Consider the following 51,225-nt stretch of genomic DNA (forward strand, 5'->3'; position numbering starts at 1 on the left):
AGTTGCTTGCGGCATTTGACCTGCTCATGGCTGTCGACACCATGAACTTGAAAAACCTGCTTTGCCAAATCCACGCCTATGCGTTTAAGTTTCATGCGGGCTCCCCCTCCGGGATTGTTTGTTTCGTAACCTACAGTCTGGCGCAATGACGCCGTAGGAGGGAGGAGTCCATCTCATTGGGCTACATCGTTTTCAGGAGCCGAGTATGCCCATCCCCAGCGCGATCAAACTGCACAAGGCCTCGAAAACCCTGGAACTGCGCTACGGCGAGCAGAGCTATTCGCTCAGCGCCGAGTTTCTCCGGGTGCACTCGCCGTCGGCCGAGGTGCAGGGGCATGGTAAGCCGATTCTGCAGACCGGCAAGCTCAACGTCGGCCTGGAGCGCATCGAACCGGCCGGCAACTATGCACTGAAACTGTGCTTCGACGACGGCCATGACAGCGGTCTGTACACTTGGGAATACCTCTACGAACTGGCCACCCGGCAGGATCAACTCTGGGCCGAATACCTGACGCAGCTCAGTGCTGCAGGCCAATCCCGCGACCCCAACGAAAGTGTCGTGCGCCTGATACTCTGAACCGCACGCACACCTCGTCGCAGAGCGCTCGCCTTCCTATCCCGACTCATTACCCGGTAGTTAGAACGATTTTTCTAAACTATCGCGGCATACTCTCGCCCCATCGATCAGCTTGCCTAACGGCAAAAACTCGGGTAACCAAGGAACTGGCAGGTTCCCTGCATTTGGCCCAGCCAGATGCAATGCATGACGCGGACTCGATCCGCCCCCGGTAACCCGAGCTGTACCAGGCCCTGTGTCGCCGTGCGCCCTCGCAGGCCGGTATTCGTCTCAGGACAATGGAGCGTCGTAGATGAGTGATAAGAATAACGAAGACCTGAAACGCCAGGCCTCGGAAAACACCCTGGGACTCAACCCGGTGATTGGCATCCGCGGCAAGGATCTGCTGACCTCTGCCCGCATGGTGCTCTCCCAGGCACTCAAGCAACCCTTCCACAGCGCCAAGCACGTCGCCCATTTCGGCCTCGAACTGAAGAACGTCATGCTCGGCCAATCCGCGCTCAAGCCTGAAGACGGCGACCGCCGCTTCGCCGACCCGGCCTGGAGCCAGAACCCGCTGTATCGCCGCTACCTGCAGACCTACCTGGCCTGGCGCAAGGAGCTGCACGACTGGATCGAGCACAGCTCGCTGTCCGAGCAGGACGCCAGTCGCGGCCACTTCGTGATCAACCTGATGACCGAGGCCATGGCGCCGTCCAACAGCATGGCCAACCCGGCCGCGGTCAAACGCTTCTTCGAGACCGGCGGCAAGAGCCTGCTCGACGGTCTGTCGCACCTGGCCAAGGACATGGTGCACAACGGAGGCATGCCCAGTCAGGTGAACATGGAGGCCTTCGAGGTCGGCAAGAACCTGGCGACCACCGAAGGCGCCGTGGTGTTTCGCAACGACGTGCTGGAGCTGATCCAGTACAAGCCGATCACCGAGAGCGTGCACGAGCGCCCACTGCTGGTGGTGCCACCGCAGATCAACAAGTTCTACGTATTCGACCTGTCACCGGAAAAAAGCCTGGCGCGCTTTCTGTTGCGCAGCCAGGTGCAGACCTTCGTGGTCAGCTGGCGCAACCCGACCAAGGCGCAGCGTGAGTGGGGCCTGTCCACCTACATCGAGGCGCTCAAGGAAGCCATCGACGTGATCTGCGCCATCACCGGCAGCAAGGACGTCAACATGCTCGGCGCCTGCTCCGGCGGCCTGACCACGGCCTCGCTGCTCGGTCACTATGCAGCGCTTGGCCAGCAGAAGGTCAACGCCCTGACCCTGCTGGTCAGCGTGCTCGACACTCAGCTAGACACCCAGGTTGCCCTGTTCGCCGACGAGAAGACCCTGGAAGCCGCCAAACGCCGCTCCTACCAGGCCGGCGTACTGGAGGGTAGTGACATGGCCAAGGTGTTCGCCTGGATGCGCCCCAACGACCTGATCTGGAACTACTGGGTCAACAACTACCTGCTCGGCAACGAGCCACCGGTGTTCGACATCCTCTACTGGAACAACGACACCACGCGCCTGCCGGCCGCGCTGCATGGCGAGTTCATCGAGATGTTCCGGACCAACCCACTGACCCGTCCGGGCGCGCTGGAAGTCTGCGGCACACCGATCGACCTCAAGCAGGTCACCTGTGATTTCTTCGTCGTCGCTGGCACCACCGACCACATCACGCCATGGGACTCCTGCTACAAGTCGGCGCACCTGTTCGGCGGCAAATGCGAGTTCGTGCTGTCCAACAGCGGCCATATCCAAAGCATTCTCAACCCGCCGGGCAACCCCAAGGCGCGCTACATGACCAATAGCGAGATGCCGCTGGATCCGAAGGCCTGGCAGGAAAGCTCGACCAAGCATGCCGATTCCTGGTGGCTGCACTGGCAAAGCTGGCTGGCCGAGCGCTCGGGCAAGACCAAGAACGCTCCCAGCGCCCTGGGCAACAAGAAATTCCCGGCCGGCGAAGCCGCCCCGGGCACCTACGTACACGAACGTTGATGCGGCGCCTCTGGCGCCACACTGCCCGCGGCACTGGGAAGTGCCGCACGTCACGACGGCCTGGCCGGGCGTGACGAACCAGGATTGCCCTGGTCATTCTGGAAGCGGCCAGGATCGTCGCCTCCAGCGCTTAACTCCACAGGGGCTGCGCCTATGCCGCAACCATTCGTATTCCGCACCATCGATCTCGATGGGCAGACCATCCGCACCGCGGTGCGGCCGGGCAACAGCCAGTTGGTGCCGCTGCTGATCTTCAACGGCATCGGCGCCAACCTGGAACTGGTGATGCCCTTCGTCGCCGCCCTGGACCCGGAGCTGGAAATCATCGCCTTCGACGTCCCCGGTGTCGGCGGTTCCTCCACGCCGGCCACGCCATACCGCTTCCCTGGTCTGGCCAAGCTGGCAGCGCGCATGCTCGATTACCTCGACTACGGTCAGGTCAATGCCATCGGCGTGTCCTGGGGCGGTGCCCTGGCGCAGCAGTTCGCCCATGACTATCCCGAGCGCTGCAAGAAGCTGATCCTCGCCGCCACCTCGGCCGGTGCAGTGATGGTGCCGGGCAAGCCCAAGGTGCTCTGGCGCATGGCCAGCCCGCGGCGTTATGTGCAACCGTCCTACGGTGTACGCATCGCCCCGGACATCTATGGCGGAGCCTTCCGTCGCGACCCCAAGCTGGCCATGGCGCATGCGAGCAAGGTGCGCTCGGGCGGCAAGATGGGCTACTACTGGCAGCTGTTCGCCGGCCTCGGCTGGACCAGCATCCACTGGCTGCACAAGATCCGCCAACCGACCCTGGTGATGGCCGGCGACGACGACCCGCTGATTCCGCTGATCAACATGCGCCTGCTGGCCTGGCGCATTCCCAACGCCGAACTGCACGTGATCGACGACGGCCACCTGTTCCTGGTGACCCGCGCCGAAGCGGTGGCGCCGATCATCATGAAGTTTCTCGAAGAGGAGCGGCACCGTGCGGTGATGCACCCGCAGCCCACACCCGTACGCCAGCACTGATCGCACCAGCTTGGTGCGCATTGTTCTGCGTGCTCGACAAAGGGGCCGCTCAAGGCCTCTTGTTTTTCGACGCGGCGCTCTGGAATGCACTTCCCGCGCGCCTGGTACAGGGCTTGCTGCACACCCTGCACAAGTACAAGGTGCGCGCCGAGGCAGTCCGCGCCATGAAAGTCTCTAGACGGTTTGACGACGGAGTGCTGCCCCATGCGAGACAAGTCGAACCCGGCTTCACTGCCGGCACCCGCCAGTTTCATGAACGCCCAGAGCGCGGTGGTGGGCGTGCGCGGTCGCGATCTGCTGTCCACCATGCGCCTGCTGGCTGCCCAGGGCCTGAAGAATCCGGTGCGCAGTGGACGTCATCTGCTGGCCTTCGGCGGCCAGCTTGGCCGGGTGCTGCTCGGCGATACCCTGCACAAGGTCAATCCGCAGGATGCGCGCTTCGCTGATCCGACCTGGCACCTCAATCCCTTCTACCGCCGCAGCCTGCAGGCCTATCTGGCGTGGCAGAAACAACTGGCCGCGTGGATCGACGACAGCGACCTGTCGGCCGATGACCGCTCCCGCGCGCGCTTTCTCGCCTCACTGATGAGCGACGCCCTGTCGCCCTCCAACAGCCCGCTCAGCCCGCAGGCGCTCAAGGAGCTGTTCAACACCGGTGGCAGCAGTGCCTTCAAGGGCTTGCGCCATCTGCTCGACGACCTGCTGAACAACGACGGCCTGCCCAGCCAGGTCAGCAAACACGCCTTCGAAGTCGGCCGCAATCTGGCCTGCACGCCAGGTGCCGTGGTGTTTCGCAACGAGCTGCTGGAACTGATCCAGTACAAACCGATGAGCGAAAAGCAGTACCTGCGCCCGCTGCTGATCGTGCCGCCGCAGATCAATAAGTACTACATATTCGATCTATCCAACGACAAGAGCTTCGTCCAGTACGCACTGAAGAACGGCCTGCAGACCTTCATGATCAGCTGGCGCAACCCCGACCCACGGCATCGCGAATGGGGCCTGTCGAGCTATTTGCAGGCCGTCGAGGAGGCCGTCGATGCCTGCCGTGCCATCACCGGCAGCAAGGACGTCAACCTGCTCGGCGCCTGCGCCGGCGGCCTGACCATCGCCGCCCTGCAAGGCCACCTGCAGGCACGCCGCCAACTGCGCAAGGTTGCCAGTGCCACTTACATGGTCAGCCTGCTCGATAGTCAGATCGACAGCCCGGCAATGCTCTTTGCCGACGAGGAAACCCTCGAGTCGGCCAAGCGCCGCTCCTACCAGCAAGGCGTGCTGGACGGTCGCGACATGGCCAAGGTATTCGCCTGGATGCGCCCCAACGACCTGATCTGGAACTACTGGGTCAACAACTACCTGCTCGGCAGGCAGCCGCCAGCCTTCGACATCCTCTACTGGAACAACGACAACACGCGCCTGCCCGCTGCACTGCATGGCGACCTGATCGACTTCTTCAAGCACAATCCGCTTAGCCGCAACGGCGGCCTCGAAGTCTGCGGTACGCCGGTGGATCTGACCAAGGTCAACGTCGACAGTTTCAGCGTGGCCGGCATCAACGACCACATCACGCCCTGGGATGCGGTCTATCGCTCGACCCTGCTGCTTGGCGGCAACCGCCGTTTCATCCTGTCCAACAGCGGGCATATCCAGAGCATTCTCAACCCGCCGGGCAACCCCAAGGCCAACTACTACGAGAACACCAAGCTCACCTCCGACCCTCGCGCCTGGTATCACGATGCCACGCACCAGCAAGGTAGTTGGTGGCCACAGTGGCTGGAATGGATGCAGGCGCGTTCCGGCGCGCAACGCGAAACCCTGATGGCGCTGGGCAACCAGAACCATCCACCGATGGAGGCAGCGCCCGGCACCTACGTGCATATCCGCTGAAGCGGCATGCCACGAAGACCCCAGCGCCAACAAAGCCTGCGCGGCATGCCCGCATCCCTCATCCGGCGCTTCGCGCCACCTTCTCCCGAAGGGAGAAGGACATGAGAGATGTCGCTACGCGACTTTTACTAAAGGGATGGCCAGCTGCACGCCGGCCGGTTATCGTCAGCCCGTCGCGCCTAATCGAACAAGAAGCCAAGGATGAAAACCCGCGAGCGCATTCTGCAAACCGCCCTGCAGCTGTTCAACGAGCAGGGCGAGCCCAACGTTTCCACACTGGAGATCGCCAACGAGCTGGACATCAGCCCGGGCAACCTCTACTACCACTTCCATGGCAAGGAGCCACTGGTACTGGAACTGTTCGAACGCTTCCAGAGCGAGATGGCGCCTTTGCTCGACCCGCCAGCCGAAGCCCAGCTGGACGTCGAGGACTACTGGCTGTTCCTGCACCTGATCGTCGAGCGCCTGTCGCAGTACCGCTTTCTCTTCCAGGATCTGTCCAACCTGGCCGGGCGCCTGCCAAAACTGGCGCGCGGCATTCGTCACTGGCTGAACGCGCTGAAACGCACGCTGGCCTCGCTGCTTGCCCGCCTGATGGCCGACGGTCAACTGAACAGCGGCACCCAGGCGCTCGGCCAACTGGTCGAGCAGATCACCCTGACCCTGCTGTTCTCCCTCGACTACCAGCGCATCCTCGACCAGCAGGGTGAAGTCCGCCTGGTGGTGTACCAGATCATGATGCTGGTCGCGCCGCACCTGAACCAGCCCTCACGCAGCACCGTCGAGCACTTGGCGCAGCGCTATCTGGAAGCCTGATGCGCAGCCGTGCGCACGCTAATGACACGCTGTGATGTAGGGCGGGTGTAACCCGCCAGAGCGCAAATGGCGGGTTACACCCGCCCTACAAAGCCGAGACCCATCCACGGTTGATGCGCATGGCCCGCCCTGCGAGCAGAAACGCAAACGCCCGGCACTAGGCCGGGCGCTTGTGATCCCGAGAAACTCAGGACGGGGTGGCTGGAGTTGCCGGGGTGGCAGCCGGAGCCGGTGCAGCGGCCGGCGTTGCGGCGGCGGCCGGAGCCGGTGCCGGTGCCGGTGCAGCCGGTTTCGGCGCAGCTGCCTTGGGCGCTGCCGGTTTCTTCGCAGCCGGCTTCTTCGCTGCAGCAGGCTTGGCTGCTGGCTTGGCGGCGGCCGCTGGCTTGGCAGCGGGTTTCGCTGCGGCCTTGGCTGCCGGTTTCGCCGCAGGTTTAGCTGCCGGCTTGGCGGCTGCAGGTTTCGCGGCAGCCGGTTTGGCTGCTGGCTTGGCTGCAGCTTTGGCAGCAGGCTTGGCGGCCGGCTTCGCAGCAGGTTTGGCAGCTGCTTTCGCAGCCGGCTTGGCGGCAACCTTCGCGGCAGGTTTGGGCGCAGCTTTGGCAGCAGGCTTGGCGACCGACTTGGCCGATACGCCAGTGATTTTCTCCAGCTGCTTGGTCAGGCTGTCGACCTTGTCATTCAATGCCTTGACCTCGTTGCGGCTGGGCACGCCCAGACGCGAAATGGCATTGTTCAGACGCTTGTCGAAGGCCTCTTCCAGCTCACCCCATTTGCCGATTGCCCTGTCCTTGACCTCATCGACCTTGGACTTGGCGGAACCGACCTTGGAACCGACGCCGGCTTTCACCGCGCCAACCTGTTTGTCGACTTCGCTCTTGGCCTGCTTTTCAGCCTTCTCGCCGTCCTTGACCAGCGTGTCGAACAGCTTGGTGCCGTCCTTGCTGACCTTGGAATAAGCGCCCAAGCCTGCCAACCAGATCTGACGCGAGTATTTCTCGACCTCGCCGATCCAGGAGCTGGTCTGTTTCTCGGTTTTCTTCTTAACAGCCATCCTGATCTCCTTATTTGGTACGCGCGACATGCTCGAGCAACGCGCTCAGCTCATCCAGCTTAGCAGAGAGTGCTTCAACATCCTGCTTGGACGGAATGCCGATACGGTTCAGAGCGGAAGCCACACGAGTATCGAAAGCCTTCTCGATCTTGTCGAGCTGAACTTCGACCTTGCCTTTGACGCTGGTGACGTTGCTGTTGACCGACTGCTTGACCGATTCGATCTGGCTGTTGGCGGCTTCTACCTGCTCGTCGACCAGCTTCTTGCCTTTGCTTTCGACGCCTTCACCGGCCTTGACCAGTTCCTTGAAGTATTCGGCCCCCTCGACACCCGCCTTGGCGTAAGCGCCCAGGCCAGCGAGGTAGATCTTGCGGGCATAGCCCTTCACGTCGTCGAACAGACCGGCTTTGTCTTCGACCACGGCTTCTACTTTTTTCTTCACGGCAACTTTCGACATGGTGCACCTCACGCGCTTTGACAGTTAGCGGAAACGCCCACGGAATGCAGGCTTGGGTACACCCTAAGGAGAAAAATTAGAAATCGCATACTAGGAGCAGGCGACAGCATGCATGTTCAATGCGACCCAGTGGCGGCGGGCACAGCGCACCCTACTGGCTTGCCACTGCTCTCAGGCCAGGGATTTGTCCAGCACCTGCTCGATCTCGCGCTGGATCATGCCGCCCATGGGCGACAGCAACAGCCCGAGCTTGAGCTCCACAAGCACAGTGTCTTCACCGACCGCGATGCTGCCGTCGGCACCGCTGCGCTTGAACTCAAGGGTGTCGCCATTCCAGCGGTAGCGCACGTCGTACTCGCTGGCCAGGCGCTCGGCCAGGCGTTCGGCCTTCTCGCGGGCGGCCTCGCGACCGAGGGAATGGGATCGTTCGACACGAATACGGGACATGGCAACTCCTTGAACTGGCGGCGTGCCGCACGTCTGCGGCATGAGGTCACATCACTCTACCAGCCCATCGGGCGAGCGGGCACCCAGGCAAGACAAAGGCGCCAGGCGCCTTTAGAATGGTGCGGTTTTCTACCCGGTGAGAGCGACATGAGCGATCCACGCAAGGCCCAGGAGCAGGAACCCACCACCCACTTCGGTTTCCAAGATGTGCCGGAAAGTCAGAAGGCGGAGAAAGTGGCCGAAGTCTTTCACTCGGTGGCGGCCAAGTACGACCTGATGAACGACGTGCTGTCCGGTGGCCTGCATCGCCTGTGGAAGCGCTTCACCATCGAGCTGTCCGGCGTGCGTCCAGGCAACCGCGTGCTGGACATCGCTGGCGGCACCGGCGACCTGACCCGCAAGTTCTCCAGCATCGTCGGTCCGACCGGGCAAGTGGTGCTGGCCGACATCAACGACTCCATGCTCAAGGTCGGTCGTGACCGCCTGCTTGACAAGGGCGTGGCCGGCAACGTGCAGTTCGTCCAGGCCGATGCCGAGAAGCTGCCGTTCCCCGACAACCACTTCGACGTGGTCACCATCGCCTTCGGCCTGCGCAACGTCACCCACAAGGAAGACGCCCTGCGCTCGATGCTGCGTGTGCTCAAACCCGGCGGTCGCCTGCTGGTGCTGGAGTTCTCCAAGCCCGGCAACCCGCTGTTGGCCAAGGTCTACGACACCTACTCGTTCAGCTTCATGCCGCTGGCCGGCAAGTTGATCACCAATGACTCGGAAAGCTACCGCTACCTGGCCGAGTCGATCCGCATGCATCCGGATCAGGAAACGCTCAAGGCAATGATGGTCGACGCCGGCTTCGAGCGTGTCACCTACCACAACATGACTGGCGGCATCGTCGCCCTGCATCGCGGCATCAAGCCTTAATGCTGATCACCGGGCTGCTGGCGGGCGTCGAGGCGGGCCTCAATCGCGTCCTGCGCCTCGATGGCACGGCATTGCCGCGCCTGCAGACGCTGAGTGGCAAGGTCATCGCTGTACATTGCCAGAACCCAGCACTGGAAATATTTATCCTGCCCAGCGGCGACGGCCTGCAACTGGCGTCGCAATGGCATGCACCCACCGACTGCACACTCACCGCGCCTGCCTCCAGCCTGGCGCGCCTGGCCCTGAGCCGCGAGAAAACCGCCATCCTGCACCGCCCGGAAGTGTCGCTCGATGGCGACAGCGCGGTGCTGCTGCAACTGGCCGGCATCCTCCAGGATCTGGAGCTGGACTGGGAATACGAGCTCTCCCGCTGGCTCGGCCCGGTGGCCACCACCCTGCTCGCGGGTCACCTGCGCAGCCGGGCCAATCTCGCCAGCCACGGCGCCGCCAGCCTCAAGCAGAATCTGGCCGACTACCTGGCCGAAGAGTCACGCACCCTGGTGGGCCAGCGCGAAGCCGATGCGCGTTTCGCCGAGCTGGATCAACTCAAACTCGCCCTCGACCGCCTGGAAGCACGCATCGAGCGCCTCACTTCTGCCAATAAGTCCGACGCATGAAGCTGCTTGCCGTTCGCCGCCTGTTGCGCATCCAGCGCGTAGTCATCCGCTATCAACTGGACGAGATGCTCTTCGAGCTGCCGCTGCCATTCTGGCTGCGGGCGCTGTCCTGCCTGCTGCCCTGGCGCTGGCTGCCGCGCAAGCCGCTGGAGCTGTCGCGCGGAGCACGCCTGCGTCTGGCGCTGGAAGACCTGGGGCCGATCTTCATCAAGTTCGGCCAACTGCTGTCCACCCGCCGCGACCTGCTGCCGCCGGATATCGCCGATGAGTTGGCGCGCCTGCAGGATCAGGTGCCGCCCTTCCCGGAAGAGCAAGCCATCGCCCTGATCGAACGCCAGCTTGGCGCACCAGTGAGCGAGCTGTTCGCCCGTTTCGACAGCCAGCCACTGGCCTCGGCCTCGGTGGCACAAGTGCATGCCGCGCAGCTGAAAAGCGGCGAACAGGTGGTGGTCAAGGTAGTGCGCCCGGGCCTCAAGCCGGTGATTCGCCAGGACCTTGCCTGGCTGTTCCTGATCGCCCGTATCGCCGAGAAAGCCTCGGCCGATGCCCGCCGCCTGCGCCCGGTGGAAGTGGTCAGCGACTACGAAAAGACCATCTACGACGAACTCGACCTGCTGCGCGAAGCAGCCAACGCCAGCCAGCTGCGGCGCAACTTCGACGGCTCGCCACTGCTCTACGTGCCGCAGGTGTACTGGGACCTGTGCCGCCATCAGGTGCTGGTGATGGAGCGCATCTACGGCATCCCGGTGACTGACCTGGCCACCCTGGCCGACCAGCGCACAGACATGAAGCTGCTGGCCGAACGCGGCGTGGAGATATTCTTCACCCAGGTGTTCCGCGACAGTTTCTTCCACGCCGACATGCACCCTGGCAATATCTTCGTCAGCACGCGCACGCCCTGGAGCCCACAGTACATCGCCATCGACTGCGGCATCATCGGCAGCCTCACCGACGAGGACCAGGACTACCTGGCGCGCAACCTGATCGCCTTCTTCAAGCGCGACTACCGCAAGGTGGCGCAGTTGCACATCGATTCGGGCTGGGTACCGGCCGACACCAAGGTCAACGAGTTCGAGGCGGCGATTCGCACCGTGTGCGAACCTATTTTCGAAAAGCCGCTGAAGGACATCTCTTTCGGCCAGCTGCTGCTGCGCCTGTTCCAGACCGCGCGTCGCTTCAACATGGAAGTGCAGCCGCAGCTGGTACTGCTGCAGAAGACCCTGCTTAATATCGAAGGCCTGGGCCGCCAGCTGTATCCGGATCTGGACCTGTGGAGCACTGCCCAGCCCTACCTCGAACGGTGGATGCGCGAGCGCATCAGCCCGCTGCACCTGCTACGCAACCTGCAGCAACAGGCCGAGCAGGTGCCGCACCTGTCGCAGATCGCCCGCGATACCCTGGAACGCCTGCAGAGATCGCAGCAACGAGAAGAACAGCGCCCCAACCGCGACCAATGGCCGCTGCGCCTGCTCGGCGCTGCACTGATCGGCGCCGGCACCCTTCAAGGCCTGGCACCGCTGCTGGCCGCCTGGCCCGCCTGGCTGATGGTCGGCGGCGGACTCTATCTGGTGCTGCGCCGATAGCCAGTTGGCTGCGGCACTGGCACACTTGGTTAATTCACGGGCCGCGACCCGGCGAAACAGACACGGAATACCGATGAACGATTGGCTCGACGAAATCCACTGGAACGAAGACGGCCTGGTGCCGGCCATCGCCCAGGACTACCAGAGTGGCCGCATCCTGATGATGGCCTGGATGAACCGCGAATCCCTTGCCCTCACCGCCAGCGAACAACGCGCCATCTACTGGTCGCGCTCACGTGGCAAGTTGTGGCGCAAGGGCGAGGAATCCGGCCATGTGCAGAAACTGCACGAGCTGCGCCTGGACTGCGACGCCGATGTCATCGTGCTGATGGTCGAACAGCTGGGCGGCATCGCTTGCCACACCGGTCGCGAAAGCTGCTTCTATCGGGTATACGAGAATGGCGGCTGGAAAACCGTCGACGCGGTGCTGAAAGATCCGCACGCCATCTATGCAGGACACAGCCATGAGTGACACCCTGAGCCGCCTGGCCGAGGTGCTGGAGTCGCGCAAGGGCGCAGCGGCCGACAGCTCCTACGTCGCCAGCCTGTATCACAAGGGTCTGAACAAGATTCTGGAAAAGGTCGGCGAGGAATCGGTGGAAACCATCCTCGCCGCCAAGGACGCCGCCGCCAGCGGTGACTGCAAGGACCTGATCTACGAAACCGCCGATCTGTGGTTCCATAGCCTGGTCATGCTCGCCGCCCTCGGCCAGCATCCCCAGGCTGTGCTGGATGAACTGGATCGCCGTTTCGGCCTCTCCGGCCACGCGGAAAAAGCCGCGCGACCGCAATCCGAATAAACCTTCATTACGGAGTACATATCATGGGCTTTGGCGGTATAAGCATCTGGCAACTCCTGATCATCCTGCTCATCGTGGTCATGCTGTTCGGCACCAAGCGCCTGAAAGGCCTTGGCTCGGATCTGGGCGACGCGATCAAGGGCTTCCGCAAATCGATGGATAGCGGCGAAGCTGAAAAGCCAGCCGTGGAAGAGCCCAAGGGCCAGACCATCGACGCCCAGGCACGCAAGGTCGAAGAGCCAGCGAAGAAAGACTAAGCCATGTTCGACATCGGTTTTACCGAGCTGCTGCTGGTCGGTCTGGTGGCCCTGGTGGTGCTCGGCCCCGAGCGCCTGCCAGGCGCCGTGCGTACGGCCAGCCTGTGGATCGGCCGGATAAAGCGCAGCTTCAACTCGATCAAGGCCGAGGTGGAGCGCGAGATCGGCGCCGACGAGATTCGCCGTCAGTTGCATAACGAGCGGATTCTCGAACTCGAGCGGGAAATGCAGGCGATGAAGCAGGACATTCTCGGCACCGGCAAAAGCGACAATCCGCCAGCGGAGAACAGCGCCAAACCGACTGCCGACACGGCCCCGAGCGTTCAGGACAAGAATCCCCAGCCATGAGCAATAATCCACAAGCCGACCAGGAAATGCCTCTGGTCTCGCATCTGGCCGAGCTGCGTACTCGTCTGTTGCGCTGTGTAGTGATCATCCTGCTGATCTTCGCCGGCCTGTTCTACTTCGCTCAGGATATCTACGCCCTGGTCGCTGCGCCGTTACGCGCCTATCTGCCAGAAGGCGCGACGATGATCGCCACAGGGGTCGCCTCGCCGTTTCTGACGCCATTCAAGCTGACCCTGATGTGTGCGTTGTTTCTCGGCATGCCGGTGATCCTGCACCAGATCTGGGGCTTCATCGCGCCAGGGCTGTACACCCACGAACGGCGTATCGCGGTGCCACTGCTGGTCTCCAGTATTTTCCTGTTCTATGCCGGCATGGCCTTCGCCTACTTCGTGGTGTTCCCGATCATGTTCGGCTTCTTCGCCAGCGTGACCCCGGAAGGCGTGGCGATGATGACCGACATCGGCCAGTACCTGGATTTCGTCCTGACGCTGTTCTTCGCCTTTGGCGTAGCCTTCGAGATCCCTATCGCTACCTTCCTGGTTATCTGGATAGGTCTGGTCGACGTAGCGACTCTGCGCAAGAGCCGCCCCTACGTCATTGTCGGCTGCTTCGTGGTCGGTATGGTGCTGACGCCGCCGGACGTGTTCTCGCAGACCCTGTTGGCCGTGCCGATGTGGCTACTGTTCGAAGCCGGTGTACTGGCTGGCGCGCTGGTCAAGCGCAAGCGCGACCAGGAACACGCCGAAGAAGAAGCCAAGCCCGAAGACCAGCCACCCACACCGCTGCCGTGAACCTGCTGCTGCTGGAGGACGCCGACTTCGTCGGTGGCGAGCGGGTACGCCTCAGTGGCAGGCGCCTGAAACATCTACATGACGTGCATCGCGCCGAGACCGGTGATCGCCTGCGCGTCGGTCATCTTGGCGGGCTGATGGGCGAAGGCCGACTGATCGCCCTGGATGCCGAGCATGCCGAACTGCATGTCAGTCTCGACCAGCCGCCACCGGCCAAGCTACCGCTGACCCTGATCCTCGCCCTGCCCCGCCCGAAGATGCTCAAGCGCGTGCTGCAGACGGTCAGCGCCATGGGCGTGGCGCGCCTGGTATTGGTCAACAGCTACCGGGTGGAGAAGAGTTTCTGGCAGACACCGTTTCTCGAGGCCGAGGCCATTCGCGAACAGCTGATCCTCGGTCTGGAACAGGCGCGCGACACGGTGCTGCCCGAAGTGAGCATCGAGAAACGCTTCAAGCCCTTCGTCGAGGATCGCCTACCAGCCCTGGCAGCCGGCACACTTGGCCTGACCGGCCACCCCGGTGATTACCCGACCTGCCCGCGTGCAGTGCAGGAGGCCGTGACCCTGGCCATCGGCCCGGAAGGTGGCTGGATTCCCTACGAAGTCGATCTGCTGCGCCAAGCCGCAGGCCTGCAACCTGTGCAGTTGGGCGAACGCATCTTGCGGGTGGAGACGGCGGTGCCGGCATTGCTGGCCAGATTGTTCTAAACACGAACGATCAACCTGTAGGAGCGAGCTCTGCTCGCCAAGCGTTCGAGTCGCCAGCATTCGCGAGCAGAGCTCGCTCCCACAAGCTACCGCTATACCTCGAGCAGGAAGGTCACCGGCCCATCGTTGACCAAGTGCACCTGCATATTGGCGCCGAAGCGTCCGGTGGCGACCTGCGGGTGCTGGGCTCTGGCCATTTCCACCAGAGCATCGAACAGCGCGGCGCCCTGCGCGGGTGGCGCTGCGCTAGAGAAGCTGGGGCGCATGCCGCTCTTGGTGTCGGCTGCCAGGGTGAACTGCGAGACCAACAACAGCCCGCCTTGCACGTCCGTCAGCGAGCGATTCATCTTGCCCGCTTCATCGCTGAACACGCGGTAGTTCAGCAGTTTGTGCAACGCGCGGGACAGGCTGGCCTGATCGTCTTGCGGCTCGATGCCGACCAGCGCCAGCAGGCCCTGATCGATGCTGCCAACCACCTCACCTGCGACCTCCACCCGTGCACCGCTGACGCGCTGGATCAGCAGCTTCATGCATCCTCCGGCGGCAGGTCGAGCAGGCGCCGGGCCATCTGTTCGGCAGCGCGGATCAGCGCATCGGTGATACCCGGCTCGGCCGCCGAGTGGCCGGCGTCACGGATGATCTGCAGCTCGCTGTTGGGCCAGGCCTGATGCAACGCCCAGGCATTGTCCAACGGGCAGATAACGTCGTATCGGCCATGCACAATGATGCCCGGCAGATGCGCGATCTTCGGCATGTCACGGAGCAGCTGGTTAGGCTCGAGGAAGGCGTCGTTGACGAAGTAGTGGCACTCGATACGGGCGATGGACAGCGCCCGATGCGCCTCGCTGAAGCGCTCGACCACCTGAGTGTTCGGACGCAGGGTGGCAGTGCGCCCCTCCCAGGTCGACCAGGCCTTGGCCGCATGCATCTGGGCGATCTGGTCGGTACCCGTCAGGCGCTTGTAGAAGGCCTGCATCAGGTCGCCGCGCTCCTCGACCGGGATGGGCGCCACGTAATCCTCCCAGTAATCGGGGAACAGGCGGCTGGCGCCTTCCTGATAGAACCAGCTGAACTCCTGCGGCCGACACAGGAAGATGCCGCGCAGGATCAGTCCATGCACGCACTGCGGATGCGCCTGTGCATAGGCCAACGCCAGGGTCGAGCCCCAGGAGCCACCGAACAGCACGAACTTGTCGATGCCCAGATGCTCGCGAATACGCTCGATATCGGCGATCAGCGCCTGGGTGGTGTTGTTCTCCAGACTCGCGTGCGGCGTCGAACGACCACAGCCGCGCTGGTCGAAGGTGACGATGCGGTACAGGGCGGGATCGAAGTAACGGCGGCTGGCAGAATCGCAGCCGGCGCCGGGGCCGCCATGGATGAACAACACCGGCAACCCATCCGCAGAGCCGCTCTCGTCGATGTACAGCACGTGCGGCTGCTCGACCGCCAGTTCATGGCGAGCGTAGGGTTTAATCTCCGGGTACAAAGTCTGCATGGTTGGCTCCTGTTGGCTGGGCTACAACTGCCGTGTTCCACTCTGCCCGGCATCATAACCATGAAAAAGGAGTTTCAGCATGTCGATACGCTTTCTGGCCTGGCCCCTGGCGCTGTTTTTCGCCCTGCTGCTGGGCGGCTGCGGCGGCAAGGACGTCCCGCAGGCGGCGCTGGAGGCGGCCGTTCAGCAGTTGCAGGACAACATCGAGGCCAAGAGCACCGCTGCAGTGCTGGAGCAGTTGCATGGCGACTTCCTCGCCCGCCAGGAGCTGGACCGTGAATGGGCCAAGCGCACCATGACCCTGCTGTTCCTGCGCCACAAGAACATCAAGGTCATCGCACTGGGCAAGAACAGCTGGATCGATGCTGCGATCAGCAGCAAGGGCTATACCGAAGCTCAGGTAGGCCTGAGTGGCGCCGAGGGGTTGATCCCCGACAGCGCGCGGCACTATTCGGTGAAGCTGGAATGGTGGCTCGACGGCAGCGAATGGAAGCTGGCGCGCCTGGACTGGGAGTGAAAGCGTAGCCCGGCCCCCGCCTACGTAGGAGCCGGCTTGCCGGCGATCCCTCGATGTTCGCCAGCCGATCTGATCGCGAGCAAGCTCGCTCCTACAGGGGAGCGGGCCTAACGCACCCCGTTACTTAGCCGAGGCAAACCAGCTATGGGTGTATCAATCGGCCTGACGCCAGATCAGGTCCGAGGTGACGTAACCCTGCTCACGCGCGACGCTGAGCAATTTATCGCGGGTTTCCTGATCCACCTCAGGGGTGCGCGCGAGCAGCCACAGGTACTTGTGCTCCGGGTGACCGACCAGCGCCACGCGATAGTCCTCGTCGTGGTAGATCACCCAATAGTCGCCCTTGATCGGCAGCAGCTTGCTGGCCCAGTTATCGAAGCGTACCCACAGCTTGTCGGTGCGCCCCTCGACCTGAGACTCGGCGACGCCCTTGGCCTCGATCCACTCACCGTCCTTGTCACGGCAGCGGTTGGTCACGTCGATGCGCCCATCGTCACGCAGACCGTAATGCGCTTCGGACTGCACGCAGTTGCGCTGGAAGAACATCGGCAGGCGCGCCAGCTCGTACCAGGTGCCCTGGTAGCGCTGCAGGTCGACCTGCATGGTCTGCGGTGGCGGTTTGGGGATGCTGCCGGTACCGGAATTGGCGCAGCCGGCCAGGGCGAGAATGGCGCTGGCGATTAGGATCGAACGCATGGAAGCTCCTGTTTACTTGAGTCCCTTGCCGGAGAACAGCATGACCTTGTCCCCGGCGTACTGGACACTGATATAGGCCTTGTCGTCGCCCCAAGTGCAACTGGTCATTCCCAGTGCGCCGGCACACTCACCGGGCGCGCCGAGCAGGCTTTCCACTTCCTGCTTGCTCATACCGGCCTTGAGCTTGGAGTAGTTTTCCTGATTGACCTTGCTGCAGGCAGCGAGCAGGCAACAGGCGAGCAACGCGACGATACGCATCGACATGGATGAAGCTCCTGATGGGAAGGTGCCAGCAAGCTTGGCATAGCCGGCGACGACTTGCCCGCTTGGAGTTCAGAAACGCGAGCCGGGTTCCCGCAGGAAGGCTTGCTCTTCGTCAGTGGAGGCGCGACCGAGAATCGCATTGCGATGAGGAAAGCGACCGAAACGGACAATCACCCGCTGATGACGCTCGGCAAAATCGAGGAAATCGGCGAACAATGGCCGCTCATCGACAGCGGCTTCGTTCAGCAGATCAGCAAACAGCTCGACCGCGCGGTCCTGCAAGGGCAGATCTTCGGCGTGCTCGAAGATCAGATAGGCAAACACCCGCTGGATCGGCGTCAGCCTACGATCCCAGCCACGCTCAAGCCCTTCCTGCAGCAATGGGCGAGCCCGGCTGTCGCCGGCAAAGGCCCGAGGCGTATCGCGAAAGATCATGCGCGGCAGCTGATCGAGCAGGATCAGCTGTGCCAGCCAAGCCTCCGGGTCATCCAGCCAATCCTTGAGATCGCCAGCCAGCGCCCGCTCGACCAGGGCGCCGAACCGCGCCTCTGCCTCACGGTCCTGGCTGTCGCGCTTGCCGAACCACAACCCCTGGCGCGCTGCGGCGACTTCGGTAGCGCTGCCTTCGGCACCGAACCACCAGTCGAGCAGCGGTTGCCAGGCGCTCATCAGTTGCGGTGGTAGGCGGTGATACGCAGCACTTCTTCCTTGGAGCCGAGGAACACCGGCACGCGCTGGTGCAGGGAAGTGGGCTGGATATCGAGGATGCGCTGGCTGCCGTCAGTGGCAGCGCCACCGGCCTGCTCGATGATCATCGCCATCGGGTTGGCCTCGTACATCAGACGCAGCTTGCCCGGCATCGACGGATCACGTCCATCGCGCGGGTACATGAACACCCCGCCACGGGTGAGGATACGGTGCACGTCAGCCACCATCGAGGCGATCCAGCGCATGTTGTAGTTACGCCCCAGCGGCCCGGTCTCACCGGCCAGCAGCTCGGAGACGTAGCGCTGCACCGGCGCATCCCAGTGGCGCTGGTTGGACATGTTGATGGCGAATTCCTTGGTCGACTCCGGCACCTTGATGCTGTCGTGGGTGAGCACGAAGCTGCCGAGTTCACGATCCAGGGTGAAGCCCTTCACGCCATCGCCCAGGGTCAGCATCAGCATGGTCTGCGGGCCGTAGATGGCGTAGCCGGCAGCGACCTGCTGGGTGCCCGGCTGGAGGAAGGCGTCCTCGCCCAGGTCGCCGGTTTCACCGTTGCGCTCGGGGCAGCGCAGCACCGAGAAGATGGTGCCGACCGAGACGTTGACGTCGATATTGCTGGAGCCGTCCAGCGGGTCGAACACCAGCAGGTAGGCACCTTTGGGGTACTTGCCGGGGATCTGGTAGGCGTTGTCCATTTCCTCGGAGGCCATGCCGGCCAGGTGGCCGCCCCACTCGTTGGCTTCGAGGAGGATTTCGTTGGAGATCACGTCGAGCTTCTTCTGCACTTCGCCCTGCACGTTTTCGCTGTCCAGGCTGCCCAGCACGCCGCCGAGGGCGCCCTTGGACACCTGATGGCTGATCGCCTTGCAGGCCCGCGCCACGACTTCGATAAGGAAACGCAGGTCGGCCGGGGTGTTGTGGCTGCGAGTCTGCTCGATCAGGTAGCGGCTCAGGGTGACGCGGGACATGGACGGCTCCGGAAAGGGGAAAAATCGCGCGCAGTTTAACCCGAGTCGCCGCGCAATGCTGCCTGCCGGGATGGATGGCTGAGATCGGCGCCTGCCAGCAGCCAGCAAACACGATTGCGCCCGTCGCGTTTGGCCTGGTACAGCGCAGCGTCGGCAGCCTGCAGCAGCTCGTCGAGTGCCTGCCCCTGCTCAGGCCAATGGGCCAGGCCGGCAGACAGGGTCACGCGCTGGTCGCCGCCACGGGTGGCGACATCGCGAGTCGCCAGTTGCGCGCAGATGCTCTGCAGGCGCTCGCTGGCCTCGCGCGGATCGGCGCCCGGCAATATCAGCAGAAACTCTTCGCCGCCGATACGAAACACCGCATCGGTGCTGCGCAGGTTGTCCAGCAGGTGCTGCGCGACGGCCTTGAGTACGTCGTCGCCGACCAGGTGGCCGCATTCGTCGTTGAGGCACTTGAAGTGATCGAGATCGATCAGGGCCATCGCCAGTGGCAGGTTCTCGCGCTATGCCCTGGCCAGCTCGCGCTCGAAGAACTCATCCAGATAACGACGCTTGTACAACCCGGTCAGCGGATCACACAGGGCCTGTTCGCGCAGTTGTTCATGCAGGCTGGAGATGGTGCGCAGGCGCTCCTCGCTCAGCGCCAGTGCTTCAGCCAGCTTGAGTTCACTGAGGTGGCGCTGAGGAAGGTCATTTCCAGCGCTGCAGTAACCATCCAGCAGAGGCTGGCCAGATGCAGCAGGATGAAACTCTCACGTCCGGGAAAGTCGCGCTGGCGGGTCACCCAGTGCGCCAGCAGGATCCCCCCCCAGACACACCAGCAGCGTCACCATTACCGGTGCCGAGAAACTCCAGCCCGAAGCCATGCAGGCCTGCATCAGCGACGCCGCCGTATTCCCGGCGAGGCAGCACTTGAATCACGTACACACGCGACACAAGACGACTGGACGATGACGCGAATCGAAATACACAAGGGCCTTCCTGACCTTCAATGCTGGAGTGGCGCGGGGTGCCTAGATACGGCAAAAGCCCTGCCGCAGCTGGGCTTTATTGGTCCATACCTCTCAGACGTCCGGCGGGCGGCGCAGCACACTGGCGGCCATCGCGGCCAGCAACACAACGCCCACTAACAGTACAACCCAGAGTCCCCAGCGCTGCCAGTCCTGGCCGGAGCCGGCTTGTGGCTCGAGCGCAGAGGCAAACGCCTCGGTCAACTCGGCACGGCCAAGACTGACAAGTCGCTCCGCCTGATAACCGGGGATCAGGGTGTGCAGTGGCAAGGCTGCCGACTGCGCGCTCGAGCTACCCAACGCCAGCCGATAAGGCGGCTCGCCACGGGCGAGAAACACCAGTTGCGTGGCACGCAGCGCGACCTGCAAGCGTGGCGTATCCACACCCAAGCCGCCGCCCCGGGCATCCACCTGCACACGCAGTTGTTGCAGCGGCCAACCGGGCAGGGCCAATGCATCGTTGACAACTTCGCGCCCGGATTCGGGCAAGCGATAGAGCACCCCGCTGACCAGAGGACGCCAGGTGCCCTGATCGCTGCTACGCGCCTCGATACGCAGTGGCGCCAGGGTATTGCTCTGCTCCAGCGCGATACGCAGCCGTTCCAGAGGCAGGGCCAGCGGTAACTGCCACTGGTACAGCCCCTCAGCGCTGGTCTGCGCCGACATGGGCTCGGACCATACCAGCGGCGCAGCCTGATGAGCCTGCCGTTGACTGCGCAGGGTAACGGCCTGCAGTTGCGGGGCCTGGGCAGGATTGCGCCACAGCAGACGCAGATAACGGGCACGCTGCCCAGGCAGTTCGACCTGACGCTGATCGATACGCTCATCGGCGAAGCTCAGACGCGCCACCTGCCCGTCTCCCCAACTACGCCAGTGCTGCAGATCGTCACTGGCCTCGATGCTGAAACGCTGAAATCCTTCCTCTGCCCCGCTCCAGTCCAGATTCAGACGCACCAGCGGCGCATCGATGGCGCTGGCATCGAGCAACCAGCCGCGCAGTTGCTGCTCGCTTTTGGCCGGTGCATCGCCGCGAAGTTCGATCAGCGTGCCCGTGGTGCTGCGCTCGACGCGCAGCGCGGGTATTTCCTGAGCATCGGCGCGGCTTCGCAACGGAAACCAGCGTACGCCATGCTCCTGTTCCTGCTGCACGGTTTCGCTACGCCCCGGAATCAACGCGTAGGCCTGCATCTGATCATTGCTGTCGAATACGCGTAGATCGCGCAAATCGCCATGCTCGGCGGCGAGGTGAGCGGCGAAGGGCAGCTCCAGGCGATACCAGGGTCCTTCACCAGCGAGTTGCAGCGCTGCGCCATGCCGATAGTCCTGAGGTGTCTCGCTGGCCTGGCTGAGCGCACTCAACGATAACCCCAGGAGCAGGCCCCAACGGATGAGTTTCATACGACAGACTCCTGTTCGTTAGCGGCCGACTTTTCGGCCTTGCGCGGCGGCAGCGGGGCGAAATAGCCCACCACCAGCAACAGCACACCGACCCCGATGAACGAGACGATGCGCTCCAGGCCACCACGGTTGCCCAGCTCGACGAAGAACAACTTGGCTACCACCAGGGCGATCAGCGCAGCACCTAACAGCCACAGCTCGCGGCGTACGCGTAGATGCCCAAAGAGCATCAGCGCCAGGGCGATCAGGGTCCAGACGATGGACAGCCCGGCCTGCACCAGCATCGAATCGAACAACGCTGACGTCTGCCAGGGCACACCACCCCAGTGGTGCGCGGTACGCATCACCGTCACCGTCAGCAGGGCAAACAGCGAAACACCTGCGACGCCCTGCACCACCGGCAGCACTCGCACCGGTGCCAGGCCGAAACGCGGCAGCGCATCACGTGCCCAGACAAACAGCGCGCCCAGACACAGCAGCAAACCCAACTCCAGTGGATTGAACAGCGGCAGATAAGGCAGCGGATCGCTATCACCGGCGCTATTGGCATTGGCCAGCCAGAACCAGGCGAGCATCAATGCTGCCAGCAGCGCCGCCGCCCAAAGCCGGTACTCACGGTCGAAACTGGCCACCGGCCAGGGCAGGCGACGCGACTGGGCCATGGCCCACAGATAGGCAGTAGGTATCAACGCCCAGCCCAACCAGCGCCAGGCGTTGTAGTGCTCGGACAGACTCAGCAGCAGATAACGCAGCTCCAACGCCAGCACGCCAAGCAACAACCAGCAACCGAGTACATGAGCGACGCTGGCGGCGGTGTTCGGTAGCAGCGCGCTCAAACGCCTCAGCATCAACAGATGCGCGGCGAGCACAGCGATCCAACCCAGCCAGCCATAGTTCGCCGCCGGGTGATACAGCGGATGCCAGGCATAGGCCAGAATCAGGCCTGCCACCGGTGCCAGCAGGCTGCATAGCACCGCCAACTCGCGCCAGCGGGTGCGTAACGCCAGCAGCATCCAGAGCAGCGCCGACAGCGCAGCCAGTACCAGCAACATGCTGGCCTGCATGTCGTCGCTCACGAAGCGCAGCACCTCACTGGCCAAAGCCAGGGCCCACCAGGCCGCCCCCCAGGCCAGCAACAGCTGGCCCAGGCGCTGCAGGCTGAGGCCATCGATGCCCGTATTACGGCCGCTACGCGCCAGCCCCTGCAGGCGCCAGGCGCCAATCTGCGCGGCCAGGCCGAGCACAGCGGGCGTCCAGAAGCCGGTGTGCGCCAGCGGCGACAAGCCCTCGCCACTGATACCCGACAGCAGCAACGGCCCAGCGGCAAGGAAGGCCAGGCCAGCGAAGACCTGCAGCGCCAAGCTGAACAGGAACGCCGCGCGCTGCTGCAGATACAGCGCCAGCCACAGAATCAGCAGGCCCGTGCCGCCCCACACAGCGGCAGCCGCCACCCAGGGCAGGACGAACAGCACCGCCAGGTTGATAAATACCAGGCCCACCAGCATCACCATCGACAAGGCGCCGAGAAGCCGGCGGTTCTCGCGAATCTGCGGATCGCGCGCCGCCAGTAGCATGCCGGCGATCAGCCCCAGTCCCACCATCGACGCAGCCAGCAGGCCGAACCAACCAGCACTGAAGCCGCCATGGCCAAACAGCGAATCCAGCGCCATCTGCCCGAGGAACAGCAGCCCGCCGAGCAACTGCACGGTGAATGCGCTGTAGACGAAGCTCGGCGCGGCGATGCGCAGGCCGACGAACAGCGTCGCCAGGCCGGCCAGCGCCCAGGCGATGGCGGTACCGGGGGCCTCGAACAGCAGCGGTGCGATCAGGTAGAGAAACGCCAGCCCGGCCAGGCCCAACCAGGGCAGCAGTCGGAGTTCCCAGGCGTTGGCCGCGCCAGGCATCGAGCGCGACTGCCAATAGCTGAACAGCAGCGCCGCACCGAGCATAAGCGCACCCAGCGGCGAGCCGTCGAGCAGGCTGTCGTAGCCGAAATCCAGCCCACTGACGAAGGCCAGCGCCGCGCCCACCTGCAGCAACAGGGCGAAGGCACGCGCTAGTGGCCGTCCCTGACGCAGACCAAGCCAATAAATGCCGGCGCCTTCCACGGCCCAGGCGGCCGCCGTCCAGCGCGCATCCAGGCCAAGCGGTATGGCCAGGCTGGCGAATACCACGCCGAGCGCCAGGCAGGTTTCCACCAGCAGCAACGCGCGTTCGCCGGCACGCGCCTTGAGCACGCGCGCCAACAGTAAATAGAACAGCCCCATGCCGAGCGCGCTGAAGGCAGCGGCGAACTCGATATGCCGCACCAGCGCCACCTGCAGGCCGAACCCCACCAGCGGCGGACCAAACAGCGTGGTGGCATCGACGTAATCGCCACGCCGTAGCGACCAGCGCAGCAATTCATCACGTGCCTCGGGCGCATCCGCCGCGTCACGCAGGGTGCAGCGGGCGAACAGCAAACCGATGGCCACGTACATCAGGAAGAACAGCAGCAGGAACGGTTCGGTGCTCCACAACAGGTCGGGCGTGTAGGAACGCAGGCCCCAGGCGAAACCGATACCGAAGGTGCCGACGAAGCCGATCAGGTTGAGCAGACGCCAAGCCTTGAACCAGGCGATGGCAAAGATGCCGGCGTTGAGCAGAGCGAAATAGGAGAACAGCGCAACATGATTGCCGCTGCCGGTGGACGTGAGAATCGGCGCGGCGAAGCCACCCAGCGCCGCTGCAGCGGCCAGGCCGAGGGCATTCTGCTGCACGGCGAGAATTGCCGAGAACAGCGTCACTGCCACCAGCAGGCCGAGGGCCATGCCGGGGTCGAGCAATGGATGCAGGCGCATGGCGGCGAACACCGTCAGGTACAGCACGGCGATGCCGGTGCCTTGCAGCACCAGGGCGTAGTTGCGATTGCGTCGGCGCAACCACCAGCCCAGGCCAAGCAACGCCAGGGCGCTGGCCGCAACACCCATGTAACGCAACTCTACCGGTACCTCGACACCTTCGGTGGCGTAGCGCAGGAGGAAGGCCAGGCCGAGAAACAGCAGTACCACGCCGACTCGCAGCACGGTGTTGCCGCCGAACAGCCAAGCCTTGGCCGCGGCGATGCCACGCTCGATCAGGTTCGGTTCTCGTGGCGCTTGCTCGCGCCAGGGGCTTTGCTGCGCTGCCGGTCGAGGCTCGTGGACGACCTGAGCAGCCAGCGGCACAGGCTCATCGACAGGAGGCGTTTCGATTTCTGGCAATGGGTCCAGCGTCCAGTCCAACTCCGGTTCCGGCTGCGGCTCTTCGGCAAAGAGCGGCTCCGGCAGTGGTTCGGGCGCAGCACTGGCAACAGGTTCAGTAGGCACGGGTATCGGGGCAGGCTCCGGCTCACTGCGCTCGCCCTGCTCCACCTTGAGCAGACGTTCGTGCATGGCACGGGTGCCGCGCTCGAAGCGCTCGGCAAAATCCTTGAGCTGCGCAGCCAGTTGCGCGTTACGCGTCTCCAGCCCCTGCAGGCGCAACGCCTGGCCCAGGCTGAGGCCGATCAGACCGCCAAGCAGCGCGCCCGTGACCGATTCGCTGGCGCCCACGCCAAGCACCAAACCGACCAGCATGAAAATCCATTGCATGCGTTATGTCCCAACCCAGAGAAAGAGATCGTCCCGCGCCCACACTGCCGCCCGCGACAGGGCAGCAGTATAGGAGTCGCACCAGGCAACACCCAGAGAGACGATTGCCAAGCCGTTCACAGGCACAACGCAAAGCACCCAACCGCCAGCCGGTGCTTCACAAATGCGGCGCGCCCGCTATCATCGCCGCCCCGTGACCGTATGGCGGACTTGGGAGCGCAGCGAACAGTCCGCCACACAAGACAGGCCTACCCGAGCATCATGATAAAGCCCCGCCTGATAGCCGCTGCAGAAATCGACCGCCTGGAAACCTGGGCCAAATACACGGCAGACATGTGCCATAGCTGCATGTCCACCTGCTGCACCATGCCGGTTGAGGTGCGCCTGAACGATCTGATCCGCCTGGAGCTGGTGGACGAGTTCGAGCGCAGCGAGCCACCGAAGAACATCGCCAAGCGCCTGCAGAAGGACGGCATCGTCGAGCGCTTCAACCAGAAGTCCGGCATCTTCACCCTGATCCGCATGTCCAATAACGACTGCCTGTTCCTCGATCGCAAGACGCGGCTGTGCACCGTCTACGACAAGCGCCCGGACACCTGTCGTCATCACCCCAAGGTCGGTCCACGACCGGGGTATTGCGCGTACAAACCGAAATGACCCCCGGCTCGTGACGTATCCGTTCACGACCTCCATTTGACGCTTTCGGCAAACCCCCAGTCGTTTTTGCACCGGGTCGCCCTGCCCCCCAGGGATAAGCTCTCCCCAAAGCGCCGACAACCGACTCGGCGCATCTGTTTAGGGGACAAGCCTGATGAGCCCAGCCGAATTGCACGCCGACAGCATCGTCATCGACGGTCTGATCATCGCCAAGTGGAACCGCGAACTGTTCGAAGACATGCGCAAGGGCGGCCTGACCGCGGCCAACTGCACCGTGTCGGTGTGGGAAGGGTTCCAGGCCACGGTGAACAACATCGTCGCCAGCAATAACCTGATCCGCGAGAACAGCGACCTGGTCATCCCGGTGCGCACCACCACCGACATCCGCAAGGCCAAGGAACAAGGCAAGACCGGCATTCTCTACGGCTTCCAGAATGCCCACGCGTTCGAGGATCAGATCGGCTACGTCGAAGTGTTCAAGCAGCTCGGCGTGGGCATCGTGCAGATGTGCTACAACACCCAGAACCTGGTCGGCACCGGCTGCTACGAGCGCGACGGCGGGCTTTCCGGCTTCGGCCGCGAGATCGTCGCCGAGATGAACCGCGTTGGCATCATGTGCGACCTGTCCCACGTCGGCTCCAAGACCAGCGAGGAAGTCATCCTCGAATCGAAGAAGCCGGTGTGCTATTCCCACTGCCTGCCGTCCGGCCTGAAAGAACACCCGCGCAACAAGTCCGATGAAGAGCTGAAGTTCATCGCCGACCACGGCGGCTTCGTTGGCGTGACCATGTTCGCGCCGTTCCTGGCCAAGGGCATCGACTCGACCATCGATGACTACGCCGAGGCCATCGAATACGTGATGAACCTGGTCGGCGAAGACGCCATCGGCATCGGCACCGACTTCACCCAGGGCCACGGCCAGGACTTCTTCGAGTACCTGACCCACGACAAGGGCTACGCCCGGCGCCTGACCAACTTCGGCAAGATCGTCAACCCGCTGGGCATCCGCACCGTCGGCGAGTTCCCCAACCTGACCGAAACCCTGCTCAAGCGCGGCATGCCCGAGCGCGTGGTGCGCAAGGTGATGGGCGAGAACTGGGTAAGGGTACTGAAAGACGTCTGGGGCGAGTAAGCCTTTCCAACCACGCCCTCTCCCCCGGCCCCTCTCCCATAAATGGGAGAGGGGAGCAAAGCGGCCGGCATGCACTTGAAGCTGTGCATGCACGGACAGCCCCCTCTCCCGCTTGCGGGAGAGGGTTGGGGAGAGGGCAAAAACCAACGAATTCTGGAGTTTGAATACATGGCCACCCACGCCCCCGAAATGCCCATCGCCGTCGACGACGAAACCGGCGTCTGGACCACCGACGCCCTGCCGATGCTCTACGTGCCGCGGCATTTCTTCGTCAACAACCACATGGGCATCGAGGAAGTGCTCGGCGCCGACAAGTACGCCGAGATCCTCTACAAGGCCGGCTACAAGTCCGCCTGGCACTGGTGCGAGAAGGAGGCCGAGTGCCACGGCCTTGAAGGCGCCGCTGTGTTCGAGCACTACATGAAGCGTCTGTCGCAGCGCGGCTGGGGCCTGTTCGAAACGCAGAAGCTCGACCTGGAAACCGGCTACGCCGAGGTCAAGCTCAAGCATTCGGCCTTCGTCTACGTGTACGGCAAGGTGAACCGCAAGGTCGACTACATGTTCACCGGCTGGTTCTCCGGCGCCATCGACCAGATCCTCGCCGCCAAGGGCAGCCCGATCCGCACCGTTACCGTGCAGGAATACAGCGGTGCCGAGGACGGCCACGACGACGGCCTGTTCGTCACCCGGCCACTCTGAGTCACCCATAAGAAATGCGTGGGAGAGCCGCTAGAGCGCCTCCCACACCGCTAGAGCGCTTACCGTGAGGATGCCGTAATGGCCTTCGAAGCAATGTTCCAGCCGATCCAGATCGGCAAGCTGACCATCCGCAACCGCGTGCTGTCGACCGCGCACGCCGAGGTCTACGCCACCGACGGCGGCATGACCACCGAGCGCTACGTCAAGTACTACGAAGAGAAGGCCAAGGGCGGCATCGGCCTGGCCATCTGCGGCGGTTCCTCGGTGGTGGCCATCGACAGCCCGCAGGAGTGGTGGAGCTCGGTCAACCTGTCCACCGACCGCATCATCCCGCACTTCCAGAATCTGGCCGACGCCATGCACAAGCACGGCGCCAAGATCATGATCCAGATTACCCACATGGGTCGTCGCTCGCGCTGGGACGGCTTCAACTGGCCGACCCTGATGTCGCCGTCGGGCATCCGCGAGCCGGTGCACCGCGCCACCTGCAAGACCATCGAAGTCGAAGAAATCTGGCGCATCATCGGCAACTACGCGCAGGCCGCACGCCGCGCCAAGGAAGGCGGCCTGGACGGCGTCGAGCTGTCCGCCGTGCACCAGCACCTGATCGACCAGTTCTGGTCGCCGCGGGTGAACAAGCGTACCGACGAATGGGGCGGCACCTTCGAGGGCCGCATGAAGTTCGGCCTGGAAGTGCTCAAGGCCGTGCGCGCCGAGGTGGGCCCGGACTTCTGCGTCGGCATGCGCATCACCGGCGACGAATTCCACCCGGACGGTCTGTCCCACGAGGACATGAAGCAGATCGCCGCCTACTACGACGCCACCGGCATGCTCGATTTTCTCGGCGTGGTCGGCTCGGGCTGCGACACCCACAACACCTTGGCCAACGTCATTCCGAACATGAGCTTCCCGCCGGAGCCTTTCCTGCACCTGGCGGCCGGGATCAAGGAAGTGGTCAAGGTACCGGTGCTGCACGCGCAGAACATCAAGGACCCGAACCAGGCCACCCGTATTCTCGAAGGCGGCTATGTCGACATGGTCGGCATGACCCGCGCGCATATCGCCGACCCGCACCTGATCGCCAAGATCAAGATGGGCCAGGTCGACCAGATCAAGCAGTGCGTCGGCGCCAACTACTGCATCGACCGCCAATATCAAGGCTTGGACGTGCTCTGTATCCAGAACGCCGCGACCAGCCGCGAATATATGGGTGTGCCGCACATCATCGAGAAGACCACCGGCGTGAAACGCAAGGTGGTGGTGGTCGGCGGCGGCCCGGCCGGCATGGAAGCGGCCAGGGTTGCAGCAGAGCGGGGCCACGACGTGACGCTGTTCGAGAAGAAAGACAGCCTGGGCGGACAGATCAGCATCGCCGCCAAGGCGCCGCAGCGCGACCAGATCGCCGGCATCACCCGCTGGTACCAGCTGGAATTGGCGCGACTGAACGTCGACCTGCGCCTGGGCACCGGCGCCGATCAGGCGAGCATCCTCGACCTGCGTCCGGACATCGTGGTGCTGGCCAACGGCGGTCATCCCTACCTGGAGCAGAACGAGCACTGGGGCGCGGCCGAAGGTCTGGTGGTGAGCAGTTGGGACGTGCTCGACGGCAAGGTTGCGCCGGGCAAGAACGTGCTGGTGTACGACACCATCTGCGAGTTCACCGGCATGTCGGTGGCCGACTTCCTCGCCGATAAGGGCTGCCAGGTGGAGATCGTCACCGACGACATCAAGCCGGGCGTGGCCATCGGCGGCACCAGCTTCCCCACCTACTACCGCAGCATGTACCCCAAGGAAGTGATCATGACCGGCGACCTGATGCTGGAGAAGGTCTACCGCGAGGGCGACAAGCTGGTGGCGGTGCTGGAGAACGAATACACCGGCGCCAAGGAAGAGCGGGTGGTCGACCAGGTGGTGGTGGAGAACGGCGTGCGTCCGGACGAAAGCCTCTACTACGGGCTCAAGGAAGGCTCGCGCAACAAGGGCCAGATCGACGTCGAGGCGCTGTTCGCGATCAAGCCGCAGCCCTGCCTGTCCGAGCCGGGCGACGGCTACCTGCTGTTCCGCATCGGCGACTGCGTGGCCCAGCGCAACACCCACGCGGCGATCTACGACGCGCTGCGGCTGTGCAAGGACTTTTAAGCCCACACACGGACGGCCCCCTCTCCCGCTTGCGGGAGAGGGCGGGGGGAGAGGGTGATCTGCCAACTCGGTAGCGGGCCACTCCCCCTCTCCCTAACCCTCTCCCCGAAGGGAGGGGGAACTGGTTCGGCGTAACTCTTTCGGTCCCGCCAAGGAGACCAACCGATGTTGAACACCCTACTCCCCATCCTGCTGTTCGCCGCCCTCGGCCTGGCCGTGCTCGGTGCCGGCAAGCGCTTCTTCATGTGGCGCCGCGGCCGGCCGGCCAAGGTCGATTGGATCGGCGGCCTGCTGAAGATGCCGCGCCGCTACCTGGTGGATTTGCACCACGTGGTCGAGCGCGACAAGTACATGTCCAAGACCCACGTGGCCACCGCCGGCGGCTTCGTCCTGGCCGCCGTACTGGCGATCCTCGTGCACGGTTTCGGCCTGCATAACCGCATCCTCGGTTTCGCCCTGCTGGCGGCCACGGTGCTGATGTTCACTGGCGCCCTGTTCGTCGCCAAGCGCCGGCGCAACCCGCCGAGCCGGCTGTCGAAGGGCCCCTGGATGCGCCTGCCGAAGAGCCTGCTGATGTTCGCGGCGAGCTTCTTTATCGCCACCCTGCCGGTGGCGGGCATTCTGCCCGAGAATTTCGGCGGCTGGATTCTGGCCGCCGTGCTGGCCATCGGCGTGGCCTGGGGCGTGTCCGAGCTGTTCTTCGGCATGACCTGGGGCGGGCCGATGAAGCACGCCTTCGCCGGCGCCCTGCACCTGGCCTGGCACCGCCGCGCCGAACGCTTCGGCGGCGGTCGCTCCACCGGCCTGAAAGCCCTGGATCTGGACGACCCCAAGGCGCCACTGGGCGTGGAGAAACCCACCGACTTCACCTGGAACCAGCTACTTGGCTTCGACGCCTGCGTGCAGTGCGGCAAGTGCGAGGCGGCCTGCCCGGCCTTCGCCGCCGGCCAGCCGCTCAACCCGAAGAAACTGATCCAGGACATGGTCATTGGCCTGGCCGGTGGTAACGACGCCAAGTTCGCCGGCAGCCCCTACCCGGGCATCCCGCTCGGCGAGCACAGCGGCGGCCCGCACCAGCCGATCGTCGACCTCAATGGCAAGGCGCTGGTGGATGCCGAGACCCTGTGGTCGTGCACCACCTGCCGCGCCTGCGTCGAGGAATGCCCGATGATGATCGAGCACGTCGATGCCATCGTCGATATGCGCCGTCATCTCACGCTTGAGAAAGGCTCGACGCCGAACAAGGGCGCCGAAGTGCTGGAAAACCTCATTGCTACCGATAACCCGGGCGGCTTCAACCCAGGCGGCCGCCTGAACTGGGCCGCCGACCTGAACCTGCCGCTGCTCGCCGACAAGCAAGAGACCGACGTGCTGTTCTGGGTCGGTGACGGCGCCTTCGACATGCGCAACCAAAGAACGCTAAGGGCCTTCGTAAAGATCCTCAAGGCTGCCGACGTCGACTTCGCCGTGCTCGGCCTGGAAGAGCGCGACAGTGGCGACGTGGCCCGCCGCCTGGGCGACGAGGCGACCTTCCAGAGCCTGGCCAAACGCAATATCGCCACGCTGAGCAAGTACCGCTTCAAGCGCATCGTCAGCTGCGACCCGCACAGCTTCCACGTACTGAAGAACGAATACGGCGCGCTCGGCGGCCACTACGAAGTGCTGCACCACAGCACCTTTATCGACGAGCTGGTGCGCAAGGGTTCGCTGAATCTGGGCCAGAGCAAGGCCGCCAGCGTCACCTATCACGACCCCTGCTACCTCGGCCGCTACAACGGCGAGTACGAGGCGCCACGCGCCGTCCTCAAGGCCATCGGCATCGAGGTCAGGGAAATGGAACGCTCCGGTTTCCGCTCGCGCTGCTGCGGCGGCGGTGGCGGCGCACCGATCACCGACATTCCCGGCAAGCAGCGTATCCCTGATATGCGCATGGTCGACATCAAGGAGACCGGTGCCGAACTGGTCGCCGTCGGCTGCCCGCAGTGCACCGCGATGCTCGAAGGCGTGGTCGCACCGCGCCCAGAGATCAAGGACATAGCCGAGCTGGTCGCCGAAGTGCTGATCGAAGCCACCGAGGTGGCGGCAAAAAAGCCACTCGCCAAGCGTGAACTGGCGGAGGTGCAGTGATGAAACAACTGCATACAGCGACGGACGTAGGGCGGGTGCAACCCGCCAACACCTGTCCGGCGGGTTGCACCCGCCCTACGCAAGCGCCTGACCAGGAGATCGCAGCATGAGCGACATCATCCGCCGCGACCCGCGCGCCGAGTGGATCGCCCGCAACCGCCTGCATCCGCTGCATGCGGCCATGCAGAGCCAGAACCAGACCAGCTGGATGGGCCCCAATGGCATCATCCGCAAGAACCCGCACGCCATCGCTGCCGGCTTTATCGGCCCGGCCGGGCTCAAGCGTATCGACCGCAGCGGCGCCCAGCAGGGCACCGCCGGCAAGCGCAGCAGCGCCAGCGTCGAGGTGCAGCTGCCGCTGCATGTGGTCGAGCAACCGGTATTCCACGTCTGCGTGGTACCGGACATGGTCGGCGGCCGTCTGTCCAGCCATGACAAGGACCTGCTCGGCCTGGCTCGCAAGCTGGCCGGCGACAGCGGTGCCGTGGTTGCCGTGGTGTTCGGCGAGGACAAGGAAAGCGCCTTCGACACGGCCGGCGTCGACCGCTTGCTGCGCATCGGTGGTGACACCTTCGATGGCTATGCCCCGGAAGCCCGCGTACTGGCGCTGAGCGCCGTGGAGAGCCAACTGGCTCCACGCCACTGGCTGCTGCCAGACAGCCGCACCGGTGGCGGCGAACTGGGCCGTCGCCTGGCCGCCAAGCTCGGCGAGCGTCCTGCAACGCGCGTCTGGCAGGTTGCCGGCGAACAGGCCATCGGCCGTGCCGGCAGTGGCCAGCAGGATATCCAACGCGCGCTGCCACGCCTGATTCTGGCCACGGCCGAATGCGCCGAGCCGGTCAGCGAAACCCGTCATGAAGCCCGCTCGCTGGAACTGGCCGAAAAGGTCGCCCACAGCCTGCCGCGCATCGAGGACCTGGGGCCGGTGGCCGTGGATCCAGCGCAGATTCCCATGGCCGAAGCCGAGTTCATTCTCTCCGGCGGCAATGGCGTGAAAAACTGGGAATTGTTCCACCAGGCCGCCGTCGCCCTCGGCGCCACCGAAGGCGCCTCGCGCGTGGCGGTGGACGACGGTTTCATGCCGCGTAACCGCCAGGTTGGCGCCACCGGTACCTGGGTCACCGCCCGCGTCTACCTAGCCGTCGGTATTTCCGGCGCCATCCAGCACCTGCAGGGCATCGGCGCCTGCGACAAGGTGGTGGCGGTGAACATGGATCCCGGCTGCGACATGATCAAACGTGCCGACCTCTCGGTGATCGGCGACTCGGCGGCGATCCTGCAAGCGCTGATCGAGCGCGTCGCCGCCTGGCGCCAGGAAGGAAAACGTGATGCGGCCTAACTTTCACGAATGCTCCCTCGTGGGAGGGGCTTCAGCCGCGACAGATTGCGTGCTTGGCCAGATCGCGGCTAAAGCCGCTACCACGGTTCGAGGTTGCCACCATGACTGATCTGAATATCGTCGCCCTGGTCTCGGTCGGTGCCCACCCGACCTCCGGCCGCTCGCGCCGCGCCGAGCAGGACGCCCGCGCGGTGGAGCTGGGCCTGCGTCTGGCCGGACAGAACCTGCAACTGCTGCATGCCGGCGACCCTCAGGCCGAAGCCCTGCGCGGCTACCTGGGCATGGGTCTGGAACAGCTCGATGTGCTGGAGCAACCCGAAGGCGCCGACGCCCTGCCGCTGCTGGTCGACTACCTGCAAGGCAGCCGCACGCAGCTAGTACTCACCGGCAGCCAGGCGGAAACCGGCGAAGGCTCCGGCATGCTGCCGTTCCTGCTGGCCGAACGCCTGGGTTGGCCCATTGTGGTCGGCCTCGCCGAAGTGGAGAAGGTCGAAAACGGCGTCGCCCAAGTACTGCAGGCGCTGCCGCGCGGACAGCGGCGCCGCCTCAGAGTACGCTTGCCGTGCGTCGCCAGCGTCGACAACGCCGCTCCGAACGCACGCCAGAGCGCCTTCGGCCCGGCTCGCCGTGGTCAGATCGACGTCCACGAAGTCACCGTGATAGACGATCCGCTGCTGGCACAAGCCAGTCTGCAGCCGGCCAAGCCGCGGCCGAAACGCCTGAAGGTGATCAAGGCCAAGACCGGCGCGGAACGGATGAAGGCCGCGACGGCCAAAGCCAGTGGTGGCGGCGGCCAGGTGCTCAAGGATGTCTCGCCACAGGAAGGTGCAGAGGCTATCTTCAAACTATTGATCGAAGAAGGGGTTCTGCGCTAACCGAGGGTTGAAGACCAACTGCGCAGCGCCTGCCTCGCCACAAGGAGCCACGACCATGATGCATGCCGATCTGATCGACCAGGAAGACTTCCGTGAACGCCTGATCGCGCTAGGCCTGAGCATTCCGCCCGGCGTCACGCCCGAGCAGGCCTGCGAACTGGCCGTCAGCGGCCTCAGCGCCGAGCGCGCCGTGGCCTTGCGCCACTTGGTGGAGGAACTACTCGGCGGCAGCGCCACCCTGCTGCCCAACGTGCGCGAAGCCATCAGCCGCCATCTGCTGCCGGCGCTGGTGCCGAAGCCGGCTTGATATACACGTCTTCGGTCTACTCTGCAGGACGTTGCAGCACCCTAAAGGCCGACCTCACCAACTCGGGCCTCAACGCCATGCCAGAGTGGTTCGTGCATAAATTGGTGGGCTAAAGCCCACCCTACACCCTGACTACAACGCACCGCGTAGGGCGAGCCGGGCGGCGATCCGCTTCAGACGTAGGGTGGGCTTTAGCCCACCAAAAACGACCCTACTCAAAACACACGGGGCGCCACTGGCGCCCCGTTTTCATTGCCGCTCGATTCAGATGCGTACGCTGGCGAAGGTCGACTCGCCCTGGGCACGGTTGAGCGCCAGCACCGCGCTGGAATTGACCTGATGCTCGGGGATCGGCAGCAACATCACCAGGTTGTTGCCCTGCTGACCAGCACGCTCGTCGCGCGGCGGAATGCCGAAGTACTCGCGGTAGCACTTGGAGAAATGCGGGGTGGAGACGAAACCGCAGACCGAGGCCACTTCGATGATCGACATGCTGGTCTGCTTGAGCAGCTGGCGCGCACGGATCAGGCGCAGCTTGAGGTAGTAGCGCGACGGCGAGCAGTGCAGGTACTTCTGGAACAGGCGCTCGAGTTGACGACGGGAGATGTCGACGAAGCAGGCCAGCTCGTCGAGATCGATCGGCTCCTCAAGATTCGCCTCCATCAGCGCGACGATTTCCTGCAGCTTGGGCTGGTTGCTGCCAAGCATGTGCTTGAGCGGCACACGCTGGTGATCCTGCTCGTTACGGATACGTTCGTAGATGAACATTTCGGAAATACCGGCCGCCAGTTCGCGGCCATGCTGCTGGCCGATCAGGTGCAGCATCATGTCCATCGGCGCGGTGCCGCCAGAGGAAGTGTGGCGATTGCGGTCGATGGAAAACAGGCGAGTGGTGATGGCCGCACGCGGGAAGGCTTCCTGCATCGAGGCCAGGCACTCCCAATGCACGCTGCAATCGTAGCCGTCGAGCAGCCCGGCCTTGGCCAGCGCCCAACTGCCGGTGCACACCGCACCGAGCAGGCGCCCCTGGCGCGCCTGCAACTGCAGCCAGCTGACATGTTCACGCTTGACGCTGTGTTGAATATCCACGCCACCACAGACGATCACCGCGTCCAACGCCGGAGCACTTTGCATGGCGGCGTCCGGGGTGATCTGCAAGCCATCACTGGCGCAGACCGGCAGGCCATCATGAGTCAGGGTATGCCAGCGAAACAGCTCCTTGCCGGAAAGCTGGTTGGCCATGCGCAGGGGCTCTACCGCCGAAGCCAGGGAAATCAGGGTGAAGTTGTCCAGGAGCAGGAAGCCGATGGACTGGGCGACACGGTTCTGGGGATGCGCCCCTTGGCTGAACTGCGACATGGATGGAACCCTCTCACGCTAAGCACGGTGTGAGCCCAATTAGAAGTGGGCCTCTGTTTTATCCTGGCCAGGTTTGAAAACCGGGCGGCTATGCATCTCTAGGCAAAGGTCATGCCTAAATTGATCAAGCGTTCAATAAAAACTGAACCGTCAATGCATGGCGTGCCAGACAGACTCCTTGCCCCTGTTTTCAGGGTTTGCGAAACGCTCTCAAAGCTTCTTTGCGCAAGGCTTTGAGCATTTCGGTAGCACAGACTGAGCGGCCTGCTACGGCGTCTCTGGCTGTCAGTAACGGACGAACGGTAACAACAGCGATCACTCGGTCACACCTGAGGAAATCGATGTCCGCAAGCGTCGCACCAAAAGCTCGCGAAGCGGCGGCTTTGCCAGAATCGCTGCACCAGCAAAGGTCACCGCTCGCTGGCGTGCCAGCCGCCAGGAGGACATGGGGAAGAAACTCCTGACGAATCCGCAACAGGTTCGCGATGATCCAACTTTCGCCAGCGCGCCATGCTCTCCAACCAACTCATGCATATCCAATCACGCTGCGGTGAACCGTCCGTATCGGGGTCTTTTCTCGACATGCCGGTGGTGACGATCATTTCGGCCCCGATTACGGTGCGGCACAGGTCGACACAGTGGCGCGCGGCGGGTTGAGCGAGCAGTGTCCCAACCTGGCTCGGCTTTTCCGCAATATGACCTTCACCATCAGCGCAGAAAACCATTTGATGAGCGCCGTGCTGGAAGGCAATACCAATCGCCGCCGCGTGGCCAAGCAGTGGATCGAAGACAACCCGCAGATGGTTGCGTCCTGGCTGGAAGGTGTGACTCGCTATCAAGGCGGTCCCATCAGCAAGGTTTTCGACGTATCGCAAGCAAAAAATGCCTGATAAATTCGACGAAATAGCCGAGAAAAATCAATAAAAATGGCAGAAAGCAGAGACCGCCACATGGCTCGAAAGGGTTTTCCCTTGTCGTGTCGAGAATCACGGCCAGGCTCGCAAGCCTGGCCAGCCATGACCGACCGGTCACATTGCGCCGCCTTTGGATTTTTCAGCGCTTTTCGGCACGCCTCCACCTCTGTCTGTAAATTTTTTTCAACATCGCCACAGCCCCCGCGCTACGCCGCCTGCGCCTCGCTTGAAAGACTGAAAACCAGCACCGGCGCGGCTTTCAGCCTTGGCCAAGGGACGAAAAAGTCTGTTAAGGTTTTTAAAGCACGCTATCGAAAGCGCTTCTCGATACTCATATCGAGCGCTATTCGAAACGGCATCACACAGTGCTTTCAGGAGCCCGGAAAACGGCGAGAAAATGGAAAAACACGGGGTGTGACGGACCATGTCGTCGCCCAATACGTCAGGGTCGCAAACCGATAATTGCGCAGACCCCAAGACTATATCGTTGAGTCAACCGATAACGTCGCTGCCGCTTCCCGAGGGGAACGGCAGACTGGGGCTCACCGCCCCGGACCGAAGAACATACAAGCGCTGGGCCCCATCGATAGGGCGCCAGCCCAACAAGAAATTTCGGATGTACGCATGCGCCAGGACGACGCATGAATCCCCAAGGGAATGGGCTTCGAAACACTGCCAGAGGGTTTGGAAAGCGGTTTGCAGCACGGCAAGACAGTGGTCACTCATCAACAGATTGCAACGACGCAGCGGGCAATTTTTGCCACCAGCCGCGTGCGCTGCAGCGTGCCTGAGTGCCACACTAGACGCCCGCCGCGAAACGTTCGCCAACCTCGAAACTCAGCAAACACCCACACAGGTATCAGAGGCCTGACACAGCTGATCTACGCTTCTACGATGCGTACCCAGCCGTGCCAACGCGAACTGGATGCCGATTGAAGGGGAAACGTCCCATGCAGTCTGGAAAGATCGTGGTCGAACACCTGTACAAGGTTTTCGGCCCCAACCCACAAGAAGCCATCGACCTGCTCAAGGAAGGCTGGAGCAAGGAGAGGATTCTGGCCGAGAAAGGCGCCGTGATCGGCGTCAGCGATGTGTCGTTCAGTGTCGAAGAGGGCGAAATCTTCGTCCTCATGGGACTGTCCGGCTCCGGCAAATCCACCCTGATCCGCCTGATCAACCGCCTGGTCGAACCCAGCGCCGGTGACGTCTACATCGATGGCCAGAACGTGGCCAAGCTGCCGCAATCGCAACTGATCGACCTGCGCCGGCGCGACATGAGCATGGTCTTCCAGTCCTTCGCCCTGATGCCTTCGCGCAGCGTGCTGGATAACGCCGCCTTCGGCCTGGAAGTGGCCGGCACCGGCCGCAAGGAGCGCGAGAAGCGCGCCATGGAAGTGCTCAAGCAGGTCGGCCTGGACACCTTCGCCCACAAGTACCCGCACGAACTCTCCGGCGGCATGCAGCAACGCGTCGGCCTGGCCCGTGCGCTGACGGTCAACCCGTCGATGATCATCATGGACGAGGCCTTCTCCGCCCTCGACCCGCTCAAGCGCCGCGAGATGCAGGACGTGCTGCTGGAGCTGCAGAAGACCCATCGCCGCACCATCATCTTCGTCTCCCACGATATCGAAGAGGCCATGCGCATCGGTACCCGCATCGGCATCATGGAAGGCGGCAAGCTGATCCAGGTCGGCACCCCGCAGGAACTGATCGAAAAGCCAGCCAACGAGTACGTGCGCAACTTCTTCGACACCGTCGACACCAGCCGTTACCTCACCGCCGGCCAGCTCAAGGCCGACAGCGTGCCGACCTACGTCTACAACGGCAAGGCGCCGGATGCAGCAATGATCTGCAAGGATCTGCAGGCGCGGGACAAGCACTACGCCTTCATCGTCGACGAGCAGAACAACTTCCAGGGTTCCATCAGCCTGGAGAAGATCGCCCTGATGGTCGATGGCGACGAACCCCAACCACTCGAAGCGGATGCGCTCAAGCAGGTGGTGCCGGTACCCGAAGACATGCCGCTGGAAGATGTGATCACCCGCCTGGTGGACAACGAAGGTCCGATCCCTGTGGTGGACGCCGACGGCCATTACTGCGGCGCCATCAGCAAGGGCCGTCTGCTGACCCGACTACAGGGGGAATCCCATGAGTGACAAGAAACTCGACCTGGGTAGCTGGGTCAACGACGTCGTCCAGCACCTGCTGGACAACTACAGCGGTGCATTCGACAGCATCGGCAAACTGGTCAGCGGATTCTCCGAAGGCATCGAAGCCTTGCTCATGCTGCCACCGGCCTGGCTGCTGATCGCCATCTTTGTCGCCCTCGGCCTATGGCGCATCGGCGCACGCTTCGCGGTGTTCACCGCCGTGGCTTTCATCCTGATCGTCATGACCGGGTTCTGGGAACAGACCGTGGTCACCCTCGGCCTGACCTTCTCCTCGACGTTGATCAGCCTGCTGCTGGGTATCCCGCTGGGCATCTGGGCCGCCAAGAGCGAGCGCGTGGCGACCATCATCCGGCCGATCCTCGACTTCATGCAGACCATGCCGGCGTTCGTCTACCTGATTCCGGCGGCCATGCTCTTCGGCCTCGGCCGGGTGCCCGGGATCATCGCCACGGTGATCTTCGCCATGCCGCCGGCGGTGCGCTTGACCAGCCTGGGCATTCGCCAAGTGAACAAGGAAATCGTCGAGGCCGGCCAGTCCTTCGGCTGCACCAGCCGCCAGCTGCTGTTCAAGGTACAACTGCCCAACGCCATGCCGTCGATCATGGCCGGGGTCAACCAGACCATCATGATGGCCCTGTCGATGGTGATCATCGCCTCAATGGTCGGCGCCGGTGGCCTGGGTAACGATGTACTGGCGAGTATCCAGCGCCTGGACATCGGGCTAGGCTTCGAAAGCGGCATGGCCGTGGTGCTGCTGGCGATCATTCTCGACCGCATCACTGAAAGCTTCGGCACCAAGCAGACCGCCCGCGGCGGCATCTTTGCCTGGTTCAGCGGCAAGCTGCAGCGCCAGTAAACATTTTTTCACTTCACAGAGAACCGCAGATGAAAATGATCAAAACCACTGCCGCCATCGGCCTGCTGTCCTGCGCACTGACGCAGGGCGCCATGGCCGCGGAGCCGGCGAGCTGCAAGCAGGTGCGTTTTGCCGAGATTGGCTGGGCCGACATCGCCGCCACCACGGGTGTGGCCATGACCCTGGTCGAAGGTCTGGGCTATCAGCCACGCAAGATCATGGCCTCGGTACCCATCGCCTTCACCGGCGTGAAGAGCGGCCAGGTCGATGTGTTCCTCGGCTATTGGGCACCGTCGATGGACTCGGTGATCGAGCCATTCCTCAAGGACGATGGCGTCAAGGTACTGCCCAAGGCCAACCTCGAGGGTGCCAAGTACACCCTGGCCGTGCCGACCTACGCGGCCGAAGCCGGCCTGAAGAGCTTCCAGGACATCGCCAAGTTCAAGGATCAGTTGGGCGGCAAGATCTATGGCATCGAGCCGGGTAACGACGGCAACCTGCTGATCGACGGCATGATCAAGAACAATCAATTCGACCTCGGCGACTTCCGTATGGTCGAGTCCAGCGAAGCCGGGATGCTGGTGCAGGTGTCGCGCGCGATCAGGAAGAAAGAACCCGTGGTCTTCCTTGGCTGGGCACCGCACCCGATGAACACTCAGCACGACATCACCTACCTGTCCGGCGGTGACGACGTGTTCGGTCCCGACTACGGCGCGGCCAAGGTCTACACCGTGGTACCGCCGGATTACGAAGCGCGCTGCACCAACGTCGGCAAACTGCTGAACAACCTGCAGTTCACCGTCGACATCGAAAGCCAGCTGATGGAAAAGGTCCTGGAGAAGGAAAACCCGCAGAACGTCGCCAAGGAGTGGATCAAGGCCAACCCGGCGATCCTCGACCAGTGGCTGAGCGGCGTGACCACCTTTGACGGTCAGGACGGCGTTGCCGCCGTGAAGAAACACGTCGGGCTGTAACAGGCCGCGACCCGATTCGGGCTCGAACCTCAGGGTGCGAGCCCGGAAACCTCCTCGTAAACCACTAGCGGCTGCTTTCTGGCCGTGATGGGGAGGATTTGCCCGCGAACCGGCAATCTGCTGCGCAACACGGATTCGCAAGGCCCGCAATGAGAACGAGCCAGTCAACGATCTTGCAACTGCCACTCACTGATGGAGCACAACAAACATGCGCATAATCCAGCATCTCTGCCTCGGCGCCGCCGCCCTGGCCATCGGCATGGGCAGCGCCCTGGCCGCCAACAAGCCCACCTTGAAGATCGGCTACGTCAACGGCTGGGACGACAGTGTCGCCGTCACCCACGTCGCCGGTGAGATCCTGCAAAGCAAACTCGGCTACACGGTCGAACTGAAGCCGGTCGAACCCGCCATCATGTGGCAGGGGGTGGCCCGTGGCGACCTCGATGCCACCCTCTCCGCCTGGCTGCCGGCCACTCATGGCGAGTACTTCGAGAAGCTCAAGGACAAGGTGGAAATCCTCGGTACCAACTACTCCGGCGCCAAGATCGGCCTGATTGTGCCGGACTACGTCGAAGCCAAGACCATCGAGGATCTGGAGAAATACGCCAAGGACTTCGACGGTAAGATCACCGGCATCGACGCCGGTGCCGGCGTGATGCGCCGCACCGAAGACGCCATCAAGGAATACAACCTGACCAGCATCAAGCTGATGCCGAGCTCGGGCCCGGCCATGGCCACCGCCCTGACCCGCGCCGAGAAAGCGCAGAAGCCGATCGTGGTCACCGGCTGGATTCCGCACTGGATGTTCGCCAAGTGGAAACTGCGCTTCCTCGAAGATCCGAAGAAAGTCTTCGGCGACGACGAGCGTGTCGACACCGTGGCCAACCCGGCACTGAAAGAAAAAGCCGCCGACGCTGCCGCCTTCCTCAGCAAGATTTCCTGGAGCGGCGAAGAAGTCGGCTCGGTGATGCTGGCCATTCGCGAAGGCGCCAAGCCGGACCAGGCTGCCAAGGACTGGATCGCCGCCAACCCGGAGCGCGTGGAAAGCTGGCTAAAGTAAGCCGCACTCGCTGCATGCCATCGAAGCGGGCCTCTGGCCCGCTTCGTCGTTTTGCAAGGCCGCGTGCGCCACGGGTACCGAGGCAAGGCGGTGCGCAGGGCCAAGGTGGCCCCGCGCCACCCTGCGGAATCGGCGCCCCGCCCCCGCTCTCCCACCTCGTTTGATTGATCGAACGATCAAAATCCGCCTAGACTCCGGCCCAACTTCCCCCGCTGGAGACACCCATGCCCAAGGTCGGCATGCAGCCCATTCGTCGTTCGCAGTTGATTGCCGCCACCCTGGAAGCCGTCGACCAGGTTGGTATGGCCGATGCCAGCATCGCCTATATCGCCCGCCTGGCCGGGGTTTCCAACGGCATCATCAGTCACTACTTCAAGGACAAGAACGGCCTGCTCGAAGCCACCATGCGCCACCTGATGCAGGCACTGCGCGATGCCGTGGCCGAACGACGCCAGGCGCTGAGCGATGACAGCCCGCGCGCCCACCTGCGCGCAATGATCGACGGCAACTTCGACGACAGCCAGGTCAGCGGCCCGGCGATGAAAACCTGGCTGGCGTTCTGGGCCAGCAGCATGCACCAGCCAGCCCTGCGCCGGCTGCAACGGGTCAATGACCACCGCCTCTATTCCAACCTGTGCGGCCAGTTCCACCGCGCGCTGCCGCAAGACCAGGCACGCCAGGCCGCCCGCGGGCTGGCCTCGCTGATCGACGGCCTGTGGCTACGCGGGGCGCTGTCCGGCAAGGCCTTCGACACCGCACAGGCACGCCGCATCGCCTACGACTACCTCGACCTGCAATTGGCCAAGGCTCGTTAGAGGGTTGCCGACGGCAAGGCCTCACGCGCATGACCTTGGTGGGCTAAAGCCCACCCTACCCGTTAACGGCTCTACGCAATAACCGCCTGGCCATGTCGTGATTGGCAGCGCCCTGTCGTTTTTGTTGATTGATCGTTCAATTTAAATAAAATAGGCTGTTCTCTAAGCAGATCGAAGACAGAGGACAGCCCATGCCACGTTTCGCCGAACAGCAGCTCTACATCAGTGGCCAGTACGTCGCCGCCAGCAGTGGAGAAACCTTCGACAGCATCAACCCGGCCACCGGCGAGGTGCTGGCCAAGGTGCAACGCGCCAGCCAGGCCGACGTGGACCGTGCCGTGACCAGCGCCGCCGAAGGGCAGAAGGTGTGGGCGGCGATGACCGCCATGCAGCGCTCGCGCATCCTGCGCAAGGCGGTGGACATCCTGCGTGCGCGCAACGATGAACTGGCCGTGCTGGAAACCCTCGACACCGGCAAGCCACTGTCGGAAACCCGCTACGTCGACATCGTCACCGGCGCCGACGTGCTGGAGTACTACGCCGGCCTGATCCCGGCCATCGAGGGCGAGCAAATCCCGCTGCGCGAGACCTCCTTCGTCTATACCCGTCGCGAACCGCTGGGCGTGGTTGCCGGCATCGGCGCCTGGAATTACCCGATCCAGATCGCCCTGTGGAAATCCGCCCCGGCCCTGGCCGCCGGCAACGCGATGATCTTCAAACCCAGCGAAGTGACCTCGCTCACCGCACTGAAACTGGCCGAGATCTACACCGAGGCCGGCCTGCCAGCAGGCGTATTCAACGTGCTCACCGGCAGCGGTCGCGAAGTCGGCCAGTGGCTGACCGAGCATCCGGGTATCGAGAAGGTGTCCTTCACCGGCGGCACCATCACCGGTAAGAAGGTCATGGCCAGCGCCTCCAGCTCCAGCCTCAAGGAAGTGACCATGGAACTGGGCGGCAAGTCGCCGCTGATCGTCTTCGAGGACGCCGACCTGGACCGCGCCGCCGACATCGCGGTGATGGCCAACTTCTACAGCTCCGGCCAGGTGTGCACCAACGGCACCCGCGTGTTCGTGCCACGCATGCTGCAGGCGCGCTTCGAGGCCAAGGTGCTGGAGCGCGTCAAGCGCATCCGCCTCGGCGATCCGCTCAGCGATGCCACCAATTTCGGCCCGCTGGTGAGCTACGCGCACATGGAAAGCGTGCTCAGCTACATCGAGAAGGGCCGCAGCGAGGGTGCACGCCTGCTGATCGGCGGCACACGCGTCAGTGATGGCGACTATGCCAAGGGCGCCTACGTCGCCCCCACCGTGTTCACCGATTGCACGGATGCCATGACCATCGTGCGCGAGGAAATCTTCGGCCCGGTGATGAGCATCCTCATCTACGACAGCGAAGAGGAAGTGATCCGCCGCGCCAACGACACCGACTACGGCCTGGCTGCCGGCGTGGTGACCCGTGATCTGAACCGCGCGCACCGGGTGATCCACAAGCTGGAAGCCGGTATCTGCTGGATCAACACCTGGGGCGAGTCGCCAGCCGAGATGCCGGTGGGCGGCTACAAGCAGTCCGGTGTCGGCCGCGAGAACGGCCTGGTCACCCTCGGCCACTACACCCGCATCAAGTCGGTGCAGCTGGAAATGGGCGATTACGTCTCGGTGTTCTGAATCCAGTGTTGTCGGAGCGGCCGGGCGGCGCACCGCTTCAGCCGCGAAAAGCATCGCGGATAAATCCGCTCCTACAAAAAAGTCGCCGCCCCGTAGCCGGATGCAATCCGGGACCAGTCACCGCGTTTTCCCGGATCGCAGCCGGGCAACAGGAGTAGCCATGACCCAGGAATTCGACTACATCATCATCGGCGCCGGTTCGGCCGGTAACGTCCTGGCCACCCGGCTGACCGAAGACGCAGACGTCAGCGTACTGCTGCTGGAAGCCGGCGGCCCCGACTACCGCTTCGACTTTCGTACCCAAATGCCCGCCGCCCTGGCCTTCCCGCTGCAGGGCCGGCGCTACAACTGGGCCTACGAGACCGACCCAGAGCCGCATATGAGCAACCGCCGCCTGGAATGCGGACGCGGCAAGGGCCTGGGCGGCTCATCGCTGATCAACGGCATGTGCTACATCCGCGGCAACGCCCTGGACTTCGACCACTGGGCCAAGCGGCCCGGTCTGGAAGACTGGACCTATCTCGACTGCCTGCCGTACTTCCGCAAGGCGGAAAGCCGCGACATCGGCCCCAACGATTACCACGGCGGTGACGGCCCGGTCAGCGTGACCACGCCCAAGGCCGGCAACAACCCGCTATTCCACGCCATGGTCGACGCCGGCGTACAGGCAGGTTACCCGCGTACCGATGACCTCAACGGCTATCAGCAGGAAGGCTTCGGCCCGATGGATCGCACCGTGACCCCGCAAGGTCGCCGCGCCAGCACCGCGCGCGGCTATCTGGACCAGGCAAGGGCGCGTCCCAACCTGACCATCGTCACCCACGCCACCACCGACCGCATCCTGTTCGACGGCAAGCGCGCCAGCGGCGTGAGCTACCTGATCGGCAACTCTAACAACGCCACTGAAGCCCGCGCCCGTCGCGAGGTACTGCTGTGCGCCGGCGCCATCGCCTCACCGCAGATCCTCCAGCGCTCCGGCGTCGGCCCTGCCGCGCTACTGCGCGAGCTGGACATCGCGCTGGTGCATGAACTGCCTGGCGTCGGCCAGAACCTGCAGGATCACCTGGAGATGTACCTGCAGTACGCCTGCACCCAGCCGGTGTCGCTGTACCCGGCGCTCAAGCTGCTCAACCAGCCCGGCATCGGCGCGCAATGGCTGTTCGCCGGCAACGGCATCGGCGCCAGCAACCAGTTCGAGGCCGGCGGCTTCATCCGCACGCGCCCGGAGTTCGCCTGGCCCAACATCCAATTCCATTTCCTCCCGGTGGCGATCAACTACAACGGCAGCAACGCCGTGAACGAGCATGGTTTCCAGGCCCACGTCGGCTCGATGCGCTCGCCTAGCCGCGGGCGCATCCAGCTCAAATCCAAGGACCCGCGCCAGCACCCGAGCATCCTGTTCAACTACATGAGCCATGAGCAGGACTGGCAGGAATTTCGCGACGCCATCCGCATCACCCGCGAGATCATGGCGCAGCCGGCACTCGACCCTTACCGTGGGCGTGAAATCAGCCCTGGCGCGCATGTACAGAGCGACGCCGAGCTGGATGCCTTCATTCGCGAGCATGCGGAAACGGCTTTCCACCCCTCCTGCTCGTGCAAGATGGGTGAGGACGACATGGCGGTGGTCGATGGTCAGGGCCGCGTGCACGGCCTGCAGGGCTTGCGCGTAGTGGATGCGTCGATCATGCCGGAGATCATCACCGGCAACCTCAACGCCACCACCATCATGATCGCCGAGAAGATCGCGGACCGGATTCGTGGTCGCCAGCCTTTGCCGCGCAGCACCGCGCCCTACTTCGTCGCCGGCGAGCGCCCGGTACGCGGGCAACCGCAGCGAGAAGTCTCGGTAGCCTGAGTTCGAAGGGCTGCGCGCCCCGTCGCGGATCAATCCGCGCCTATCGTCGGAGCCCCGAGCCATACCGAGCCGGCTGAATACCGCTTGCAGGCCGGAGCGAATTTATTCGCGCCAGTGCCGTCGAACGGGAGCACTTGCGCAATAATGGCGGAGCGGTGACAGCCGCCACTGACTGCCGGACGCCTCATGCAACCCACGCTCAACCAACTCGACCCACGCACCGCCCGCCTGCTGCCATGGATAGTGGCCATCGCCTTCTTCATGCAGACGCTGGACGGCACCATCCTCAATACGGCGCTGCCAGCCATGGCGGGCGATCTGAACGAAGATCCACTGCGCATGCAGTCGGTGGTAATCGCCTACATGCTCACCGTGGCCCTGCTGATCCCGGCGTCGGGCTGGGTCGCCGACCGTTTCGGTACGCGACGTATCTTCTTCGGCGCCATCGCCCTGTTCAGCCTCGGTTCACTGCTCTGCGCACTGTCGGAGTCGCTGAGCATGCTGATCGGCGCACGGGTCATCCAGGGCCTGGGCGGCGCACTGATGATGCCGGTCGGGCGCCTGGTGGTGCTGCGCGCCTATCCGCGTTCGGAACTGGTGCGGATCATGAGCTTCATCACCCTGCCCGGCTTGCTCGGCCCGCTGATCGGCCCGAGCCTGGGCGGCTGGCTGGTGGAGGTGGCCAGCTGGCACTGGATTTTCCTGATCAACCTGCCGGTGGGACTACTCGGCTGCTGGGCTGTATGGCGCCATATGCCGGATCTGCGCGGCCCTGAGCGCAGCCGCTTCGATAGCGTCGGCTTTCTGCTGTTCGGCGCCGCCATGCTGCTGATCACCGTAGCCCTGGAGGGGCTCGGCGAACTGCACCTGCCAACCATGCGCGTGGTGCTGCTGTTGCTCGGCGGCATGGCCTGCCTGGCCGCCTACTGGCTGCGCGCCGGGCGCATCGAGCAGCCATTGTTCGCACCCAAGCTGTTCCACACCCGCAGTTTCGCCGTGGGCATCATCGGCAACCTGTTCGCGCGCCTCGGCAGCGGCGCGCTACCTTTCCTCACGCCGCTGCTGCTGCAACTGGCGATGGGCTATTCGCCGGCCCAGGCCGGCATGAGCCTGATTCCGCTGGCACTGGCGGCGATGGCAGCCAAGCCCCTGGCCAGGCCGCTGATCGAGCGCCTCGGCTACCGCAACATCCTCACCAGCAACACCCTGCTGCTCGGCGCCCTGATCGCCAGCCTGGCCCTGGTCGACGCACAAACCTCGACCTTGCAGTTGATCATCCAGCTGAGCCTGATCGGCGCCTGCAACTCGCTGCAGTTCACCGCGATGAACACGGTAACGCTGATCGACCTGGACAACCGCGACGCCAGCAGCGGTAACAGCCTGCTGTCGGTGGTGGTACAGCTGGCGATGGGCCTTGGCGTTGCATCGGCGGCGGCCCTGCTCAGCGGTTTCAGCCGCGAGCTGGGCGACAACGGCCATGTGCTGGAGGCGTTCCAGGCGACCTATCTGTGCGTTGGCCTGCTGTCGATGCTGGCGGCGGCGATCTTCCTGCAACTGGACACGAAAGATGGCCGTAGCGGGCGCAATATTGAGGTTTCAGCGGACGAATGAGCGGGCCTGCTACACTGCCGGCCTGTTTCTTCACCCCCGAGTCTTGCCGTGACCGCTACTGCCTTCGCCAGCCTGCCCATTTCTGCCGCCATGCAGGCCAATCTCGCCGCCATCGGCTATGCCGAGATGACGCCGATCCAGGCCGCCAGCCTGCCGCTGATGCTCAAGGGCCGCGACCTGATCGCCCAGGCCAAGACCGGCAGCGGCAAGACCGCTGCCTTCGGCATCGGCCTGCTGCACCCGCTCAACCCGCGCTACTTCGGCTGCCAGGCCATGGTGCTGTGCCCGACGCGTGAACTGGCCGATCAGGTGGCTAAGGAACTCCGCCGCCTGGCCCGTGCTGTCGACAACATCAAGGTGCTTACCCTGTGCGGCGGCGTGCCCTTCGGCCCGCAGATCGGCTCGCTCGAGCATGGTGCGCACGTGATCGTCGGTACGCCGGGACGAGTGCAGGAGCACCTGCGCAAAGGCACGCTGAAAGTCGATGGGCTCAATACCCTGGTACTCGACGAAGCCGACCGCATGCTCGACATGGGTTTTATCGACAGCATCGCCGAAATCATCGAGCAGACCCCGGCACGCCGTCAGACCCTGCTGTTCTCCGCCACCTATCCGCCCGCCATCGAACAGCTTGCCGCGCGTTTCTTGCGTAGCCCGGAGCGGGTCGAAGTGGAGGCTCAGCACGACGACGGGCAGATCGAGCAGCGCTTCTACGAAATAGCGCCAAGCCAACGTATGGAAGCGGTCAGCACCCTGCTGCGGCATTTCCGCAAGCAACCAACCGTGGCCTTCTGCGCCACGCGCCAGCAGTGCGACGAGCTGGCCGCGCAACTGGAAGCCGAGAAGATTTCCGCCGCCGCGCTGCATGGCGATCTGGAACAGCGCGATCGCGATCAGATCCTCGCCCTGTTCGCCAATCGCAGCCTCAGCGTGCTGGTGGCCACCGACGTCGCAGCGCGCGGCCTGGATATCGCCGGGCTGGAAATGGTGATCAACGTTGAGCTGTCGCGTGATGCCGAGGTGCATATCCACCGTATCGGCCGTAGTGGTCGCGCTGGCGAGAAAGGCCTGGCACTGAGCCTGGTGGCGCCCGCTGAAGCCGGTCGCGCCCAGGCCATCGAAACCCTGCAAGGCAAGGAACTCGCCTGGTACCCATTACCCGCGGTCAAGGCAACGGGTGAGCCGTTGCTGCCGCCGATGCATACCCTGTGCATCGGTGCCGGGCGCAAGGAAAAACTGCGCCCCGGCGACATCCTCGGCGCCCTGACCGGCGATGCCGGCATCCCGGGCGATCAGGTTGGCAAGATCGCCCTGTTCGATTACCAGGCCCTGGTTGCCGTGCAACGCGATGTGGCGCGCCAGGCCCTGAAACGCCTGAGCGAAGGCAAAATCAAGGGCAGAACGCTGCGTGTGCGGTTATTGTGAGAGCCGACTCAGATCGACCGTGCTCGCTCTAGGTCGCAGGATCGCGAACGGCCTCCCGGGCTGATGTAAAGAATCAAACGGCCTGGGCCGGAGTTACCCATGCGCAATATTCTGGTCATTGAAGACAGCCCACTGGTACTGAAGATACTCGAGCATCTGTTCCGTCAGGAAACCGATCTGGAACCGATCTTCTGTGCCTCACTGGCAGAAGCGGAAGTCATGCTGGAGACCTCTGCGGCGCTGTTCTTCGCGGCCATCGTCGACCTGCACCTGCCGGACGCACCGGACGGCGAAAGCGTCGATCTGGTGATGCGCTACCACCTGCCGTGCATCGTGCTCAGTGGCAGCTACAACGAACAGCGCCGTGACGATTTGCTGATGAAAGGCGTGGTCGACTACGTACTCAAGGAAAGCCAGCATTCCTACGAGTACGCCTTCCGCCTCCTGCACCGGCTCGACCACAACAGCCATATCAAGATTCTCATCGCCGACGACTCTGCGGCTCAGCGTCACTACATTCGCCACATCCTCGAGCCACACCACTATCAGATCATCGAGGCCAGCGACAGCAAGGAGACCCTGCGCCAGCTCAATGAGCATCCAGATATCGACCTGCTGGTGCTCGACCATGCCATGCCCGGCGTCAGCGGTTTCGAGCTGGTCAAGCTGCTGCGCCAGAAACTGCGCCTCCATGACCTGATCATCATCGGCGTGTCCGCCGACCCCAAGGGCTCGCTCAGTGCGCAGTTCATCAAGCACGGCGCCGACGACTTCCTGCGCAAACCCTTCTGCCCTGAAGAGCTAAACTGCCGGGTAATGTCGACCCTGGAGCGACGCGACCTGCTGCGCGCATTGAAGAAGGCCGCGCAGTTCGATGCCCTGACCGGCCTGAACAACCGCCGCGCCTTCTACGAGCAAGGCATGCAGATACTGCAGAAGGCGCAACGGGAAAGTCGCGAGGTCAGCGTGGCGATGCTCGATCTCGATCATTTCAAGCAGATCAACGATAGCTTCGGTCATGCCAGCGGCGACAGCGCCCTGGTGGTGTTCGCCCGGGCCATAAGCAATGCCTGCCCCGACATGCTGCTGGGCCGCCTGGGCGGAGAGGAATTTGCCCTGCTGACCCTGCATGGCGCGGATCATGTGGCTCAGGCACTGGATAAACTGCGCCGACAGTGCGCCGGCCTGCATTACGCCGTCGGCGCGCCCGCGCTATCGTTCAGCGCGGGCCTCTATCAGGGTGAACCCGAGGACCTGGAAAGCCTGCTGCATGAAGCCGACATTCGCCTGTACCGGGCCAAGCAACAGGGCCGTGCCCGCACCGTACTGGCCTGATCAGGGGCTGTGGCGCTGCAGCGTCGCGACATAGCTGCCGTCGTCGCTCATGGCCTGAATCGCCGCATCGAAACGCCTGGCAATGTCGCGATGCTGGGCCAGACTGCGCCGCACCAGGATCTGCAGGCCATTCTCGCTCAAGGGCAGCGGCAGGAACTCCAGTTCATCGCGGATGGCACTCAGCTTGTTAGCGAGCAGGTGGCGCGCGACCAGCTCATCCTCCAGCGCCAGCTGCACGCGCCCGGCATGCAGCATCCGCGCGGCGATTTCGAAACTGCCGACACCAACCTTGAGCAACTGCGGATCGCTATCGAATTCCCTGGAATAGGCATAGCCCCTAACCACCGCGATGTTGTGCGGGTAGAGATCGGCCAGGGTCTCGAACTGAATGTCGCTCCCTTTGCGCCGCATGAAGCGGATACGGTTGACCAGATAGGGCTGGGAGAAATAGCCATACTCGCTGCGATCGGCGCTGTACCAGGCGTTGATCAGTACATCGTAATCGCCACGCTTGAGCCCCAGCACCGCGCGCTCCCAGGGCGCCTCCACGTAGCTGGTGGTGTAGCCGGCACGTGCGAGCGCCTGCTCCACCAGATCACTGGCCAGACCTTTGCCGGGCAACCGTTGATCGTTGAACGGCGGCCAGGGGTCGGCCACCAGGCGCAACAGCTCGGCCGAGGCAAGCGCCGGCGACAGCAGCAAGAGCAATAGCCAGGCACGCACTGCGGGCATTGGTGGCGGTCCATCCGAAATGATCAGTTCTAGGGTCTGTTGCCGTTTCGACGCGAGCCGCGTTGCTGCGCCAAATTGCGCCACGCGAGGCGCGGGATGCAGGTAATGGTCGTTCCCTTGCCAAATCCCGCAACGACGCATGGCGCAATTTGCCGCGCAACCCGAAGGGACGGGCCAGTTTTTGCGTGGTACGTCGTTACTCGACGGCTCATTTGGGCGACCAAACTTCGCGTCTCGCGCCTAGCCCCACGCAAAAACTGGCTCCGTCGC

General features: G+C 63.6%; 50 protein-coding genes and 1 pseudogene. 35 read left to right on the forward strand and 16 right to left on the reverse strand.

All coding sequences use genetic code 11. From position 1 onward, the window contains the following. The coding region (locus DBO86_RS26775; protein WP_244185501.1) for a hypothetical protein at nucleotides 1-95 on the reverse strand (95 nt) is incomplete at its 3' end. Between the two features lie 110 nt (nucleotides 96-205). On the opposite strand from DBO86_RS26775, the gene DBO86_RS16355 reads away from it, so the two are divergent. The 5 genes from DBO86_RS16355 to DBO86_RS16375 all read left to right on the forward strand — a co-directional run bounded on the left by DBO86_RS16355 (nucleotide 206) and on the right by DBO86_RS16375 (nucleotide 6,263). After that, nucleotides 206-577, forward strand: a complete 372-nt coding sequence (locus DBO86_RS16355) for a gamma-butyrobetaine hydroxylase family protein (protein WP_055984373.1) — start codon at nucleotides 206-208, stop codon at nucleotides 575-577. Nucleotides 578-869: 292 nt separating this feature from the next. Beyond that, on the forward strand, nucleotides 870-2,549 hold the full coding sequence (gene phaC, locus DBO86_RS16360; protein ID WP_108234240.1) for a class II poly(R)-hydroxyalkanoic acid synthase: 1,680 nt from the start codon (nucleotides 870-872) through the stop codon (nucleotides 2,547-2,549). 153 nt (nucleotides 2,550-2,702) lie between these two features. Further along, nucleotides 2,703-3,560, forward strand: a complete 858-nt coding sequence (gene phaZ / locus DBO86_RS16365) for a poly(3-hydroxyalkanoate) depolymerase (protein ID WP_017678527.1) — start codon at nucleotides 2,703-2,705, stop codon at nucleotides 3,558-3,560. Between the two features lie 204 nt (nucleotides 3,561-3,764). Next, complete coding sequence (gene phaC / locus DBO86_RS16370; RefSeq protein ID WP_104730126.1) at nucleotides 3,765-5,447, forward strand: class II poly(R)-hydroxyalkanoic acid synthase; 1,683 nt, start codon at nucleotides 3,765-3,767, stop codon at nucleotides 5,445-5,447. Nucleotides 5,448-5,648: 201 nt separating this feature from the next. Then, nucleotides 5,649-6,263: a TetR/AcrR family transcriptional regulator gene (locus DBO86_RS16375; RefSeq protein WP_084341399.1), complete on the forward strand. Its 615-nt coding sequence runs from the start codon at nucleotides 5,649-5,651 to the stop codon at nucleotides 6,261-6,263. Between the two features lie 187 nt (nucleotides 6,264-6,450). Here the strand turns inward: DBO86_RS16375 and DBO86_RS16380 are convergent, their stop codons facing one another. The 3 genes from DBO86_RS16380 to DBO86_RS16390 form a co-directional block, all read right to left on the reverse strand. Next, nucleotides 6,451-7,311, reverse strand: a complete 861-nt coding sequence (locus tag DBO86_RS16380; protein ID WP_108234241.1) for a phasin family protein — start codon at nucleotides 7,309-7,311, stop codon at nucleotides 6,451-6,453. A 10-nt stretch (nucleotides 7,312-7,321) separates the two neighbouring features. Then, entirely contained in the window at nucleotides 7,322-7,768 is a 447-nt protein-coding gene (locus DBO86_RS16385) for a phasin family protein (protein ID WP_017678523.1), read from the reverse strand. A 171-nt stretch (nucleotides 7,769-7,939) separates the two neighbouring features. Further along, a complete protein-coding gene (locus tag DBO86_RS16390; protein ID WP_108234242.1) occupies nucleotides 7,940-8,215 on the reverse strand; it encodes a polyhydroxyalkanoic acid system family protein in 276 nt (91 codons plus the stop codon). 147 nt (nucleotides 8,216-8,362) lie between these two features. On the opposite strand from DBO86_RS16390, the gene ubiE reads away from it, so the two are divergent. The 9 genes from ubiE (at nucleotide 8,363) to DBO86_RS16435 (ending at nucleotide 14,236) form a co-directional block, all read left to right on the forward strand. Then, nucleotides 8,363-9,133, forward strand: coding sequence for a bifunctional demethylmenaquinone methyltransferase/2-methoxy-6-polyprenyl-1,4-benzoquinol methylase UbiE (gene ubiE / locus DBO86_RS16395; RefSeq protein WP_072423376.1), 771 nt, complete (start codon nucleotides 8,363-8,365; stop codon nucleotides 9,131-9,133). Beyond that, on the forward strand, nucleotides 9,133-9,750 hold the full coding sequence (locus DBO86_RS16400) for a ubiquinone biosynthesis accessory factor UbiJ (RefSeq protein WP_108234243.1): 618 nt from the start codon (nucleotides 9,133-9,135) through the stop codon (nucleotides 9,748-9,750). Before ubiE ends, DBO86_RS16400 begins: the two co-directional genes overlap by 1 nt. Further along, a complete protein-coding gene (gene ubiB / locus DBO86_RS16405) occupies nucleotides 9,747-11,333 on the forward strand; it encodes a ubiquinone biosynthesis regulatory protein kinase UbiB (protein WP_108234244.1) in 1,587 nt (528 codons plus the stop codon). Before DBO86_RS16400 ends, ubiB begins: the two co-directional genes overlap by 4 nt. A 73-nt stretch (nucleotides 11,334-11,406) precedes the next feature. Then, the gene (hisI, locus tag DBO86_RS16410) at nucleotides 11,407-11,805 is read left to right on the forward strand and encodes a phosphoribosyl-AMP cyclohydrolase (RefSeq protein WP_003458972.1); all 399 of its coding nucleotides are present in this window, start codon (nucleotides 11,407-11,409) and stop codon (nucleotides 11,803-11,805) included. Beyond that, entirely contained in the window at nucleotides 11,798-12,133 is a 336-nt protein-coding gene (locus DBO86_RS16415) for a phosphoribosyl-ATP diphosphatase (protein ID WP_003458971.1), read from the forward strand. The genes hisI and DBO86_RS16415 overlap by 8 nt, the downstream gene beginning before the upstream one ends. Nucleotides 12,134-12,156: 23 nt before the next feature. Then, nucleotides 12,157-12,390 carry a twin-arginine translocase TatA/TatE family subunit gene (gene tatA / locus DBO86_RS16420; protein WP_003458970.1) on the forward strand — a complete coding sequence of 78 codons (234 nt, stop codon included), beginning with the start codon at nucleotides 12,157-12,159 and terminating at the stop codon, nucleotides 12,388-12,390. A 3-nt stretch (nucleotides 12,391-12,393) separates the two neighbouring features. After that, nucleotides 12,394-12,738, forward strand: coding sequence for a Sec-independent protein translocase protein TatB (gene tatB, locus DBO86_RS16425; RefSeq protein WP_003458969.1), 345 nt, complete (start codon nucleotides 12,394-12,396; stop codon nucleotides 12,736-12,738). Further along, nucleotides 12,735-13,529, forward strand: a complete 795-nt coding sequence (gene tatC / locus DBO86_RS16430; protein WP_084342173.1) for a twin-arginine translocase subunit TatC — start codon at nucleotides 12,735-12,737, stop codon at nucleotides 13,527-13,529. The genes tatB and tatC overlap by 4 nt, the downstream gene beginning before the upstream one ends. After that, on the forward strand, nucleotides 13,526-14,236 hold the full coding sequence (locus tag DBO86_RS16435) for a 16S rRNA (uracil(1498)-N(3))-methyltransferase (RefSeq protein ID WP_084342175.1): 711 nt from the start codon (nucleotides 13,526-13,528) through the stop codon (nucleotides 14,234-14,236). The genes tatC and DBO86_RS16435 overlap by 4 nt, the downstream gene beginning before the upstream one ends. Before the next feature lie 92 nt (nucleotides 14,237-14,328). Here the strand turns inward: DBO86_RS16435 and dtd are convergent, their stop codons facing one another. Both dtd and pip read right to left on the reverse strand, forming a co-directional pair. Then, nucleotides 14,329-14,766 carry a D-aminoacyl-tRNA deacylase gene (dtd, locus tag DBO86_RS16440; protein WP_075745051.1) on the reverse strand — a complete coding sequence of 146 codons (438 nt, stop codon included), beginning with the start codon at nucleotides 14,764-14,766 and terminating at the stop codon, nucleotides 14,329-14,331. Beyond that, the gene (pip, locus tag DBO86_RS16445; RefSeq protein ID WP_074855239.1) at nucleotides 14,763-15,734 is read right to left on the reverse strand and encodes a prolyl aminopeptidase; all 972 of its coding nucleotides are present in this window, start codon (nucleotides 15,732-15,734) and stop codon (nucleotides 14,763-14,765) included. Before pip ends, dtd begins: the two co-directional genes overlap by 4 nt. Before the next feature lie 79 nt (nucleotides 15,735-15,813). Between pip and DBO86_RS16450 the strand changes: the two genes are divergently transcribed. Then, nucleotides 15,814-16,251 carry a hypothetical protein gene (locus DBO86_RS16450; protein WP_003458963.1) on the forward strand — a complete coding sequence of 146 codons (438 nt, stop codon included), beginning with the start codon at nucleotides 15,814-15,816 and terminating at the stop codon, nucleotides 16,249-16,251. A 153-nt stretch (nucleotides 16,252-16,404) separates the two neighbouring features. On the opposite strand, the gene DBO86_RS16455 is transcribed toward DBO86_RS16450, so the two are convergent. The 8 genes and pseudogenes from DBO86_RS16455 to DBO86_RS16485 form a co-directional block, all read right to left on the reverse strand. Then, nucleotides 16,405-16,947, reverse strand: coding sequence for a lipocalin family protein (locus DBO86_RS16455; protein WP_003458961.1), 543 nt, complete (start codon nucleotides 16,945-16,947; stop codon nucleotides 16,405-16,407). Between the two features lie 12 nt (nucleotides 16,948-16,959). After that, nucleotides 16,960-17,211: an outer membrane protein assembly factor BamE domain-containing protein gene (gene bamE / locus DBO86_RS16460; RefSeq protein ID WP_024306606.1), complete on the reverse strand. Its 252-nt coding sequence runs from the start codon at nucleotides 17,209-17,211 to the stop codon at nucleotides 16,960-16,962. Nucleotides 17,212-17,280: 69 nt separating this feature from the next. Then, nucleotides 17,281-17,880 carry a DUF924 family protein gene (locus DBO86_RS16465; RefSeq protein ID WP_108234245.1) on the reverse strand — a complete coding sequence of 200 codons (600 nt, stop codon included), beginning with the start codon at nucleotides 17,878-17,880 and terminating at the stop codon, nucleotides 17,281-17,283. Then, a complete protein-coding gene (locus DBO86_RS16470; protein WP_108234246.1) occupies nucleotides 17,880-18,887 on the reverse strand; it encodes a class 1 fructose-bisphosphatase in 1,008 nt (335 codons plus the stop codon). Before DBO86_RS16470 ends, DBO86_RS16465 begins: the two co-directional genes overlap by 1 nt. Before the next feature lie 35 nt (nucleotides 18,888-18,922). Next, a pseudogene (locus tag DBO86_RS16475) lies at nucleotides 18,923-19,579 on the reverse strand (GGDEF domain-containing protein); the annotation flags it as partial. After that, complete coding sequence (locus DBO86_RS26280) at nucleotides 19,525-19,671, reverse strand: hypothetical protein (protein ID WP_170962164.1); 147 nt, start codon at nucleotides 19,669-19,671, stop codon at nucleotides 19,525-19,527. The pseudogene DBO86_RS16475 and the gene DBO86_RS26280, both read right to left, overlap by 55 nt. A 280-nt stretch (nucleotides 19,672-19,951) precedes the next feature. Further along, nucleotides 19,952-21,295: a DUF3999 domain-containing protein gene (locus DBO86_RS16480; RefSeq protein ID WP_108234247.1), complete on the reverse strand. Its 1,344-nt coding sequence runs from the start codon at nucleotides 21,293-21,295 to the stop codon at nucleotides 19,952-19,954. Next, the gene (locus DBO86_RS16485) at nucleotides 21,292-24,906 is read right to left on the reverse strand and encodes a DUF2339 domain-containing protein (protein WP_108234248.1); all 3,615 of its coding nucleotides are present in this window, start codon (nucleotides 24,904-24,906) and stop codon (nucleotides 21,292-21,294) included. Before DBO86_RS16485 ends, DBO86_RS16480 begins: the two co-directional genes overlap by 4 nt. Before the next feature lie 261 nt (nucleotides 24,907-25,167). Between DBO86_RS16485 and DBO86_RS16490 the strand changes: the two genes are divergently transcribed. The 8 genes from DBO86_RS16490 to DBO86_RS16525 all read left to right on the forward strand — a co-directional run bounded on the left by DBO86_RS16490 (nucleotide 25,168) and on the right by DBO86_RS16525 (nucleotide 34,181). Beyond that, on the forward strand, nucleotides 25,168-25,563 hold the full coding sequence (locus DBO86_RS16490) for a YkgJ family cysteine cluster protein (RefSeq protein WP_021487773.1): 396 nt from the start codon (nucleotides 25,168-25,170) through the stop codon (nucleotides 25,561-25,563). Nucleotides 25,564-25,717: 154 nt separating this feature from the next. Beyond that, nucleotides 25,718-26,695: a dipeptidase gene (locus tag DBO86_RS16495; RefSeq protein WP_003458935.1), complete on the forward strand. Its 978-nt coding sequence runs from the start codon at nucleotides 25,718-25,720 to the stop codon at nucleotides 26,693-26,695. 168 nt (nucleotides 26,696-26,863) lie between these two features. Next, complete coding sequence (locus DBO86_RS16500) at nucleotides 26,864-27,394, forward strand: DUF5943 domain-containing protein (protein WP_108234249.1); 531 nt, start codon at nucleotides 26,864-26,866, stop codon at nucleotides 27,392-27,394. A 78-nt stretch (nucleotides 27,395-27,472) separates the two neighbouring features. Further along, on the forward strand, nucleotides 27,473-29,533 hold the full coding sequence (gene dgcA, locus DBO86_RS16505) for a dimethylglycine demethylation protein DgcA (RefSeq protein ID WP_108234250.1): 2,061 nt from the start codon (nucleotides 27,473-27,475) through the stop codon (nucleotides 29,531-29,533). 165 nt (nucleotides 29,534-29,698) lie between these two features. Next, entirely contained in the window at nucleotides 29,699-31,660 is a 1,962-nt protein-coding gene (gene dgcB, locus DBO86_RS16510; protein ID WP_108234251.1) for a dimethylglycine demethylation protein DgcB, read from the forward strand. Between the two features lie 106 nt (nucleotides 31,661-31,766). Further along, nucleotides 31,767-32,999, forward strand: coding sequence for an electron transfer flavoprotein subunit alpha (etfA, locus tag DBO86_RS16515; protein WP_108234252.1), 1,233 nt, complete (start codon nucleotides 31,767-31,769; stop codon nucleotides 32,997-32,999). A gap of 101 nt (nucleotides 33,000-33,100) precedes the next feature. After that, nucleotides 33,101-33,874, forward strand: coding sequence for an electron transfer flavoprotein subunit beta (gene etfB, locus DBO86_RS16520; protein ID WP_108234253.1), 774 nt, complete (start codon nucleotides 33,101-33,103; stop codon nucleotides 33,872-33,874). Nucleotides 33,875-33,929: 55 nt separating this feature from the next. Continuing rightward, the gene (locus tag DBO86_RS16525) at nucleotides 33,930-34,181 is read left to right on the forward strand and encodes a hypothetical protein (RefSeq protein WP_003458918.1); all 252 of its coding nucleotides are present in this window, start codon (nucleotides 33,930-33,932) and stop codon (nucleotides 34,179-34,181) included. A 264-nt stretch (nucleotides 34,182-34,445) separates the two neighbouring features. On the opposite strand, the gene gbdR is transcribed toward DBO86_RS16525, so the two are convergent. Further along, nucleotides 34,446-35,540: a choline metabolism transcriptional regulator GbdR gene (gene gbdR, locus DBO86_RS16530; protein WP_108234254.1), complete on the reverse strand. Its 1,095-nt coding sequence runs from the start codon at nucleotides 35,538-35,540 to the stop codon at nucleotides 34,446-34,448. A gap of 563 nt (nucleotides 35,541-36,103) precedes the next feature. On the opposite strand from gbdR, the gene DBO86_RS16535 reads away from it, so the two are divergent. The 11 genes from DBO86_RS16535 (at nucleotide 36,104) to DBO86_RS16585 (ending at nucleotide 50,223) form a co-directional block, all read left to right on the forward strand. Further along, the gene (locus DBO86_RS16535; protein ID WP_255311597.1) at nucleotides 36,104-36,430 is read left to right on the forward strand and encodes a glycine betaine ABC transporter substrate-binding protein; all 327 of its coding nucleotides are present in this window, start codon (nucleotides 36,104-36,106) and stop codon (nucleotides 36,428-36,430) included. A 974-nt stretch (nucleotides 36,431-37,404) separates the two neighbouring features. Next, entirely contained in the window at nucleotides 37,405-38,610 is a 1,206-nt protein-coding gene (locus DBO86_RS16540) for a quaternary amine ABC transporter ATP-binding protein (RefSeq protein ID WP_084341265.1), read from the forward strand. Then, nucleotides 38,603-39,481, forward strand: a complete 879-nt coding sequence (locus DBO86_RS16545; protein ID WP_003458908.1) for an ABC transporter permease — start codon at nucleotides 38,603-38,605, stop codon at nucleotides 39,479-39,481. Before DBO86_RS16540 ends, DBO86_RS16545 begins: the two co-directional genes overlap by 8 nt. Before the next feature lie 29 nt (nucleotides 39,482-39,510). Next, nucleotides 39,511-40,455 carry a choline ABC transporter substrate-binding protein gene (locus tag DBO86_RS16550; RefSeq protein ID WP_108234255.1) on the forward strand — a complete coding sequence of 315 codons (945 nt, stop codon included), beginning with the start codon at nucleotides 39,511-39,513 and terminating at the stop codon, nucleotides 40,453-40,455. A 208-nt stretch (nucleotides 40,456-40,663) separates the two neighbouring features. Further along, on the forward strand, nucleotides 40,664-41,515 hold the full coding sequence (locus tag DBO86_RS16555; protein ID WP_108234256.1) for a glycine betaine ABC transporter substrate-binding protein: 852 nt from the start codon (nucleotides 40,664-40,666) through the stop codon (nucleotides 41,513-41,515). A 224-nt stretch (nucleotides 41,516-41,739) separates the two neighbouring features. After that, nucleotides 41,740-42,330 carry a transcriptional regulator BetI gene (betI, locus tag DBO86_RS16560; protein WP_003458901.1) on the forward strand — a complete coding sequence of 197 codons (591 nt, stop codon included), beginning with the start codon at nucleotides 41,740-41,742 and terminating at the stop codon, nucleotides 42,328-42,330. Between the two features lie 191 nt (nucleotides 42,331-42,521). Continuing rightward, a complete protein-coding gene (betB, locus tag DBO86_RS16565; RefSeq protein ID WP_108234257.1) occupies nucleotides 42,522-43,994 on the forward strand; it encodes a betaine-aldehyde dehydrogenase in 1,473 nt (490 codons plus the stop codon). Between the two features lie 160 nt (nucleotides 43,995-44,154). Then, entirely contained in the window at nucleotides 44,155-45,852 is a 1,698-nt protein-coding gene (gene betA / locus DBO86_RS16570) for a choline dehydrogenase (protein WP_108234258.1), read from the forward strand. Between the two features lie 186 nt (nucleotides 45,853-46,038). Next, nucleotides 46,039-47,463: a multidrug transporter subunit MdtD gene (gene mdtD / locus DBO86_RS16575; RefSeq protein ID WP_003458898.1), complete on the forward strand. Its 1,425-nt coding sequence runs from the start codon at nucleotides 46,039-46,041 to the stop codon at nucleotides 47,461-47,463. 48 nt (nucleotides 47,464-47,511) lie between these two features. Beyond that, nucleotides 47,512-48,888: an ATP-dependent RNA helicase DbpA gene (gene dbpA / locus DBO86_RS16580; RefSeq protein WP_108234259.1), complete on the forward strand. Its 1,377-nt coding sequence runs from the start codon at nucleotides 47,512-47,514 to the stop codon at nucleotides 48,886-48,888. Between the two features lie 99 nt (nucleotides 48,889-48,987). Then, nucleotides 48,988-50,223, forward strand: a complete 1,236-nt coding sequence (locus DBO86_RS16585) for a GGDEF domain-containing response regulator (RefSeq protein ID WP_108234260.1) — start codon at nucleotides 48,988-48,990, stop codon at nucleotides 50,221-50,223. Here the strand turns inward: DBO86_RS16585 and DBO86_RS16590 are convergent, their stop codons facing one another. Beyond that, the gene (locus DBO86_RS16590; RefSeq protein WP_108234261.1) at nucleotides 50,224-50,955 is read right to left on the reverse strand and encodes a substrate-binding periplasmic protein; all 732 of its coding nucleotides are present in this window, start codon (nucleotides 50,953-50,955) and stop codon (nucleotides 50,224-50,226) included. Between the two features lie 62 nt (nucleotides 50,956-51,017). On the opposite strand from DBO86_RS16590, the gene DBO86_RS26285 reads away from it, so the two are divergent. Further along, nucleotides 51,018-51,225: hypothetical protein (locus DBO86_RS26285; protein ID WP_208630483.1), on the forward strand; the 208-nt coding region annotated here is incomplete at its 3' end.

It is taken from the genome of Ectopseudomonas oleovorans, assembly GCF_003052605.1.
Classification (GTDB): Bacteria; Pseudomonadota; Gammaproteobacteria; order Pseudomonadales; family Pseudomonadaceae; genus Aquipseudomonas; species Aquipseudomonas oleovorans_A.

Coding starts and splice junctions, on each gene's coding strand:
- DBO86_RS16355 (WP_055984373.1), top strand. CDS start 206: ATGCCCATCCCCAGCGCGATCAAACTGCACAAGGCCTCGAAAACCCTG.
- phaC (WP_108234240.1), top strand. CDS start 870: ATGAGTGATAAGAATAACGAAGACCTGAAACGCCAGGCCTCGGAAAAC.
- phaZ (WP_017678527.1), top strand. CDS start 2,703: ATGCCGCAACCATTCGTATTCCGCACCATCGATCTCGATGGGCAGACC.
- phaC (WP_104730126.1), top strand. CDS start 3,765: ATGCGAGACAAGTCGAACCCGGCTTCACTGCCGGCACCCGCCAGTTTC.
- DBO86_RS16375 (WP_084341399.1), top strand. CDS start 5,649: ATGAAAACCCGCGAGCGCATTCTGCAAACCGCCCTGCAGCTGTTCAAC.
- DBO86_RS16380 (WP_108234241.1), bottom strand. CDS start 7,311: ATGGCTGTTAAGAAGAAAACCGAGAAACAGACCAGCTCCTGGATCGGC.
- DBO86_RS16385 (WP_017678523.1), bottom strand. CDS start 7,768: ATGTCGAAAGTTGCCGTGAAGAAAAAAGTAGAAGCCGTGGTCGAAGAC.
- DBO86_RS16390 (WP_108234242.1), bottom strand. CDS start 8,215: ATGTCCCGTATTCGTGTCGAACGATCCCATTCCCTCGGTCGCGAGGCC.
- ubiE (WP_072423376.1), top strand. CDS start 8,363: ATGAGCGATCCACGCAAGGCCCAGGAGCAGGAACCCACCACCCACTTC.
- DBO86_RS16400 (WP_108234243.1), top strand. CDS start 9,133: ATGCTGATCACCGGGCTGCTGGCGGGCGTCGAGGCGGGCCTCAATCGC.
- ubiB (WP_108234244.1), top strand. CDS start 9,747: ATGAAGCTGCTTGCCGTTCGCCGCCTGTTGCGCATCCAGCGCGTAGTC.
- hisI (WP_003458972.1), top strand. CDS start 11,407: ATGAACGATTGGCTCGACGAAATCCACTGGAACGAAGACGGCCTGGTG.
- DBO86_RS16415 (WP_003458971.1), top strand. CDS start 11,798: ATGAGTGACACCCTGAGCCGCCTGGCCGAGGTGCTGGAGTCGCGCAAG.
- tatA (WP_003458970.1), top strand. CDS start 12,157: ATGGGCTTTGGCGGTATAAGCATCTGGCAACTCCTGATCATCCTGCTC.
- tatB (WP_003458969.1), top strand. CDS start 12,394: ATGTTCGACATCGGTTTTACCGAGCTGCTGCTGGTCGGTCTGGTGGCC.
- tatC (WP_084342173.1), top strand. CDS start 12,735: ATGAGCAATAATCCACAAGCCGACCAGGAAATGCCTCTGGTCTCGCAT.
- dtd (WP_075745051.1), bottom strand. CDS start 14,766: ATGAAGCTGCTGATCCAGCGCGTCAGCGGTGCACGGGTGGAGGTCGCA.
- pip (WP_074855239.1), bottom strand. CDS start 15,734: ATGCAGACTTTGTACCCGGAGATTAAACCCTACGCTCGCCATGAACTG.
- DBO86_RS16450 (WP_003458963.1), top strand. CDS start 15,814: ATGTCGATACGCTTTCTGGCCTGGCCCCTGGCGCTGTTTTTCGCCCTG.
- DBO86_RS16455 (WP_003458961.1), bottom strand. CDS start 16,947: ATGCGTTCGATCCTAATCGCCAGCGCCATTCTCGCCCTGGCCGGCTGC.
- bamE (WP_024306606.1), bottom strand. CDS start 17,211: ATGTCGATGCGTATCGTCGCGTTGCTCGCCTGTTGCCTGCTCGCTGCC.
- DBO86_RS16465 (WP_108234245.1), bottom strand. CDS start 17,880: ATGAGCGCCTGGCAACCGCTGCTCGACTGGTGGTTCGGTGCCGAAGGC.
- DBO86_RS16470 (WP_108234246.1), bottom strand. CDS start 18,887: ATGTCCCGCGTCACCCTGAGCCGCTACCTGATCGAGCAGACTCGCAGC.
- DBO86_RS16480 (WP_108234247.1), bottom strand. CDS start 21,295: ATGAAACTCATCCGTTGGGGCCTGCTCCTGGGGTTATCGTTGAGTGCG.
- DBO86_RS16485 (WP_108234248.1), bottom strand. CDS start 24,906: ATGCAATGGATTTTCATGCTGGTCGGTTTGGTGCTTGGCGTGGGCGCC.
- DBO86_RS16490 (WP_021487773.1), top strand. CDS start 25,168: ATGATAAAGCCCCGCCTGATAGCCGCTGCAGAAATCGACCGCCTGGAA.
- DBO86_RS16495 (WP_003458935.1), top strand. CDS start 25,718: ATGAGCCCAGCCGAATTGCACGCCGACAGCATCGTCATCGACGGTCTG.
- DBO86_RS16500 (WP_108234249.1), top strand. CDS start 26,864: ATGGCCACCCACGCCCCCGAAATGCCCATCGCCGTCGACGACGAAACC.
- dgcA (WP_108234250.1), top strand. CDS start 27,473: ATGGCCTTCGAAGCAATGTTCCAGCCGATCCAGATCGGCAAGCTGACC.
- dgcB (WP_108234251.1), top strand. CDS start 29,699: ATGTTGAACACCCTACTCCCCATCCTGCTGTTCGCCGCCCTCGGCCTG.
- etfA (WP_108234252.1), top strand. CDS start 31,767: ATGAGCGACATCATCCGCCGCGACCCGCGCGCCGAGTGGATCGCCCGC.
- etfB (WP_108234253.1), top strand. CDS start 33,101: ATGACTGATCTGAATATCGTCGCCCTGGTCTCGGTCGGTGCCCACCCG.
- DBO86_RS16525 (WP_003458918.1), top strand. CDS start 33,930: ATGATGCATGCCGATCTGATCGACCAGGAAGACTTCCGTGAACGCCTG.
- gbdR (WP_108234254.1), bottom strand. CDS start 35,540: ATGTCGCAGTTCAGCCAAGGGGCGCATCCCCAGAACCGTGTCGCCCAG.
- DBO86_RS16540 (WP_084341265.1), top strand. CDS start 37,405: ATGCAGTCTGGAAAGATCGTGGTCGAACACCTGTACAAGGTTTTCGGC.
- DBO86_RS16545 (WP_003458908.1), top strand. CDS start 38,603: ATGAGTGACAAGAAACTCGACCTGGGTAGCTGGGTCAACGACGTCGTC.
- DBO86_RS16550 (WP_108234255.1), top strand. CDS start 39,511: ATGAAAATGATCAAAACCACTGCCGCCATCGGCCTGCTGTCCTGCGCA.
- DBO86_RS16555 (WP_108234256.1), top strand. CDS start 40,664: ATGCGCATAATCCAGCATCTCTGCCTCGGCGCCGCCGCCCTGGCCATC.
- betI (WP_003458901.1), top strand. CDS start 41,740: ATGCCCAAGGTCGGCATGCAGCCCATTCGTCGTTCGCAGTTGATTGCC.
- betB (WP_108234257.1), top strand. CDS start 42,522: ATGCCACGTTTCGCCGAACAGCAGCTCTACATCAGTGGCCAGTACGTC.
- betA (WP_108234258.1), top strand. CDS start 44,155: ATGACCCAGGAATTCGACTACATCATCATCGGCGCCGGTTCGGCCGGT.
- mdtD (WP_003458898.1), top strand. CDS start 46,039: ATGCAACCCACGCTCAACCAACTCGACCCACGCACCGCCCGCCTGCTG.
- DBO86_RS16585 (WP_108234260.1), top strand. CDS start 48,988: ATGCGCAATATTCTGGTCATTGAAGACAGCCCACTGGTACTGAAGATA.
- DBO86_RS16590 (WP_108234261.1), bottom strand. CDS start 50,955: ATGCCCGCAGTGCGTGCCTGGCTATTGCTCTTGCTGCTGTCGCCGGCG.